Source organism: Gemmatimonadaceae bacterium, assembly GCA_020846935.1.
GTDB lineage: Bacteria > Gemmatimonadota > Gemmatimonadetes > Gemmatimonadales > Gemmatimonadaceae > RBC101.
In genome coordinates this window covers 1-57,671 of sequence record JADLCY010000007.1, presented here as the reverse complement: position 1 = coordinate 57,671, position 57,671 = coordinate 1, and the positions used below count along the sequence as shown (strand labels likewise).

At 68.0% G+C, this 57,671-nt stretch carries 45 protein-coding genes and 1 pseudogene (1 of these 46 running past the window's edge); 16 read left to right on the top strand and 30 right to left on the bottom strand.

The annotated features are described in order from the left end of the window. The 10 genes from IT361_09075 to IT361_09030 all read right to left on the bottom strand — a co-directional run. A protein-coding gene (locus IT361_09075; GenBank protein ID MCC6317829.1) for an ABC transporter permease crosses the window boundary here: on the bottom strand, nt 1-2,322 show its 5' portion. Its footprint begins 330 nt before the window's first position; 2,322 of the gene's 2,652 nt are visible here — the first part of the coding sequence; the start codon lies at nt 2,320-2,322; its stop codon lies beyond the left edge, outside the window. Nucleotides 2,323-2,326: 4 nt separating this feature from the next. Beyond that, nucleotides 2,327-2,650, bottom strand: a complete 324-nt coding sequence (locus IT361_09070) for a PadR family transcriptional regulator (protein MCC6317828.1) — start codon at nt 2,648-2,650, stop codon at nt 2,327-2,329. A 259-nt stretch (nt 2,651-2,909) separates the two neighbouring features. Then, complete coding sequence (locus IT361_09065; protein ID MCC6317827.1) at nt 2,910-3,350, bottom strand: hypothetical protein; 441 nt, start codon at nt 3,348-3,350, stop codon at nt 2,910-2,912. Next, nucleotides 3,347-5,404, bottom strand: coding sequence for a (Fe-S)-binding protein (locus tag IT361_09060; GenBank protein MCC6317826.1), 2,058 nt, complete (start codon nt 5,402-5,404; stop codon nt 3,347-3,349). Before IT361_09060 ends, IT361_09065 begins: the two co-directional genes overlap by 4 nt. A 48-nt stretch (nt 5,405-5,452) precedes the next feature. After that, on the bottom strand, nt 5,453-6,886 hold the full coding sequence (locus IT361_09055) for an aspartate aminotransferase family protein (GenBank protein ID MCC6317825.1): 1,434 nt from the start codon (nt 6,884-6,886) through the stop codon (nt 5,453-5,455). A gap of 309 nt (nt 6,887-7,195) precedes the next feature. Continuing rightward, on the bottom strand, nt 7,196-7,975 hold the full coding sequence (locus tag IT361_09050; GenBank protein ID MCC6317824.1) for a hypothetical protein: 780 nt from the start codon (nt 7,973-7,975) through the stop codon (nt 7,196-7,198). Between the two features lie 338 nt (nt 7,976-8,313). Next, nucleotides 8,314-8,850 carry a metal-dependent hydrolase gene (locus IT361_09045; GenBank protein MCC6317823.1) on the bottom strand — a complete coding sequence of 179 codons (537 nt, stop codon included), beginning with the start codon at nt 8,848-8,850 and terminating at the stop codon, nt 8,314-8,316. Nucleotides 8,851-8,910: 60 nt separating this feature from the next. Then, entirely contained in the window at nt 8,911-9,138 is a 228-nt protein-coding gene (locus IT361_09040; protein MCC6317822.1) for a bacteriocin fulvocin C-related protein, read from the bottom strand. Nucleotides 9,139-9,847: 709 nt separating this feature from the next. Next, a complete protein-coding gene (locus IT361_09035) occupies nt 9,848-11,734 on the bottom strand; it encodes an ABC transporter ATP-binding protein (protein ID MCC6317821.1) in 1,887 nt (628 codons plus the stop codon). A gap of 94 nt (nt 11,735-11,828) precedes the next feature. Next, complete coding sequence (locus IT361_09030; protein MCC6317820.1) at nt 11,829-12,413, bottom strand: hypothetical protein; 585 nt, start codon at nt 12,411-12,413, stop codon at nt 11,829-11,831. A 211-nt stretch (nt 12,414-12,624) separates the two neighbouring features. Between IT361_09030 and IT361_09025 the strand changes: the two genes are divergently transcribed. After that, nucleotides 12,625-14,676, top strand: coding sequence for a M1 family metallopeptidase (locus IT361_09025; protein ID MCC6317819.1), 2,052 nt, complete (start codon nt 12,625-12,627; stop codon nt 14,674-14,676). A gap of 63 nt (nt 14,677-14,739) precedes the next feature. Here IT361_09025 and IT361_09020 read toward each other — a convergent pair whose 3' ends face one another. The 8 genes from IT361_09020 to IT361_08985 form a co-directional block, all read right to left on the bottom strand. Then, nucleotides 14,740-15,498 carry a GNAT family N-acetyltransferase gene (locus IT361_09020; GenBank protein MCC6317818.1) on the bottom strand — a complete coding sequence of 253 codons (759 nt, stop codon included), beginning with the start codon at nt 15,496-15,498 and terminating at the stop codon, nt 14,740-14,742. Nucleotides 15,499-15,537: 39 nt separating this feature from the next. Beyond that, nucleotides 15,538-15,972, bottom strand: coding sequence for a hypothetical protein (locus IT361_09015; GenBank protein MCC6317817.1), 435 nt, complete (start codon nt 15,970-15,972; stop codon nt 15,538-15,540). Beyond that, nucleotides 15,969-18,023 (bottom strand): S9 family peptidase, encoded by a 2,055-nt coding sequence (locus tag IT361_09010; GenBank protein MCC6317816.1) that lies wholly within the window; start codon nt 18,021-18,023, stop codon nt 15,969-15,971. Before IT361_09010 ends, IT361_09015 begins: the two co-directional genes overlap by 4 nt. A gap of 69 nt (nt 18,024-18,092) precedes the next feature. Further along, a complete protein-coding gene (locus IT361_09005; GenBank protein MCC6317815.1) occupies nt 18,093-19,460 on the bottom strand; it encodes an Ig-like domain-containing protein in 1,368 nt (455 codons plus the stop codon). Nucleotides 19,461-19,869: 409 nt separating this feature from the next. Beyond that, complete coding sequence (locus IT361_09000) at nt 19,870-20,520, bottom strand: hypothetical protein (GenBank protein ID MCC6317814.1); 651 nt, start codon at nt 20,518-20,520, stop codon at nt 19,870-19,872. Between the two features lie 142 nt (nt 20,521-20,662). Next, the gene (locus tag IT361_08995) at nt 20,663-21,844 is read right to left on the bottom strand and encodes an AI-2E family transporter (protein MCC6317813.1); all 1,182 of its coding nucleotides are present in this window, start codon (nt 21,842-21,844) and stop codon (nt 20,663-20,665) included. 294 nt (nt 21,845-22,138) lie between these two features. Beyond that, entirely contained in the window at nt 22,139-23,119 is a 981-nt protein-coding gene (locus IT361_08990) for an electron transfer flavoprotein subunit alpha/FixB family protein (protein ID MCC6317812.1), read from the bottom strand. Beyond that, the gene (locus IT361_08985) at nt 23,119-23,871 is read right to left on the bottom strand and encodes an electron transfer flavoprotein subunit beta/FixA family protein (GenBank protein ID MCC6317811.1); all 753 of its coding nucleotides are present in this window, start codon (nt 23,869-23,871) and stop codon (nt 23,119-23,121) included. The genes IT361_08990 and IT361_08985 overlap by 1 nt, the downstream gene beginning before the upstream one ends. Before the next feature lie 253 nt (nt 23,872-24,124). Here IT361_08985 and IT361_08980 point away from each other — a divergent pair, with 253 nt between their 5' ends. Then, on the top strand, nt 24,125-26,134 hold the full coding sequence (locus tag IT361_08980; protein MCC6317810.1) for an Ig-like domain-containing protein: 2,010 nt from the start codon (nt 24,125-24,127) through the stop codon (nt 26,132-26,134). A 34-nt stretch (nt 26,135-26,168) separates the two neighbouring features. Continuing rightward, entirely contained in the window at nt 26,169-26,954 is a 786-nt protein-coding gene (locus IT361_08975; GenBank protein MCC6317809.1) for an SDR family oxidoreductase, read from the top strand. On the opposite strand, the gene IT361_08970 is transcribed toward IT361_08975, so the two are convergent. Together IT361_08970 and IT361_08965 are read right to left on the bottom strand one after the other, a co-directional pair. After that, nucleotides 26,951-28,387, bottom strand: coding sequence for a HAMP domain-containing protein (locus IT361_08970; protein MCC6317808.1), 1,437 nt, complete (start codon nt 28,385-28,387; stop codon nt 26,951-26,953). The two genes, IT361_08975 and IT361_08970, sit on opposite strands and share 4 nt — an antisense overlap. 5 nt (nt 28,388-28,392) lie before the next feature. Beyond that, entirely contained in the window at nt 28,393-29,109 is a 717-nt protein-coding gene (locus IT361_08965; GenBank protein ID MCC6317807.1) for a response regulator transcription factor, read from the bottom strand. A gap of 432 nt (nt 29,110-29,541) precedes the next feature. Here IT361_08965 and IT361_08960 point away from each other — a divergent pair, with 432 nt between their 5' ends. The 6 genes and pseudogenes from IT361_08960 (at nt 29,542) to gluQRS (ending at nt 35,624) form a co-directional block, all read left to right on the top strand. Then, nucleotides 29,542-31,221 carry a GMC family oxidoreductase gene (locus IT361_08960; protein ID MCC6317806.1) on the top strand — a complete coding sequence of 560 codons (1,680 nt, stop codon included), beginning with the start codon at nt 29,542-29,544 and terminating at the stop codon, nt 31,219-31,221. A gap of 26 nt (nt 31,222-31,247) precedes the next feature. After that, nucleotides 31,248-31,865, top strand: a complete 618-nt coding sequence (locus IT361_08955; protein ID MCC6317805.1) for a gluconate 2-dehydrogenase subunit 3 family protein — start codon at nt 31,248-31,250, stop codon at nt 31,863-31,865. A gap of 30 nt (nt 31,866-31,895) precedes the next feature. Next, a complete protein-coding gene (locus tag IT361_08950; protein MCC6317804.1) occupies nt 31,896-32,651 on the top strand; it encodes a 1-acyl-sn-glycerol-3-phosphate acyltransferase in 756 nt (251 codons plus the stop codon). Nucleotides 32,652-32,824: 173 nt separating this feature from the next. Then, nucleotides 32,825-33,409 (top strand): DUF2239 family protein, encoded by a 585-nt coding sequence (locus tag IT361_08945; GenBank protein ID MCC6317803.1) that lies wholly within the window; start codon nt 32,825-32,827, stop codon nt 33,407-33,409. Continuing rightward, nucleotides 33,406-34,806, top strand: a pseudogene (locus tag IT361_08940) (MATE family efflux transporter). Before IT361_08945 ends, IT361_08940 begins: the two are co-directional and overlap by 4 nt. Further along, nucleotides 34,803-35,624, top strand: a complete 822-nt coding sequence (gene gluQRS, locus IT361_08935; GenBank protein ID MCC6317802.1) for a tRNA glutamyl-Q(34) synthetase GluQRS — start codon at nt 34,803-34,805, stop codon at nt 35,622-35,624. The pseudogene IT361_08940 and the gene gluQRS overlap by 4 nt, the downstream one beginning before the upstream one ends. Here the strand turns inward: gluQRS and IT361_08930 are convergent. Beyond that, nucleotides 35,613-37,088: an SET domain-containing protein-lysine N-methyltransferase gene (locus IT361_08930; GenBank protein MCC6317801.1), complete on the bottom strand. Its 1,476-nt coding sequence runs from the start codon at nt 37,086-37,088 to the stop codon at nt 35,613-35,615. The two genes, gluQRS and IT361_08930, sit on opposite strands and share 12 nt — an antisense overlap. Next, nucleotides 37,085-38,206 (bottom strand): hypothetical protein, encoded by a 1,122-nt coding sequence (locus IT361_08925; protein MCC6317800.1) that lies wholly within the window; start codon nt 38,204-38,206, stop codon nt 37,085-37,087. Before IT361_08925 ends, IT361_08930 begins: the two co-directional genes overlap by 4 nt. 175 nt (nt 38,207-38,381) lie before the next feature. On the opposite strand from IT361_08925, the gene IT361_08920 reads away from it, so the two are divergent. The 4 genes from IT361_08920 to fdhD all read left to right on the top strand — a co-directional run bounded on the left by IT361_08920 (nt 38,382) and on the right by fdhD (nt 44,067). Beyond that, a complete protein-coding gene (locus IT361_08920; protein MCC6317799.1) occupies nt 38,382-40,334 on the top strand; it encodes a molybdopterin-dependent oxidoreductase in 1,953 nt (650 codons plus the stop codon). Nucleotides 40,335-40,362: 28 nt separating this feature from the next. Continuing rightward, complete coding sequence (locus tag IT361_08915) at nt 40,363-42,216, top strand: NAD(P)H-dependent oxidoreductase subunit E (GenBank protein MCC6317798.1); 1,854 nt, start codon at nt 40,363-40,365, stop codon at nt 42,214-42,216. Then, the gene (locus IT361_08910; protein ID MCC6317797.1) at nt 42,213-43,226 is read left to right on the top strand and encodes a (2Fe-2S)-binding protein; all 1,014 of its coding nucleotides are present in this window, start codon (nt 42,213-42,215) and stop codon (nt 43,224-43,226) included. Before IT361_08915 ends, IT361_08910 begins: the two co-directional genes overlap by 4 nt. A gap of 67 nt (nt 43,227-43,293) precedes the next feature. Next, a complete protein-coding gene (fdhD, locus tag IT361_08905; GenBank protein MCC6317796.1) occupies nt 43,294-44,067 on the top strand; it encodes a formate dehydrogenase accessory sulfurtransferase FdhD in 774 nt (257 codons plus the stop codon). Between the two features lie 139 nt (nt 44,068-44,206). Here the strand turns inward: fdhD and IT361_08900 are convergent, their stop codons facing one another. The 8 genes from IT361_08900 to IT361_08865 all read right to left on the bottom strand — a co-directional run bounded on the left by IT361_08900 (nt 44,207) and on the right by IT361_08865 (nt 52,738). Continuing rightward, on the bottom strand, nt 44,207-45,265 hold the full coding sequence (locus IT361_08900) for a lipid A deacylase LpxR family protein (protein MCC6317795.1): 1,059 nt from the start codon (nt 45,263-45,265) through the stop codon (nt 44,207-44,209). Nucleotides 45,266-45,414: 149 nt separating this feature from the next. Then, entirely contained in the window at nt 45,415-46,590 is a 1,176-nt protein-coding gene (locus tag IT361_08895; protein MCC6317794.1) for an acyl-CoA dehydrogenase family protein, read from the bottom strand. Nucleotides 46,591-46,613: 23 nt separating this feature from the next. Continuing rightward, nucleotides 46,614-46,961, bottom strand: a complete 348-nt coding sequence (locus tag IT361_08890; protein MCC6317793.1) for a hypothetical protein — start codon at nt 46,959-46,961, stop codon at nt 46,614-46,616. Nucleotides 46,962-46,964: 3 nt separating this feature from the next. Continuing rightward, complete coding sequence (locus IT361_08885) at nt 46,965-49,439, bottom strand: penicillin acylase family protein (protein ID MCC6317792.1); 2,475 nt, start codon at nt 49,437-49,439, stop codon at nt 46,965-46,967. Nucleotides 49,440-49,513: 74 nt separating this feature from the next. Next, nucleotides 49,514-50,203, bottom strand: coding sequence for a SprT-like domain-containing protein (locus IT361_08880; GenBank protein ID MCC6317791.1), 690 nt, complete (start codon nt 50,201-50,203; stop codon nt 49,514-49,516). After that, entirely contained in the window at nt 50,170-51,015 is an 846-nt protein-coding gene (locus IT361_08875) for a metallophosphoesterase (GenBank protein ID MCC6317790.1), read from the bottom strand. The genes IT361_08880 and IT361_08875 overlap by 34 nt, the downstream gene beginning before the upstream one ends. 8 nt (nt 51,016-51,023) lie before the next feature. Then, the gene (locus IT361_08870; protein MCC6317789.1) at nt 51,024-52,043 is read right to left on the bottom strand and encodes an NAD-dependent isocitrate dehydrogenase; all 1,020 of its coding nucleotides are present in this window, start codon (nt 52,041-52,043) and stop codon (nt 51,024-51,026) included. An 8-nt stretch (nt 52,044-52,051) separates the two neighbouring features. Next, nucleotides 52,052-52,738, bottom strand: a complete 687-nt coding sequence (locus tag IT361_08865) for a hypothetical protein (GenBank protein MCC6317788.1) — start codon at nt 52,736-52,738, stop codon at nt 52,052-52,054. Nucleotides 52,739-52,889: 151 nt separating this feature from the next. Between IT361_08865 and IT361_08860 the strand changes: the two genes are divergently transcribed. Genes IT361_08860 through IT361_08850 form a run of 3 tightly spaced genes read left to right on the top strand, consistent with a single transcriptional unit; the run spans nt 52,890 to nt 57,505 of the window. Next, nucleotides 52,890-54,956, top strand: a complete 2,067-nt coding sequence (locus tag IT361_08860) for a carbon starvation protein A (protein MCC6317787.1) — start codon at nt 52,890-52,892, stop codon at nt 54,954-54,956. A 3-nt stretch (nt 54,957-54,959) separates the two neighbouring features. Next, nucleotides 54,960-57,296, top strand: coding sequence for a S9 family peptidase (locus IT361_08855; protein ID MCC6317786.1), 2,337 nt, complete (start codon nt 54,960-54,962; stop codon nt 57,294-57,296). Then, nucleotides 57,293-57,505, top strand: coding sequence for a YbdD/YjiX family protein (locus IT361_08850; protein MCC6317785.1), 213 nt, complete (start codon nt 57,293-57,295; stop codon nt 57,503-57,505). The genes IT361_08855 and IT361_08850 overlap by 4 nt, the downstream gene beginning before the upstream one ends. Nucleotides 57,506-57,671: the final 166 nt, after the last annotated feature.

The window sequence follows — 57,671 nt, the reverse complement described above, 5'->3', positions numbered from 1 at the left end:
GACCGCGAGAATGGCGCCCACGACCGCGAACGCGGCCAGCAGCAGCGCCATGAACCGTTCGCGCACGAGCGAACGGTCGACGATGCCCTCCATGGTGCGGATGGAGAGCACGGGCAGCATCGGGTCCAACGCGGAGATCGCCGACTCGATGGGGCGAAAAAGCGCCGATGGATCGCCGCGCCCGCGCACCACGACGTGGAATCCCGTGCGCGGGTCCTGGTAGATCGGGTCGATGATCTCGATCTGTGGCGGCGTCCCGACGGCGACCTGCCGTTCGTCGCCGACCACCCCGATCACACGGCGCCAGACGGATGACGAGTCGGGAGTGAAGTCATTCGCGATGTACTGCCCGATCGGGTCGCGTCCGGCAAAGTATCGCGTGGCAAGCGTCTGGTTGATGATGATCACGGGCTCGCCACCGATGCCGTCGGCGTCCTCGAACGTGCGGCCCGCGATGAGTGGCACGCCCATCGCCTTGAAATAGTCGCGGCTCATCCGGCGGTGCAGCACCTCGCGACCGGCGCCGTCGCTTCCGCGACCACGGATCGCAAAGTCCATCGTGAGGCCGGTGGCCGTGAGCGGGACGTGCGAGGTCAGCGCCGCATACTCGACGCCGGGGATCGCGCGCAGCCGCGCCAGCAGCTGGTCGTAGAAGGCGGTGAGGGCCTGCGGCGGGTCGTCGCGGCGCGTGGGAAGGCTCAGCGTGAGCGCGACCGTGCCGCTCGTCACGAACCCCGGGTCGACCAACGTGAGGCGCTGGTAGCTGCGGACGAACAGGCCGGCGGCCACGGTGAGCGTCACGGCCAGAGCAACTTCACCCACGGCGAGGCCGTGCACCCACAGGTGCGCCTTGCGCCCGGCACTGCTGCCACGCATGCCGTCCTTGAGCGCATCGGCCGCTGGACGTTGCGCCGACCAGAGTGCCGGGGCCGTGCCAAAGATCGCGGCGCTTGCGGCGCACAGCATGAGCACGACCGCAACGACGCGTGCATCGGGCTGAACGTTCGATACCGGCAGCAGTCCGGCAGGCTGCCACGCGACGAGCACGCGCGTGCCCCACCAGCCGATCGCCAGGCCCACCGTTCCCCCGATCAGCGACAGCAGAGCGCTTTCGGTGAGCGCCTGCCTGACGATGCGTCCCCAGCTGGCGCCGAGCGCACGACGGAGGACGACCTCGCGCTCGCGCGCCGCGGCGCGGACGAGCAGCAGATTGCCCACGTTGGCGCACGCGATGAGCAGCAGCAGGCCCGTCGCGCCCAGGAGGATCATCAACGGGCGCCGCGTGGACCCCACGAGGTACTCGTGCAGCGGGCCGAGGTCGGCTTTCATGCTCGCGTTGATCCTGGGGTGCTCGCGTTCGAGCGCGCTCATCACCGTCATCAGCTCGGCGCGAGCCTGCTCGATGGAGACACCGGCGGCGAGTCGTGCCACCGGCCGCATGAAGTGCGCCCGACGGAACCAGTCCTGCCCGCGGTCCTGCGGATCCCAGTGCGACGGCGTCCACATCTCCGTGTCCTCGGAGGGCAGGCCGAAGCTCCCTGGCATCACGCCCACGACTTCGGCGTCGCGCCCGTCGACCCGGAGCGTCCGACCGACCACGGAGGAGTCGGAGCCGAACTTGTCGCGCCACGCGCGGTGGCTGAGCAGCACCACGCGACGGCCGGTCGACCACGTGTCGCCGTCATCGAAACCGGCGCCTAACGCGGGGCGCACACCGAGCAGCCTGAAGAACCCGCCCGTAACCGCAACGGCGCGCAGCGCCGTGGGATCGCCGGCGCCCACGACGATCGCTTCCTCCGTGAAGTTCGTCCACGCCTCGACCCCGCTGAACGACGACACGCGTTCGCGCCAGTCGAGCATGTTCGCCGGCGCCGCCGTCTCTCCACGCCACCCCTTCACGTCGTTGTTCTCCCAGAGCGCAACGAGTCGATCGGGTTGGGTGAACGGCAGCGGGCGGAGGATGACCGCGCTCACCGCCGAGAAGATCGCCACGACCGAGCCCATGCCGAGGGCCAGCGTGAGGATCACCGTGCCCGCCAACGTCGGGTTGCGCCGCAGCAGGCGGAGCGCAAACCCGAGGTCGGCGCCGACGTCCGCCAGTGGCCGGTCGCCACGCCCATCGCGATACGTCTCCTTGGTCCGCTCGACGCCGCCGAACGCCGCCAGCGCGCGTCGACGGGCCTCGTCAGGCGGGATTCCATGGCGAACGTGCTTCGCGGTTTCCTGATCGAGGTGGAACTGGATCTCGTCCTGCAGGTCCTGCTCGTCGCTCGCGCGGCGGAAATTGGCGCGCACGCGCATCCAGGCGTTGCGGAATCCCATGGGCTCAGGCCTCGAGGATGTACTCGACCGCGGTGACGTAACGCCGCCAGTTTGCCGTTTCCTGCCCCACCGCCCGGCGCCCAGCGGCCGTGAGCCGGTAGTACCTGGCGCGCCGGTTCTGTTCGGTGACCTGCCACTCGCTGTCGACGAGCCCGCGCTGTTCGAGTCGCTGGAGCGCGGGGTAGAGCGAGCCCTGGTTCACGTCGAGCACGCCGCGTGAACGTTCCTGGATGCGCTGACTGACACCCCAGCCGTGCATGGGTTCTGCGCTCAGCACCTTGAGGATGAGCAGGTCGAGGGTGCCTCGGAGGACGTCGGACTCGGGCATGGGAACGGGCGGCAGGTGTTGTCGGATTTCGACACTACGGAAGTTGTTGCTGTCGAGTTCCGACAGCAAGGGCCAGGCGCGCGCGGAACCCATGACGCGACCGATGCGCGAACTGTGTCAACTGAACAGCAACCTGCTTGCCGACGACGCTGATCACGGTGCGCCATAGCGCGCCTGATAGACGGCCCCCTGGGTCGCGTGAACGCGAAGGGGTGACGGATCGCGCCGTCACCCCCAGCCTACGGTCCCCGCTCGCGAGTCACCGCTGCTCGGCGCACCCCTCGTACTTCGTCTCCCCTATCTCCACACGGGCGCGGTACGGCCATTGCTTGTCCGACATGCCATCGCTGCACGACGTGCGCGTGATGACCGCCTCGATCGTGCCGCGATCGCCGATGCTGTTCCAGCGCAGAGAATCGCCAACCATGACCGCACGTGCGGCGTCGAACCGCAGGCCGGCGGTGTCCTCGGGCGTCGTGAAGCGCATGCCGGTGGCATCGATGTGCAGCGCCCAGAACGGCTCGGTGCCGACCAGCCTGAACGAAGGATCAACCGGCTCAGGAGCCGTCGTGTCGGTTGCCGAGACGATGTCGGGTTCCGTGGAACCCGACGCGAGGCTACCGGCCGCCGCCGGCGGAGATGCGCGACCACACGCCGCCGCCATCGCGACTCCAACGACCGACACCAGGCATCGCCTCATGTCGCGAGGCGATCCGCGACCACCTCGGCGATATCGTAGACCGGAACCTCCGAACCGAGCTTCTTCCCGGCATCACCCAGCATCGTCATGCAGAACGGGCACGCCACCGCAATCGCCTCGGCGCCGGTGGCGAGCAGTTCCTTCTTGCGTTCGACGTTGATGCGCTCGCCCACCCGCTCCTCCATCCACATGCGGCCGCCGCCCGCCCCGCAGCAGAGCCCACGATCCTTCGATCGCGCCGCTTCGACGAGCTGCACCACCGGGAGCGCACGCTTGAGCGTCTCGCGCGGTGCATCGTAGATGTCGTTGTAGCGACCGAGGTAACACGAATCGTGGTAGGCCATCACGAGCTTCTCGCCCTCGGACGTCCTGAGCGGCACGCGCCCCTCGGCGAGGAGGTGCTCGATATAGGTCGAATGGTGGACGACCTCGTAGTGCCCGCCGAAATGCGGGAACTCGTTCCCGATCTGATGAAAACAGTGCGGGCATGACGTCACGATCGTCGTCACGGCATAGCGATCGAGCGTCTCGATCGCCTGCTTTGCCAGCACCTGATAGAGGTACTCGTTTCCCATGCGGCGTGCCGGGTCGCCGTGGCACGCCTCCTCCTGGCCAAGGATGGCGAACCGAATGCCCGCCGCCTGCATGATGCGCGCGAACGCCACGGTGGTCTTCTTTGCGCGGTCGTCGAACGATCCCATGCAACCGACCCAGAACAGCAGGTCCGCCGTTTCTCCGCGCGCCTGCAGCTCGGCGAGCGTCGGGATGTCCATGCCCTCCGCCCATCGGGCACGATCCGCCGGCTGAAAGGCCCAGGGCGCGCCGTTGCGCTCCAGCGCTTCGAACGCGGGAAGCACCTCTTCAGGGAATCGCGACTCTGTCAGCACGAGATTGCGCCGCATCTCGTTGATGATCTCCAGCTGATCGATCGACACAGGGCACTCGTGCACGCAGGCTCGGCACGACGTGCACGCCCACAACTCGTCTTCGGTGATGAAGTGATCGAGCAGCGTGTGCTGGCGCACGTCCGCGTCGCCGTCGGTTCGGGCCGAGCCGATCAGGGGCAGGCCAAACACGTCGTCACCGCCCACGAGCGTTGGCGCGACCTCCCACAGCCGCTGCCGCGTGTCGATCACGATCTTGCGCGGCGAAAGCGGCTTGCCCGTCAGGTTCGCCGGACACACCGCGGTGCAGCGGCCGCACTCCGTACACGCGAAGCCGTCGAGCAGGTTCTTCCACGACAGGTGCGTTACGTCCGCCGCGCCAAACACCTCCGCTTCTGTCTCCAGGTCCATCGGCTTCATCGCGCCGATCACACCAGGCCCGCTCGTGTTGGACAGAAACGTGTTGGGTAGCGACACGATGACGTGCAGGTGCTTCGAATACGGCAGGTAGTTGAGGAACGCGAGAATGAGCAGCGCGTGGACCCACCACGCGACGTCGCGCATCGCCGTGGCTGAGCCGGGCGACATCCAGCCGAGCGCCAGCGCCACCGGCGTGGAGACGGGCTGCACCGCCATCGGGTAGTGTGGCGTCACGAGGCGATCGCCCGCGGCGACGAGAATCAGCGTGACCATCAGGGCGCCGATCATCGAGAGGATCAGGATCGCGTCACCGGAATGCACACCATCGCCCTGGAGGCGACGCGGCTTCACCACGATACGACGGTAGAGCAGCACGGCAACCGCGGCGAGCACGGCGCCCGCGGTTGTTTCCTGCGACGCGAGGAACAGGTAGTGCAGCGGCCGCGGGAGGATGCTCGCGTACGAAAAGCCGGGGATCACGCCCTGCACGAGGATCTCGATGGCCCCGACCTGCAGCACGACAAATCCCCAGAACACCAACGCGTGCAGGGGCCCGGCTACGGGATCGCGCAGGATTTTTGTCTGCGCGATGCCGATCGTGAGCAGGTTCCAGAGCCGACGCGGGAGGTCGTTCAGCCGAAAGGTCGCCTGACCCAGCCGGAGGTATCGCACGAGCCGCTGGGCGCTGTACGAAAACATGCCTGCGCCAAGGAGCAGGATGAGCAGGAAGATCGCGTTCGAAACCGGCATCAGTCAGCGCGACAGGATGTCATGTCAGGTGTCAGAGACGATCCGAAGCTACTGGCGCGCGGGGGTCCGAGCCAGCGTGCTTCGCGCCACGTCCACGATGACCTCGAAGGCAGCGTGCACATCGGCTTCGGTCGCGTCAAATGCGCCCACCTGGAATCGAATCACGACGCGCCCATCGACCCTGGTCTGCGTGAGGTAGATGCGGCCGTCGTCGTTGATCGCGTTCACGAGCGCGACGTTGTGCGCATCGAGATCAGCGACGCCTGCCGGCGCATGGCGGAACGAGAACAGGGAGAGCACGGGCTCGCTGGTCACGTCAAACGACGGCTCCGCGCGCAGGCGTTCACATAACGCGCGCGACCATGTGACGTGCTGGCGGATCATGGCACGCAACCCTTCGAGCCCGTGCGAGCGCAGGAGAAACCACAGCTTGAGCGCGCGGAACCGACGGCCGAGCGGGATGTGCCACTCGCTGTAATTGATGACGTCGCCCTTGCCGTGCGTCCTGAGGTATTCGGGCTGGATGGCCAGCGTGCGCACGAGCGATGCCGGATCGCGAACGAAGTGCGTGGAGCAGTCGAACTGGGCGCCGAGCCATTTGTGCGGATTGAGCACCACGCTGTCGGCGCGCTCGACGCCGGCCCAGAGCGTTCGATACTCCGGGCAGATCATCGCTGCGCCCGCCCACGCCGCGTCCACGTGCGTGAAGAGGCCGTGACGCTGCGCCACATCACAGACGGCGCCTACCTCATCGGTGGCGCCGACGCTCGTTCCACCGACGCAGGGGATCACACCGACGGGAAGGTGTCCGGCCTCGCGATCCTCGCGCACCCTGGCGTCGAGTGCGGCGACGTCCATGGCCCGCGCCGCTCCGCGCGTCGGGATGCGCACGAGGTTCTCCTCCCCGATCCCGGACACCCAGATCGCGCGGTCGATCGAGGAGTGGACCTGATCGGACGCGTACACGCGCAGCCGCGGTTGCCGCGAAAGGCCCTCGCGGTTGCCGGCCCAACCCGACGCGCGCTCGCGCATCACGAGGACCGCGGCGAGTGTCGCCGACGATGCGGTGTCCTGGATGACGCCCGTGAACTCGTCGGGGAGTCCGAGTGCCTGACGAAACCAGTCGAGGACTACCGTCTCGAGTTCGGTGGCGGCGGGCGACGTCTGCCAGAGCATGCACTGGGCCGCCATGGCCGTGACGAGCGACTCGGCGACGATCGAGGCTGGAGCAGCGTTGGCCGGGAAGTAGGCAAAAAAGCGCGGATGCTGCCAGTGCGTCATGCCGGGTACGATGATGCGCTCGAAGTCGGCAAAGATCGCGTCCATCGACTCGCCGAGTTCCGGTGCGGTCGCGGGGAGTTGCGCGCGGACGTCGCCTGGCGACACCGGCGCACGCACGGGCCGGTCGCGCAACGTTTCGCGGTAGTCGACGCCCCATTCGGCGGCGCGCGTGGCCCAGTGGCGGAACTCTTCGGGGAGCACTTGTTGGGTGGGGTGAGTCGCGGACGAGTGGCTAGCGGTAGCGCTGCTCAGGGCAACCTACCCGCCGTGTGCCTTTCTGGGTGCCGTCAATCTTGTCCAAGGCGAGCGAAGAGGGGTCGGTTCGCCCGGTCGGGCCCGATGGACCGGTGACCACGCGGGGTAACGGGTCACGGGCGTCGCCTCGAGCATGGCGGCGGTCTGCGCCTGGAGCTCGGCAGCCCAAGCGCGCTGCTCCCACGCCGGCGACAACCGACGGCGCAGCGGGCTCAACTCAATGGCGCTCGACAACTCGAGCGCCTGGCATGTGCGCTACTTGCTGCGGATAAGCCCCAACTCCACCACCTCAGCCACGCCGACATCGGCATTGAACTTTGTGGCTAGCACGTAGTCGTGCCCGACTTCGAACAAGCGCACACTTCCAGGCAACTGAACGGTCGCGATCACGACACCGGCGCTGTCGAAGACTCGTACGTCAGCCATCGGATCGCCGGGAATGCTGACCGTGACCCAGAGATATCCCTCAGAGTCGACCACCATGCCACTCCATCGAGGCAGGCGAGGCGGTGGAGTTAGCGCCTTCAGGCGGGTCTCAATCGACTGAGCGATGCCGCCGCGAATCTGCGCAACGATCTGCTCAATCGCAGCGTCAACGTGCCGACCGGTCGGCTCCCGGACGGAACCCGGTACGCGTATCACTCCGCGTCTGCGCCCATCTGCTCCGAGGACTTGAATTCGCTCCGAATCCGTCGTACCCACGAATAGAAGCGAGTCGGAAGCTGCGATGTGCGTTGCAACGCCAAGCGGGCGCTGAGCTCCTCCGCCACCCAGAACCACTCGTTCGATTGCACCGATGGAGTCGACGCGTGTTTGTGACACGCCGTTCGCATTGGCGATCACGATCGAGGTCGCGCCCTTCAGGATCACAGTTCCGTCTTTCTCGGCCTTCCGTTCAAGTCGCTCTGGCGCCGCTTGAACCCCGAACCAGCCCCTCCGTGAGCAGGTCACCGTTTCAGCCGACCATGCCTCCTGAGGGCTACCGGGCAAAGGAAACTCTCTCGCGAGTTCGCCCCACACCGAGTACACGATCATTCGACGTCGGTTCTTGTCCCACACAAACAAGGAGTCCCCTCGGCAACGGGAGAGCCACGCAATATGCCGGAACTCTCCGGGGCCCGTGCCGCTCCGCCCAACTCGTCGCTCGAATGTCCCGTTTCGACGCACTACCGCCAGCCCACCGGCATGCGCATCTGCAACCACAAGGGCGCCAGCCCGCAGACGCACCGCCCCAGCAGGCTGATGAAGGGTGAAGTCCTGAGTCAGGTCATGGACAACCCGGTTTCTGGGCGTCGCCGCGATGATCCACGATTCCTGGGCGCTGCCGGACGCTGCCGGGAGCGGGAGAACCAGAAGGAGCACAACCGCAATCTTCAGCTCTGGCGCCTCCGCCACTGCGCCACGGCAAGTGCCAGAACAGCAGGCAGCCACACGAGAATGACTTCGTTGCCGAGAACCATGGCGACCTTCAGGCTGCGACTTGGATATCGTTTGAGGTCTACGGCGCCGAGCGGCTGCCATTGGAACTTCATGGTTTCGTCACTGATCGGGTATAGCACAGCTACTCCATCACCATACTCTGTAGCCATGTCGATGAGGGCGTGCGCCCCCACTGCCAGACACGATATCGCGTAGACTCTCATCCACTCCTCGCGCTCGCGACGCACCAGCGTCCAGACCAGGGCCATCGCCAAACCCGCGATACAAGCGAATATCAACGAGTGCGTGAGGCCTCTGTGCCGAAACAGCGGATGAAACTCCCGGAGCGCACCTGGGAGCAGCCTGTCAACGTCGGGAAGATTGCCAACGAGGGCCACTGCAAGCCAACCTCCAAGTCCCACGCGAAGCGGGCCCTGGAGGTTCTTCGCAATCGATAGCGCAACCAACGCATGCCCTACGCTTGACGCCATCAGCTCTTCGCCGTTCGGTACGATGCAGATCGTTCACGGGCAGCCCTGCTCCCCGGGACACTATGACTCACTGCAGAGGCCGTTACAGTCCTCACACCACAACGTACCGCAAGCGCTTGTTAGGATCGTGCATGGCTGCGCATTCGTACAGGCGGTCAGGCAGTAGTCGTCCTTCATCGAGCATGTGCAACCAACGTCCTCCGACGACGTCGGGACGAGCTGGTCAGGGGCACTCACCCCCAGGTCAGCGAACACACGCCGCGCCCACTCCTTGCCCAGAATGCGCACGGCGCGTTCCCGAAGCGACAGCCCTCGGCGCACGATCCTCCAGCAGCATGGGGAGGGCGGGCACAACGCTTCCGACGAAGGCTCGCTGCTCCGGCGATAGCTCCGACGAAGCTGCGTAGTGGCGCAACTGCTCTTCCCAGAGACGCAACTTCTCGTCGCGAGTGAGCGTCCTGTAGATGGCTTTCCGATAGACGGCCCTGTGCGAACTGAAGCGCTTGAGGTCTTTGGGCAAAGAGGCCGCGCTGGACGTCGCCCACCGAACCGCTACTTCGCATTCAGGCTCACGGTCGCCGCCTGCCCCTGTGGCATCAACTCCAACGAAGGCAGGAAGCACGATAGCTGCAAGCACGGCGTAGGGTTTCTCCTTCGCACCTCCTATCCTGTGTCGCTCGCATTCCGGGAACGCATCGCTTCGGATGAGCATGCGTTGCCATCCCCCTGGGACCGCAACTAGGAGCTGCAAGTCGACGAAGCACCCCAACGGCCCGAGCCGACGTTGCACGGCCACGTGCAATCTCGATGCCTAGTCATCGCGGCGATCGAGGGCCGCGGTCGGAATCTCAACCCTTCCACGACGTCCTCAGCAGCATGCCCGATATCGCTCGTGGCGCGCGACCACGCTAGCTGTATCTCGAACGCCTGGCAAGAGGCGCAGCGCTCCAGGTCGCCAACATTCTGAACGGTTGGAGGCGCCCCCTGCTCAACCTCCTTAGCGGTAGCCAGCGGCCTGAAGGGCGAACAGCTCAGCGTACAGGCCGCCAGAGGCGACCAGGACCTCGTGGGTTCCGTCTTCCAGCAGCTCGCCGTGTCGGAGCACGAGGATCCGATCAGCCATGCGGACCGTCGAGAATCGGTGCGAAATGATCACCGCACTGCGGTCGGTCGTCAGCTGCGCGAACCGCTGGAACACCTCGGCCTCGGCGCGCGCGTCGAGCGCGGCGGTGGGCTCGTCGAGGATGATGAGCTGTGCCTCGCGCATGTAGGAGCGCGCCAGCGCGACTTTCTGCCACTCGCCTCCCGACAGCTCGACCCCGTCATGAAATCGGCGACCAAGCATCTGGTGCCATCCATCTGGGACTCGCTCGATCACGGACGCAGCAAGCGACTTCTCGGCAGCGTGTTCGAGGTCGCGAGGGATCGCGGGTCGCGCTCGCGGCTCGTCGTCGTCGGCCGCGGCGCCGTTGCGATCGGCGTCGAGCCAGTCGCGGGCGACGTCGATCTCGCCGACGCCCACGTTCTCCGCCATGCGCATGTCGTAGCGCACGAAGTCCTGGAAGATCACGCCGATCGCGCGCCGGAGCGAGGCGACATCGTAGTCCCGCAAGTCAACACCGTCGAGGAGGATGCGACCCTCGGTTGGATCGTACAGGCGCGCCAGCAGCTTGGTGAGCGTCGTCTTTCCTGCTCCGTTTTCACCCACGAGGGCAACGCGCTCGCCCGGGCGCAACGTGAAGCTCAGGTGACGCACGGCCCATCGCTCGCTTCCGGGATACTGGAACCCCACGTCCTCGAAGCGGAACCCTTCCCGCATTGGCTCCGGGACCGGCGGCGCGCCCGACTTCACCGCGATGGTGGGTCGCATCTCGAAAAACAGGAAGAGGTCCCGGAGGTAGAGACTCTCCTCATGGATCGAGCTGACCGAACCCAGGAGCGACTGGATCAGGTCGCGCCCGCGCACGAAGGACGCGGCGAGGAACGTCAGCGTACCGAGGGTGATGGCACCGGTCACCGCCTGGGCAATGATGACTACGTAGGCGACGTAGTAGCCGAACGTGCTGAGGAGCGAGAGCGCGCTGCCGACGACGGACCGGCGCACGGCGAGTGCGCGGTTCTCCCGGTAGTAGCGCTCCGAGAGCCGCCGGAAGCGATCGATCAGCCATGGCGCGAGGCCGAAGAGCTGGACCTCCTTGGCCGTCTCGTCACTCGCGCCCGCAAACCGCAGGTAGTCGAGTTCGCGGCGCCGAGGCGTCCAGCTGAACATCAACGAGTACTGGCGAGAGGCAAAATGCGATTCGCTCACGAACCGTGGCAGGATGGTCACCACGAGGAGCAGCATCAGCCACGGGTTGAACGCCAGGAGGACCGCCGCCATGGTGGCCAGCGTCACGAGCGATTCGGCGATGCCCCACAGGGAGCCCAGGAGGCTCAGGCGACCCGACGTCTGGCGCCGGGCGCGATCGAGGTGGTCGTAGAAGGCCGGATCCTCGAACTGCGCGAGGTCGAGCGTCGCCGCGTGCTCCATCAGACGCACCGACGTCCGGATGGTGAAGAGGTCCGCGAGTTGGCCGTCCACGAGCATCGACGCGCGCGAGAGCAGTTCGCCAAAGACGACGATGGCGATCTCCAGCCCGATGAGGGGAAGCACCGTGCGCCACGAGCCTCCGCTCCGCTGCGCCTCGAGGATGCCGTCGATGATGAGCTTGCCGACCCAGAGCGACGCGATCGGCACGAGGCCGCGGACCAGGCGGAGCGCGCCCATCGCGACGGACAGACCGCGATGCGTCTCCCATACGAGGCGCGCGAGTTTCGGGACGTAGCGCAACGCCTGCACGCGCTCCCGGAACGTGGGCCGGGGCGCGCCTGGATCGCGGTACATCGGGCCCCCGCGACGGGGGCGTGGCGACGTCATGACCGTAGTCTATCGGCCCCGCCGACTCCCGGTTCCCGCCACGCGTCGCGGTGTCCGCGCGTCAGCGAAAGTATCGCTCGAGCCCGGAGAGAAACATCTGCACCGAGACCGCAACCAGGATCATCCCCATGAGGCGCTCGATGGCGATCATGGCACGCGGACCGAGCACGGCGCGCAGACGGGCGCCCGCGATGAGGATCACGGCGCTCGCGGCCCACGCGATCGCGAGTGCGGCGAGCCACTCGGTCCAGCGCGCCGGATCGCCACGCATGAGCAGCATCTCCGTCGCGAGCACCGAGGGGCCGGCGACGTAGGGGATGGCCAGGGGCACGATGAATGGCTCGCCCGCCAGCTCCTCGTGTGCGGTGCCCGCCACCGGCGGAAAGACCATGCGGATCGCGATCAGGAACAGGATGATGCCGCCGGCGAGCGTGAGCGCCGACTCCGAGATCGACAGCAACGCCAGCAGCGGTCCCCCGGTGAACAGGAACCCGATCATGATCCCGAACGCGATGAGCAGCTCGCGCACGACCACGCGGTTGTGCCGGTGCGCGGGCACGCCCTGCAGCGCCGACAGGAAGAACGGGATGTTCCCGAGCGGATCCATGACGAGGAACAACGTCAGGGCGGCGGAGGCAAAGGACACGGAACGGCGATTCGGATGAAGGGATCGATGATGCAGCGATGAGCCGGGGACCTGGACTCGGCGGCCCGTATGCCCGTGGCCGAGGCGAAGGCGGGTCCTCCGTTGAGCAACGGGCGTGGACGCGCGACGTCGGACTGCACCCGCGCGGCGGGCCCACCAACGCAACGTCACCGCAGGCATCATATTTCCGGCCGGCTCCTTCCGACACCCCATGCCTCGACTCATGCGTCGCCCTGCCCTGCTCGCGCTCGTTGCGCTGACCTCCCCGCTCGCGGCGCAGACGCGCGCCACCTGGCCCGAGCGCGCGGTGCGGCGCGACATCCCGATGACCAACGCGATCCGGCGCGCCTTCGCCGCCGGTACGCGCGACTCGACGGGTCGCCCGGGCCGCAACTATTGGCAGCTCAAGACGGACTACACGATCCAGGTGAAGCTCGACGTCGCGACGGCGCGGCTCACCGGGACCGAGACGATCGCCGTGCATAACGGGAGTCCGGACACCCTGAAGTCGATCGGGCTCCGACTCCCCGGCAACCACTTTCTGTTCGAGAGTCCGCGGGCGGCGCCGTGGGTGCCGGCGGAGAACACCGACGGCATGGTCGTGACGCGGCTCGCTGTCAATGGCGCGGCGGGGAAGCTCACGCCGACCGGCAACGCGCCGCCGCCAACGGTGCTGGCCGCCGAGCCGACGCTCGTGAGCGGCCGCAGTACCGCGGCGCGCATCGCCCTCGCGAGCGCGCTCGCACCGGGCGCCAGCGCGTCGATCGAGATCGACTGGACGTACAAGCTGCCCGGCGGTCCGGGGTCCGGGCATCGCATGACGATGCGCTGGGCCGACTCGCTCTACCAACCCACGCAGTGGTTTCCCCGAGTCGCGGTCTACGACGACCTGCGCGGATGGGACACTGAACTCTACCTCGGCCCGTCGGAGTTCTACAACGACTTCGGGCGCTACGACGTGAAGATCGACGTCCCCGCCGGCTGGATCGTCAGCGGCACCGGAGAGTTGCAGAACCCCGCCGAGGTGCTGACTCCGGCGGCACGCGAGCGGTTGTCAAAGGCCCTGACCACCGACGACATCACGACGATCGTGGGCCCCGACGAGATCGGCCCGGGTGCGGCCACGGCGGCGGGCGACCGGCTCGTCTGGCACAAAGTCGCCGAAAACGTGAACGACTTTGCGTGGGCGACGGCGCGGAAGTACGTCTGGACCGCGACGCGCGCGACGATCCCGGGCAAGGGTGTCGTGCCGATCCACATGATGTATCTGCCTGGCCGCGAGCGACTCTTCACCCAGGCCGGGCCGGTGTCACGCCACGCGCTCGAGTTCTACTCCAGACTGTGGTTCCCCTACGAGTTCCCGCAGCTCACGCTGCAGGACGGGCCGAGCGCCGGGATGGAGTACCCGATGGTCATCAACTCGAACGTCGGGGCGGCCGATCACGAGGCGGCGCACCAGTGGTGGCCGATGGTCGTGAGCAACAACGAGACGTGGTATGGATGGATGGACGAGGGATTCAATCAGTACATGAACATCCTTTCGGCTGCTGATGCGCAGCAGCGTGCCCCGGTGCTCGATGGCTATGGCCAGTCGTACGGCCGCACGGCGGGGAACGAAGCCGAGCCGCCGATGATGTGGAACGCGAACTACGCGGGCCCCGGGTTCTACGGATTCCAGACGTACACCAAGACGCCGTTGATGCTGTCGATGCTTGGGGGCGTGGTGGGAGACACGGCGGTGCAGCGGGCACACCGGGAATGGGCCGTGGCCTGGAAGTACAAGCACCCGTCGCCGTGGGACTGGATGTTCTTCATGCAGAACGCGCTCAAGCGCGACCTCGGGTGGTTCTGGAACGCGTGGTTGTTCGGCACGGAGAGCGTGGACGGTTCGATCGTGGACGTGAAGGCGAGCGGCGCGAAGACGGTGGTGACGGTGCGGCAGGCCGGGCAGATGCCGTCACCCGTGGTGCTGCGGGTGCAGCTGTCCGCGTCCGGCGCGCCGGTGCGGGCGATGGCGAATGCGGTCAAGGTGAACGAGACGACCTACGACGTGACGTGGCCGGTCGATGTGTGGTTCAGCGGCAGGCGAACGTTCGATGCCGAGCTGACGTTCGGGCGTGCGGTGGAGAAGGTGTTGTTTGACCCCGGGTGCCGGTTCCCGGATCGCGACCCGAGCGACAACGTGTGGCCGCGTCAAACCGGTCAGGCGGCGCCGGCCCAGGCGGTGCCCAATCGTCCGGGGGGCGTCAGCTGTGCTCGTTAGTCTCCCGTGAGTCCTCCGGTGGCGGCGACGATGGCGCGCTGCCACCAGGAACACGGTGACATCTCATCCACCACAGTCCAGCGCGCCGACCAGAAGGTGCCCGCACGGCGCGAAGCCCGCGCTGGTCAGGGTACGTCTCGACGCTTCGTTCCCCACGTTGCACCGGGCCGCGGGGATGCGACCTTCGGCGTAGCACATGCGCTTGAGCTCCTGTACCAGGAATGCGCCAAAGCCGCGTCGTCGATGCGGCTCCGACGTCTCCATGAAGAGGTCAGCGTACGGGTGGTTGTAGTGAAGGTGCGCGCCGCCCGTTGCCACGATCTCTCCGTGCCACTCCACGACTCCGCGCCATTTCCCCGTCGGGTCGGCGATGTCGCCGATCTCCCCCGGGTTCGGTTGCCGGAATGTCGCGCCGTCCGGACAGTGCGATGTCGCACCGACGTCGGCAAACAGGATGGCCTCGACCGACACGTCCCGGGCATAGGTGTGCAGCATGACGGTGGCGAGGATATCGTTGCTCTGCGCCGTCATGGCTCCCGGGCGACACACCGCGAGGAATGCCTCGAAGCAGGTGAATGCCGATGACCGCCAGCGAGGCTCGACATGGTACTCGTAGACGGTGGGCATCCCGGACCACGGTCCACCCACCGCCACCGAGGCGTATCCAATGATCGATTCCTCCCCGATGATGGCGTATTCCGTCGTCCATCCAGGGCGAGCGTGGATGGAGTCGCGCACCACCTGACACGCCAGCGCGTCGACGTACCGCTGGCGCAACGGTGCGATCTCCTCGAGGCTCGCCGCTCGCACGGAGACGCTCACGGGGCCCCACCACCCAGCGAGTACCGAAGCTGGCGTCGATCAGCCATTGCACGGTCGCCGAATCACCCGGGCTCGGGCTCGCGGGGCAGCTCGCGCACCATCGGCCACGAGGGCAATGGCGTCGCCGTCGAGCGTGTCACCGCGCGAAGCCGCGTCGAAAGTCACGAGCACGCCCGCCGGCCACCACGCGGGTGAAACGAGCAGTTGGCGCGTGCCGCGGGACTCGAGCCACTGCATCTCATCGCGCCCCTGCGCGGACGCGGCGCCCGCGTAGACCGAGTCCCGAACGGCTCGCAACCGAGCCGCCACATGTGCGATGGCATCCGGGTGCCCGTTGTGCTGCCAGTCGAGCGGCGGTGTCCAGACACCGAACGTCATGCGCACGCAGCCCGTCGGTTGTCCCTGCGCCGCCATGGACAACGGCGCGAGGGGAAGCGCGGCGACCCACGCGACCGCGACACGCCGGCGCCTCACATCGACGCTCGATCGCGCTTGTGCTGCTGGTACCAGCTCATCATGTACAGCTGGGTCCTCATGAAGTTGCTCGGCTTCGACCCCGTGCCGTGAAACTCGCCGGCAAACCGCAGCAGCGCCGTCGGCACGCCGCGCATCTTGAGCGCGGTGTAATACTCCTCCGACTGCGCCATCGGCGTTCGCAGGTCGAGTTCCCCGGTCATGATCACCGTCGGCGTCGTGACGTTCCCCACGTACATCAGGGGCGACTGTTCGAGCCACGGCTTGGGATCCTCCCAATAGGGCTTCTCGAACCACGCATGGCCAAAGTACGGAATGTCGGCGTTGCCGGCGAACGAGATCCAGTTCATCACCGGGCAACGCACCGCCGCACCCGCGAACTTGTTCGTGTGACCGATCACCCAGCTCGACAGCACACCGCCGCCGGAACAGCCGCCAACGTACATGCGTGACACGTCCACGTAGCCGCGCCCCACGACGGAGTCCACGGCAGCCATGAGATCGTCGTAGTCGACGCCGGGATACTTCTTGTTGATCGCGTTGCCGAAGTCGGTGCCGTAGCCCGTCGAGCCACGCGGGTTCGTGTAGAGCACCACGTAGCCGTTGGCCGCGAAGTTCTGGTACATGTAGCTGAAGCCGACGTTGTACATGCCGTGCGGCCCGCCGTGGATCTCCATGATCAGCGGCCACTTCTTCGACGCGTCGAAGCCGGGCGGCTTGACGATCCAGCCCTGCACCTTCGTCCCGCTGGTCGACGTCACCACCAGCTCCTCGAGCGTTGCGAGCGCCTTGTTGCCCAGGATGTCGGCGTTCACGCTCGTGAGCTTCGTGAGGCCGCCCGCGCCGGTGAGCGCGAACTTGACCACATCCGGCGGCTCGCTCGGCGCCGAGCGGATGCCGGCCGCGACGCCGGTCGTGGCCGCCGAGCCTAACGAGAGCATGTGCGTGCCCGTCGTCACCGGGCGCACGCCGCCGTTCAGCGCCGCGAAGTGCACGTTGCTCGTTCCCCGGTCCGCGGCGCTGAAGTACACGCCGCTGTTGTCCCGCGCCCAGGTGAGGTCGCCCACATCACGGTCGAGGTCGGCCGAGAGCTTTCGTTGGGCCGAACCGTCGAGCTTCATGACGAACAGCTCGGACGTCTTGTAGGTCTGCGGCGTCGCGGCGTAGCCGGAGAACGCGATCCACTGGCCGTCGGGCGACACCGCGGGCCGCGACCACGAGCCCCGCTGGGCCGTCAGCTTGCGCAGCGCGCCGGTCGCGACATCGACGACGTTGATATCCGAGTCGCGGTAGTTGAGGTCGGCCTTCGGGTCCATCAGCCCGTCGAACACGATCGAACGCCCGTCGGGCGTCCAGCTCCAGCCCACCGATCCGGGCTGACCGTCGAACCGCGAGCCCGCGTTCCAGTCGCCCTTCGTGAGCTGCCGGGGCGTCCCACCCTCCGCGGGCACCACGTACAGGTGCACGAAACCCGATTCCAGAAACCCTCGACGATCGGCGCGATAGTGCAGCGTGTTCACGTAACGGGGCGCCGGCGTCCACGTCGCGCCCGGCGGAGGGGACGGCATGTCGATCGCCCACACATTCGGCTTCGGCGCAAACATGGAAAAGCCGATCCACCGACCATCGGGCGACCACTGCACGTCAGCCGGCCCATACTCCACGCGCGTCACCTGTGACGTCGCCCCCTCCGCGTTCATCCATCGTACGAACACCTGCGGACCCCGGGGTTCTCCCTCGGCAACGTAGGCGATCCTCGTGCCGTCCGGAGACCACACCGGGCTCGAGCCGCGCGCCAGGAAGCGATTCTCCGAGCCGTCGGCGTTCATGATCCAGAGCGCCGACTCGAAGGCATCCTTCTGTTTGTCGACGAACCGGCGCGAGTAGATCACGCGCCGGCCGTCCGGGGCGATCTTCGCATCGCTGACCGTCTCGAAGTCGAGATAGTGATTGACGGTGAGCAGGGTATCCGACGGCCTTTCCTGCGCGACCACGACGGGCGCGATCGCGACGCAGGCGGCAACGAGCGGGAACAGACAGAGGGGACGCATGGACAGCTCCGGTTCGGAGGACGCAACGCCTCAACGTACGCCCGGTGCCGCGCCCTGTCGAATGGCGCCTCAGCGCACCGTGACGGTGGCGATTCCGCGCTGCCCCTCGGACGTCGCAATGATCAGCACGGTGCCGACCGTTAGGGACGTGACGAGCCCATTGGCGTCCACCCGGGCGATCGAGGGCGATCCGGAGAGCCAGGTCACCACGCGGCCGGTGAGCGGCTGACCGTGCGCGTCGCGCGGGGTGGCAACGAACTGCAGGGACCGATTGCGGCTCATCGACAGCGTGGCCGGTGCCACCGTCACGGCGGCCACCGGTGGCAGCGTCGCCGTGAGCTGGGACGACGCGCTTCGTCCCTCCGCGGTCGCGGTGATGCTCGCGACACCGGGCGCGACGGCCACCGCGAGGCCGGTGGAGTCCACTGTGGCGATCGATGGCTGGGAGCTGCTCCAGCTGACCCGTCGGCCGGGGAGCGCCGTGCCCGCCGAATCACGAGGCACCGCGGTCAGCCGCGCGGTCGCGCCGACCAGCAGGTCGACGCTCGTGGGCAGGATGCTCACCGAGCGCACAGGAATCGGCAGCACGGTGATCCGCGAAGTCCCGCGCCGACCCTCGCTGGTCGCGGTGATCGTCGCGGTGCCGGTGTTGAGCGTCGTGACGAGGCCGGTCGTCGACACGGTGGCGATCGTCGGCGCGTCCGTCGACCAGGTCACCACTCGACCCGTGAGCACCGCACCGGTCGCTGACTGAGTGGCGGCGGCAAGCTGCGCCGAGTTTGTCACGATGACCGACGCCCGTGCCGGCGTGACGGCGACCGCGGCCACCGGCACCGGCGTCACGCTGATCGTCGCGGTGCCGCTCACGCCGTCCACCGTGGCGGTAATGGTGGCCGAACCCGGCGCCATCGCCTGTACGGCGCCCGCCGTCGACACGGTGGCCACGCCCGACGCGCTCGTGCGCCACGCCACCGGGCGTCCCTTGACCGTGTCGCCGGTCGAGAGGAGCGCATTGGCGCGCAGCGTCACCGACGAGCCAACCGTCACGCCCGACGAGGCCGGCGCCACACGGACGATGGTGATCGGGGGCACTGCGACCGTGATCAGTGCGAGCGCCGACTTGCCGCCCGCGCTCGCGGCTATGCGCGTACTACCGGCCGAGACGGCGCTCACGCGACCGGCAGCATCGACCGACGCGACCGCCGGATCGGCCGACGACCAGAACACGCCTCCAGGCTCCAGGAACGTGCCGGAGCCCAGCTGCACCCTGGCACGCAACGCCGTGTCACGCCCTACGAGGAGCGACACGTCGATGGGCGAGAGCTCCACGCGGGACACGATCGAGTCGGCAGGGATGACCTCGTGGCACGAGAGGACGGCGACGGCCATGGCGATGGCGGCAACGCCGCGCGCGTCGAGGCGAAGCTGTCGCCTCACCCACCTCGGGTCTGTGTTGTTCTGCTCGCGCATCGACGGGCGCTCTGAGGTCCGCCGGACAGGCCGGTTCTGCGACAACCATATGCATGGCGCGTGCCCGCCAACAGGGTTCGCCAGGCGGAGGCGACGGGGTTCGTCAGGCGGTCAGAACGCCCGTCTGCGTGAGCGGAAACGCACGCGTGAGCACGGCCGATGAGGTGTGAGCGCGTCTCCACAAACTACCAGGCATGAACGCGCCCGCGCGAAGCGTAAGGCGTGAGCGCTCGGCGGAAAGTTCAGGCGCGAGGACGCGGCAGAACATCAGGCGCGAGCACCCGGAGAGGTAACGTCAGGTGGGGATCGGGCGGCGCGCAAACAGAAACGCCCGGGGAATCCCGGGCGTTTCGCCTATGGGTGCGCCGGGCGTCGATCAGGACACGCCGAAGCAGTAGTAGAGGCCGTTGCCACCGGTGGCCTGCAGGTTACGCTGGCCGCAACCGCGGGAGGGGTGCGCCATGTTCCATGACGTGGGGTTGGCGCCACCGCCCTGTCGATCATGGTGACCGACAAAGGCGCTGCCGGTCGAATCGCTGCGCGTCCAGTTGCCGCAGGTGGTGTCGGTGCTGTCCGGCGCGACGGTGCCGTCGAGTCGGCTGCCGGTAAGCACGTCGTGCATGTTCGGCGTGTCGCCCCGCCCGTTCACCATGGCGCCCTTTTCCGTCAGGCTGTTCTCCTTGGACAACTTGTTCGCGTCGGAGTGGAGGTCGGCCACATTCTGCGCCACCATCACGCCCTTGGCGTTGTACCACGGCCCGCGTCCGATGCGGTCACGCGCGTTGATCGCCGGCTGACCGGCGCGCGCGGCCTGACTCAGGTAGGCGTGCCACGTGACGCCAGTGATGCCCGCCGCTTCGGCCAGATCGCGGCAATGGCGGTCGGCGCCGGCGAGGCCGCCAAGGTCGGCGCCCTTCCCGGGGCCGGCGCTCGTGATGAAAAACGTGGTCTTTGGTGCCTGGGCACCTGCGGTGCTGATCGCCATCAACGCGGTGCCGAGTAGCGCGAGAGGCACGGTGCTGCGCATGCGCAATTCCTCCAGAGTCGGTGTAGGCCGTGCGCATACATTCGCCCTGCCAGGTGCGTGAGGCAACCTCGATGATGCCTTCGGCAGGAACTCCAAACGTGAGCAGATGACCTGAGGCGCCGCGCCGACCTGGCGCCCTCGACTACTGACCCAGGAACTCTCCGAACGGACGCAGCGCGGGGATGTGGTCGCAGAGGATCTTGAGCGTGACCATGATGGGCACGGCGAGGATCGCGCCGGGAATACCCCAGACGAAGCCCCACACGAGCACACCGATGAACAACGCGACGGGGTTGAGCGGAAACGTGCGCCCCATCAGCATCGGCGTCACCACGTTGCTCTCGATGATGTTGAGGAAGAAGAAGGCCATGGGAACGAGCAGCGCGTGCCCGATGGAATCGAAGACGGTGATCGCGGCCACGGCCAGCACGCCGGCGGTGAGCAGCGCGCCGAGGTAGGGCACCACGTTGAGCACGCCGGCCATCGCGCCCCAGAGCCCGGCGTTGGGCATGCCGAGCAGCTGAAGGATCCCCCACGTGGCGAAGCCGAGTCCCACGTTGATGAGCAGGGACGTGCGGAGGTATGCGGATACCGCGGCCTCCACCTCATCGCTGATGCGCTGTGGAACCCCCGAGTGCTCCTCGCGGTAGGGCAGCACCTTCATGAGCTTGCGCATGAACAGGTCGCCCGAGGCCAACAGAAAGTACGTGAGGAAGATGATGCTCACCGCCACGACGAGCAGGTTGGCAGCGCCGCCGAACGCCTTGCGCAGGATGCCGCCGGTGGGCGACGCGACCGGCGCGGCAGGTGCTGCTGCTCCTGTCCCCGTGGTAGCACCCGACGCGATCTGCTCCACGCGCGCGGCGGTCGCCTCGAACCGCAGCAACGGGCGCACGAGCGTGCGCAGTTTCTGGTCGGCCTGTTCCACCACGGTCGGGGCGCGCGCCAGCCAACTGGTCGCTGGCCCAACGAGCAACAGCATCACGACCACCGCCACGATCAACCCGCCAAAGACGACGAGCGCGGCACCCACGGGCTCGCGCACGCGGTGCCGCCGGAGCCACCGCACCGGCCCACGCAGCAGGAACGAGAGCAGGATGGCGATCACGACGGGCAGGATCACCTGCCGCGCGAGGTAGAGCGTGTAGAGCAGCCCCAGCGCCGCGATCAGCGCAAGCGCGGCAGCGGCAACGGCGCCATTGCGCTCCGCCGCCGTTGGCGCCCGCTCGGCCTCCTCCGCTGGCCACGCGTCGCGAGGGCCGAACACCGGCGTCGGCAACGGGAGGCCCGTGCGGCGAATCGCCCATTCCAGGGTGTCGCGCATGGCCCGCGTCGGTCGGTCGTCAGCCAACGATCAGGAGGGTGGAAGGTGGGGGCGTCGTCGACGGGGATAATCAACCGCGCGCAGGCCGGGACGCGAGCCCTGCCCGGGCGTCGTGCGAACCACCCCGCATGCCAGGCGACTCCTCGGGACGAGGGCATCCTTGCTGGCAGCGACCGTGCGCACCGGGGCTTACGACGACCCCGGTACGCGGCATCCTGTTCGCAGACCGAAACGGGCAGCGCCGCCGGCGCAGTGCGGGCAGCTGCCCTTCTCCCTGCCCCCGCGCCTTTCTTGCTACCCTCTGGCCGTCCTCACCGCCGCGGTGAGCGCGGGGACCACCTCGAAAACGTCGCCCACGATGCCATAGTCGGCCACCTTGAAGATCGGGGCCTCCTTGTCCTTGTTGATCGCGACGATGCACCGCGACGTCCGCATGCCGGCGAGATGCTGGATCGCGCCGGAGATGCCGACCGCCACGTACAGATCGGGGCTCACGAGCCGCCCGGTCTGGCCGATCTGGTCCGAGTGCGGCCGCCAGCCCTCGTCCGTCACCGCGCGCGTTGCGCCGACGGCCGCGTTGCCGAACGCTGTGGCGAGATCCTCGACGAGGGCGAAGTGCTCTGCGGCCTTGAGTCCGCGTCCACCGGCGATGATCACCGGCGCCTCGCCCAGGTCCAACTGCCGAGTGTCGCCAAGCACCGTCTCCGTCGTCACCACGCGAGAGGCGGCGGGTTCGACGGGGAGCGCGACCTGCTCGACCGCGCCGGCCTTCGCCACGGGCTTCGGCTGAACGGCGCCCGGTCGGACGGAAACGAGCGCAGGGTTTGCCGACAGTCGCAACGTGAGGATCACCTTGCCGGTATAGCCTGGATGCGTGACGACCAGCGCGTCGCCATCGAGCGTGACCGACGTAACGTCGCTGGCCAGCGTGGTGCGCAGCCTGGCCGCGGTGCGCGGGGCGAGGTCGCGACCCTGGGCACTCGCGCCGAATACCACCACGCGATACGCACCCGACTTCACGCGGCCGGCCACGAGCGCCGCCTGCGACTCGGCGTCGTAGTTGACCAGCCCCGGGTGCTCCGCCACGAGCACGGCGTCCGCCCCGTGGGCGCCTAACGTGACGGCTCCTGCCCCGACCCCGGGCGCGCCTGCCAACAGCACATGCACACTGCCACCGAGCTGGTCGGCGAGCGGCCGCGCAACGGCGAGCGCCTCGAGGGCGATCTTGCGCGGCTCACCACCGCGCGCTTCAGCTATGACGAGGACGTCGGACATCAGAGTACCTTGGCTTCGGTCTGAAGGAGTCGCACGAGTTCCGGCACGGCCGCCGCGCCCTCGCCGATGATGCGTCCCGCGGCGCGCGCAGACGGCAGCTCCATGCGGACCACCGAAAGCGCTACGTTGCCGAGTTGCGCCGGCCGCGAATCGAGCGGCTTCTTCTTTGCCGCCATGATGCCCTTGAGGGACGGGTACCTCGGGCGCGCGATGCCTTCGTCGATCGACACCACGGCCGGCAGAGGGAACCGGACCAGCTCGCCACCGCCTTCGACCTCGCGGCGCGCCGTGCCCGACGCGCCGGCGATGTCGAGCTTCGAGCACGCGTGCACCATGGGCAATCCAAGCAGCTCGGCGACCATCAGGCCCACGGCGCCGTTGGCCGAGTCGATGGACATCTTGCCGAACATCACGAGGTCGTAGCCGCCACCCTGCAGTTCCGCGGCGAGAGCCGTCGCGATGGCGAAGGGATCCACCGGCACCTGGTCACACGCCAGATGCACGGCCTTCGCGCAGCCCATCGAGAGCGCCTTGCGCAGCGTCTCCTGCACAACGACCGGGCCTAACGAGATGACCGTGACCTCCCCGGCGCCGGCCTTCTCCGTGAGCTGCAGCGCGGCCTCCACGGCATAACCATCGAAATCCGAGATGTCCCACTTGAGGCCCGTTTCGTCGACCGCCAGGCCAGACGCCGCGATCCTGAAGGCGCCGTCCATCTCCGGGACGCGCTTGATGCAGACAGCGATCTTCACCGCCGACTCCCTATGTGAAAGAATTCACAAGGAAACATAGCGCACGACCCGAAACGGTAAGAGGGCCTGCGGTTCGGCGCCCTCGAAGCCGCGCCTCGTGACGCACCGATCGTCAGCGCACGCGGACGGGGGAAGGAAGGAAGAGCGGTGAACGGTGCCAACCCCTGCGCGAGGGTATTTCCGCCCCGCGCGCCATTGCTTAGCCTCTTACGCGCCCCGCACGCCTCTCCCGACCCTGCCCTCCTCACGACCCATGAGACTCGCCTCCGCGTTGTTGCTGACGCTCCCAGTGGCGCTTGCCGCTCAACAGGCGACGCCCCCCGCCGTCGCCAAGGTCGTCGCCGAACCGGCGCGGATCACAATGAAGGCCGGTCAGTCGGTGCCGCTCCGGATCACCGCCTACGATGCCCAGGGCAACCCGATCCCCAACGCGCAACTGTTCGTCGGCGGTCCTCGGCTCTCCGTGAGCTGGTCCAACGGCATGCTCACGGCCAAACAGGCCGGCTCGTGGACGGCGTTTGCCGCAGCCGTTGGCGGGAGCGGCACGCCCGTGAATATCGAGATCCCGGTCCTCGTGACGTGGCCCGACCTGACCGCGCTCACCATCGACGGTGAATCCTCGCGGCTCTACGTGGGCACCACGCTCGCCCACGCGCTCAAGGGCACACACGCCGACGGTTCGCCGCGCCCGACGCTCACCGCGACATGGCGCAGTTCCAACGAGCAGGTCGCCACGGTCGATCGATTCGGGAACGTGCTCGCGTTGCGGCCCGGCCCGGTCACGATCAGCGCCGAAGCCGAAGGGGTCACGGCACGTAAGGCCTACACGGTGACGGCAAATCCCGTGGCCTCGCTCGAACTCGGAATCGCCGAGCGCACGGTCAACACCGGCGACGTGGTGCACCTGGCGGCAACGGCGAAGCGCGCCAACGGCCAGGCGGTGGCCGACGCGAAGATCGCGTGGAGCTATCGCTACGTCCCGGACGACACGACGGCGGCCCCGGGTGGCCAGGGAATCATCGACCACGTGCTCGGCAAGCCGGTCTTCGCGGCCAACGCGCCCGGGCAGTACACGCTCATCGCCCAGTCGGGGAACGTGTTCGCGCAGCGCGTGATCGACGTGAAGCCGCGTGACGTGCGACGGCGCATCACCGTGTCAGGGCGCGGCACCGTGCACACGACGCATACCTCGGACCTGTGGCCGTGGACGGGCAAGGACGGCCGCGACTACGTGCTCGTCGGGACTTGGGGTGGTGACGGCTACGCGCTCGTGTTCGACATCACGAACATGGACGCCATCGTGAAGACGGACTCCATCAAGGTGGATGCCCGGACCATCAACGACGTGACCGTGTCGCCCGACGGACGCTACGGCGTGCTGACGCGCGAGGGCGCCTCCAACCGCGTGAACGGCGTTGTCATCCTCGACCTCGCGAATCCGGCGCATCCCAAGGTGGCCTCGACGTTCGACCAGAGCCTCACCGGCGGCGTCCACAACGCCTTCGCGACCAACGACTACCTGTACGCGATCTCCGGCGGGCAGAAGTACGTCATCATCGACGTAAAGGACATCTACAACCCGAAGTACACCGGCGAATACCAGCACCCCGGAGCCTACATCCACGACCTCTGGGTCAACAACGGCATTGCCTACTCTGCCCAGGGTGGCGCGGGCGCAGTGATCGTGGACGTCGGCAACGGCAAGTGGGGTGGCACGCCGCAGAAGCCGAAGCTGATCAACGTGTTCCCGATCAACTCGGGGCACGAGATCTATCCGTATTTCCAGAAGAGCACGGGCAAGACGTACCTGTTCCTGGGCGACGAGGAGATGAGCCGACAGGGCCGCGTCTGGGAAGGCACGAACTACATCAACAACATGACCGAAAAGGGCGGCATTGCGCAGACCTCGGGCGGCTACGTGCACATCGTCGACGCGACCGATCCGATGAACATGCAGAAGGTGGGACGCTACCACCTGGAGGACTACGGCTCGCACGACATCATCGTCGAGGACGACGTGCTCTACCAGGCGTACTACGACGGCGGCGTTCGCGTCGTGGACGTGTCGGGCGAACTGCTGGGGAACCTCGCCGAGCAGCGCCGCGAGATTGCCGTGTTCAAGCCGTTCGATCCCAAGGGGTACACCGCCAATGCGCCGTTCGTGATGAACGCGATGCCGTGGAAGGGTCGCGTGCTGTTCACGGACTTCAACAGCGGGCTGTGGGCGGCGAAGCTGGAGCCGAAGCCGAAAGTCACGCCATAGACGAACAGAAAGGATCGCAAGCGGTCGCCGCCCGATGACAGCCACCGCCCTCATCACCGGTGCAACGTCCGGCATCGGCCTGGAGTTCGCGCGTCAGCTCGCGGCGCGCGGATGCGCGGTCACGCTCGTGGCCCGCGACCTGGCGCGACTTGACGCCGTGGCCGCGCAGTTGCGCGAGACGTACCACGTCGCGGTCACGATCCTCCAGGCAGACCTCGCCACCGCCGAAGGGGTCGAGCACGTCGAATCGCTCATCGCAGGTCATCAGATCGACGTGCTCGTGAACAACGCCGGCTTCGGCACGAGGGGTCCGCTCGCCCGGACGGCGCCCGAGGCTCAGCGGGCGATGGTGCACCTCCACGTGACCGCGACGAACCGGCTGACCATGGCGGTGCTCCCCGGCATGGTGGCGCGCGGTCACGGCGCGATCATCACGGTCAGCTCGGTGGCCAGCTACACGACAAGCGCCAACAACGTGAACTACTGCGCGACCAAGGCCTATCAACGCGTGTTGATGGAGTCCCTGAGCCTCGAGGTCGCTGGCAGCGGGGTCCACGTGCAGGCGCTGTGCCCCGGGTTCACCCGCACCGAGTTCCACGATCGGGCAGCCATGCGCATGGAGCGCATTCCCGCGTGGCTGTGGCTGAATGCTGGCGACGTAGTGCGGGCCTCGCTCGCGGCCATGGACGCCGGAGGTCCGTCGCTGGTGATTCCCGGTCGCCGCTGGCGCGCCATCGTTGCGTTGATCCGGCACCTGCCGCGCCGGCTGCTCAGGCGTCAGGCGCAATCCTACCAGCGTACGCGCGAAGAAAGTCGTTAGGCGTTGCCCGCTGCGAGCGGCAGCGTGAGCCGGAACTCCGTGCGCCCGGGACGCGACTCGGCGATCTCCAGCGTCCCTCCGTGCAACTCGGCGATGCGCTGCGCGATGGCGAGCCCCAGGCCGGCGCCGCTCGTGGTGCTCCCGCTCGCGCGTGCCCGCGCCGTGTCGACGCGAAAGAACCGTTCGAACACACGCGCCTGCAGCTCGGCCGGAATGCCCGGACCCGCGTCGATCACCGCCACCGAGCAGTGATCGCCGTGCACCGACATCGCGAGCTCGACCGCTGTACCCGAGGGCGCGTACTTGATCGCGTTGTCGAGCAGGTTCAGCAGCAGCCGGTCGAGGAGCGACGCATCGCCAACGATCGGTGCAGCCGCCAGTTCACGCACTTCGACGCGCACGCCACGCTGCTCGCCGACGTGGCGGATGGCCCGGGCGGCGCCGTGCACCAGTTCCTCCAGATACAACGCGTCGCGATGCACGATCAGGTGCCCGGCATCGGCGCGACCGATGAGGAACAGGTCGTCGACGATGCGGTTGAGACGGTGCGCGGCCTCCTGCATCACCTGCACCGATTCGCGGTACTCCGCCTCCGTGCGCTGTGGCCGCGAGAGCGTCACCTCGGCCTCGGCGCGCAGAATCGCCGTGGGAGTGCGCAGTTCGTGTGACGCATCGGCCATGAACCGTCGCTGCTGCGTGAAGGCCGCTTCCAGCCGATCGAGCAGGTCGTTCACGACGCGCGCGAGGCGCACCAGTTCGTCGCCCCCAACCACCGGCAGCCGTTCGTGCAGTGTGGACGCGCTGATCTCGGCGGCGCGCTCGGCCATGCTGGCGACCGGGGCAAGCCCGCGCCGCGCAAGCGCCGAGCCGGCCGTCGCCGCCACTGCGAGAAGCAGCGGCACGGCGACGAAGAACAGGCGTCGGATGCGGGCGAGCACTGCTTCGACGTCGTTGAGCGGAAACGCGCCGGCGAGGGCGTAGCGATCGCGATCCATCGTGAGCGGCCTGGCCACGACTCGATGCGCCGACGCACGGCCCTCGACGTCAAACGACGCGCTGTCCAGCGCGGGTCGGCGCGCGAGCGCGATCAGCAGCCAGTCACGTTCCGCGGGCGGCGGCGGATGGCTTCCCTCTCCGCTCTCGGCGACGAGGCGCCCCATGGAGTCGCGGACGACGATGCGAAGGTCGCGGAAGCGCACCTCGGTGACCGCCGACCTGAAGGCGTTGCCCACGCTCAGGAGGACTCGGCGCTCGGCGACCACTTCGCGGGAGAAGGCGGTGAGGGCTTCGTCGATGAAACGGTCGGTCCGCTCGATCAGCGTACGCGAGAACACGACGTACCCGAGCACCGCGAAGCCGACGAGCGGGAGCGCGAGCCACAGCGTGTACCAGAGCGTGAGTCGCGCCCGCAGGGAGGAGGGCCACCCACGCATGCGACTCAGGGGACGCGGCGACCGGCGCCCTTGCGGCGCACCGCGCTTTCGTCCGGCGCAACCAGCATGAACCCGGCGCCACGCACGGTCGTGAACAACGGGACGGCTTCCCCATCATCGATCTTGCGGCGGAGCCGGCTCGCGTACACGTCGATGATGTTGGAGTACGTGGTCCGGGAGTCGTCCCAGACGCTGGACATCAGCTCGGCGCGTGTCACGACGCGGCCGGCATTGCGCGCCAGGTGGAGCAGCAGGTCGTACTCCTTGCCGGTGAGCTCGACCTCCCGCTCGCCGCGGCGCACGCGATGTCTCTGGGCGTCGATGGCCAGGTCACCGACGACCAGCAGCGGAGCCGGCAGCTCGTGGTGCCTGCGGATGAGGGCGCGGAGCCGAGCGAGGAGTTCGCCAAAGTCGAACGGCTTGGTGAGGTAGTCGTCCGCGCCGGCGTCGAGGCCCGCGATCCGGTGCTCCACCGCATCGAGCGCGGTGAGCATGAGGATCGGGGTGCGGTGGCCCGTCTCGCGGATCGTCGTGCACACAACGATCCCGCTGGGTTCCGGCAGAAGAACGTCGAGGACGATCGCATCGAAGGCCGTCGCTGAGGCCATCGCGAGGGCTTCGGCGCCGGTGCTGGCCTGTTCCACGTGGTATCCCGCTTCGTGAAGCCCTCGCGCGATTGCGGCCCGCAACGGCTTGTCATCTTCGGCGATGAGGATCCGCATGTCCGCTAAGCTAACGCTCGGGGCCGGTCGGGGGAGAACCCGAACCTCCAGCCCTTCTACGAGAGCTTCGGCAGCACGCCCGCGCGATGACCTGACGACGAGGTGAAGGTCATCACGGCGTACGACCGGATGAACCGCGCCAGCCGGGGAACGCCGAGCCACCGCCTGGGTGCTCTTCCCGCCCGCACAGAGCCTGCCTGCGCCGCAATCGGCGCACCCGGATGCTGTGCGAGTCGCTCGCGGCGAGGGCGTCCTGAACACCACGGCGCGCGCCGGCCGCTGACGGGCGGCCCTCGTCGGCGCGCCGCAGCCGCGTATCGCGCTCGGCGAGGCCGCCGGACATATTGCGCGGCAGGGGCACGGCCTGCACCGAGGTCACGCATGCGCCGGCTCCGGCGTTCGTTAGGCGACACCCTGGCACGGGAGGACGCTGTGCAATCGGTCGAGTTCGATGCAATCGTCGTGGGCTCCGGCATCTCGGGCGGCTGGGCCGCCAAGGAGCTGACCGAAAAGGGACTGCGGGTCCTGCTGCTCGAGCGTGGACGCAACGTCGAGCATATCAAGGACTACGTCAACGCGACCAAGGGCGTGTGGGAGTATCCCCATCGCGGCGGGCGGACCAAAGCGATGGAAGCCGAATACCCCGTGCTCAAGCGAGACTACCCCCTGAACGAGAAGAACCTCGACTTCTGGGTGAAGGACACCGAGTCGCCCTACACCGAAGTCAGGCGCTTCGACTGGTACCGCGGGTATCAGGTCGGCGGTCGCTCGCTCATGTGGGGACGCCAGAGTTATCGGTTGAGCGAAATGGATCTCTCCGCCAACGCGAGGGACGGCGTCGGCGGAGATTGGCCCGTTCGCTACGCCGAACTGGCGCCGTGGTACGATCTCGTCGAGCAGCATGCCGGGATCTCCGGATCGGTCGAAGGGCTGCCCCAGTTGCCCGATGGAAAGTTCCAGCCAGCGATGCCGCTCAACTGCGGCGAGGAACTCATCGCGGGCAAGCTCAGGCAGAAGTTCGGCGGCCGCCGTCGCATCATTCCCGGGCGCACGGCCAATCTCACCGCGCCGCTGCCGGGCCGCAGTCCGTGTCAGCACCGCAATGCGTGCTGGCTCGGTTGTCCCTACGGCGCGTACTTCAGCACGCAGTCCTCGACCCTGCCCGCGGCGATGGCCACCGGGCGACTCACGCTCAAGCCGTGGGCGATCGTGACCGAGGTTCTCTACGACAAGGACCTGAAGCGTGCGTCGGGCGTGCGCGTGCTGGATGCCGTCTCCAACCAGACGACGGACTACAAAGCCCGGGTGATCTTCCTCTGTGCGTCGACGCTGAACAGCACCTGGCTCCTCATGCGTTCGGCAACGGACGTGTGGCCGGGAGGACTCGGCAGTAGCTCCGGCCAGTTAGGTCACAACCTGATGGATCACCATTTCCGGTGTGGCGCGAACGGAAAGATCGAGGGCCTCGAGGACAAGTACTACTTTGGGCGACGACCCACGGGCTTCTACATCCCGCGCTACCGGAATCTTGCCGGCGACCGGCGCGGGTACCTGCGCGGCTTCGGCTATCAGGGGAGCGCGAGCCGATCCGATTGGTCGCGCGCGGTGCGCGAACTCGGCGTGGGCGCGGCGTTCAAGGATATGATGGCGACGCCGGGCGGATGGGGCATCGGCGCCACCGCGTTCGGTGAGATGCTGCCCAACCACGCAAACCGCGTCACGCTCGATGCGACGAAGAAGGACAAATGGGGACTGCCGGTGTTGAGCATCGACTGCGCCACGGGCGAGAACGAGCGCCTGATGCGGGTGGACATGATCAACGACATGGCGGAGATGCTGACCGAGGTCGGCGTGAAGGACGTGAAGACGTTCGACTCCGGGTACTTCCCCGGCATGGGCATCCACGAGATGGGCACCGCCCGGATGGGCCGCGATGCCAGGTCGTCGGTGCTGAATCGCTGGAACCAGGTCTGGGACGCCATGAACGTCTTCGTCACGGACGGCTCCTGCATGGCGTCGGCCGGATGCCAGAATCCGTCCCTGACCTACATGGCTCTCACGGCACGCGCCGCGGACCACGCGGTGAACGAGTTGAACAAGCGCAACCTGTAGCGGCGCCCACTCCTTCGCTTTCACCCATGTCACACCAGACCGAACAGGATCGCACGATCGGCCGGCGCGAGGCCATCCGACGCGTGACGGCGCTCCTCGGGGGCGCGACGCTCATCGGCGGGACCACCCTGATCGCGGCGTGCAACCGCGAACGCACCGCCACCAGCGCAGCCGGCTATGGAACCTTCACATCGGCCGATATCGCCTGGCTCGATGAGGTGGCAGACACCATCGTCCCGACCACGGCTACGCCGGGAGCGAAGGCAGCGGCCGTCGGCCACTTCATGGCCGTGATGGTGACCGATACCTACGACCCGAAGGACCAGCAGATCTTCCGCGCCGGCATGACGCAGCTGGAAGACGCCGCACGCAAGGCGCACGGCGCGGACTTCCTCGCCGCGACGCCGGCGCAGCGGCTCGCGTTGCTCGAGACGCTGGATCGCGAGCAGAAGGCCTATCAGGACGCAAAGAAGGGCAGCGATCCGAATCACTTCTTCCGCATGATGAAGGAGCTGACGCTGGTCGGCTACTTCACCTCGGAGATCGGCGTCACGCAGGCGATGCGCTATCGCGAGTCGCCGGGGCGGTTCGACCCCTGCGTCCCGTACACGGCCGGTGAGACGATCTGGGCCTCTCACGCATAGGGCGCCAGAGGCGCTAGGTTTCGCGGCGCCATGAGTACGCTGCTCAACGCCTGGGCATGGATCTCCACGGTGACCCTGGTGCTGCTCGGGACACCGGTGGTGTTTGCCGTCTACTGCGTCACCACGCCCTTCGACCGCGGACGCTATCTCACCGGGCGCCTCTTTCGGCTGCTCGGCGTCACCTCGGTCAAGCTCAATCCGCTCTGGCGCTTCGACACGGCGGGAACATTCATCCGCGACCCTCGCCGCCCCTATGTGGCGGTGTCGAACCACGAGTCCTACGCCGACATCTTCCTCATCTCCCACCTGCCGTGGGAGATGAAATGGATCTCCAAGGAGACCATGTTCCGCATCCCCTTCTTCGGGTGGATGATGCACATGGCCGGTGACATCTCCATCACCCGTGGCGAGCGAACAAGCACGGTGAAGGCCATGGAGGCCGCGCGCGACCGCCTCCGGAAGCGCGTGAGCGTGATGATCTTCCCCGAGGGAACGCGGTCGCGCGGCGCTGACCTCCTGCCCTTCAAGGATGGCGCGTTCCGTCTCGCGCTCGAGGCGGGCGTTCCGATCCTCCCGATCGTGGTGGCCGGCACGCGCACCGCCATGGCCAAGGGCACGTTCCGCTTCCAGCGCGCGCGCGCCCGCGTGCGCGTGCTCGACCCGATCGACACGACCGGACTCACCGTCGACGACGTCGCCACGCTGCGAGAGCGCACGCGGGCGATCATCGACGACGCGCGACGCGCGCTCGCGCGTGAGCTGCAGGGCGAGCGACGGCGCGGATAGCGCGCTCGACCGCGGGGCCCGGGCCTTCCTTCGAGGTAGGCGAGACCGAGGACAACGGCGACCGAATCGCGCGCTCGACGACGCGGTATTCGCGTGCTCGCCGGCACAAACGGGGGCATATATCACCCGGATGATATTGACACACCAATATTACCCGGATACAATGCGTCCCCATGGCAACCAACGAGCCGCGCCGCGGCATCGCCTTCGCGGGCACCCGACGCATCGCTGATGGGCCCCTCGCCGACGTGGCGCTCCGCGTCAAGCGCGCCGTCGATCGCGGGACCCACGCCACCGTGCTGGTTTTTGACGCCGAGACCAGCGAGCGCATCGACCTCGATGTGCGCGGCAGCGATGCGGAAGTCATGGCGCGCCTGGCGCCGCCCACCGTGCGCACGGCGGGACGCCCAAGACTTGGCGTCGTGGCGCGCGAGGTGACGCTCCTTCCCCGCCATTGGGACTGGCTCGGTGAGCAACCCGGCGGCGCGTCGGTCACGCTCCGCAAGCTCGTCGACGAGGCGCGCCGCGCCACCGTGGACGCTGGCCGCGTGCGCCGCGCGCGCGAGGCGACCTACCGCTTCATGGTTGCCATGGCCGGGGATCGCCGAGGCTTCGAAGAGGCAAGTCGTGCGCTCTTTGCCGGCGACACGGCGCGTTTTTCGCGACTCATCGCACGATGGCCGGCCGACGTTCGCGCGCAGCTGTTGCGGCTCCTGACCGTGTCCGACGGCACCACCCCACAGGAGCCAGCGCCATGACGGACCTCACGCAGGGCTCGATCCCGCGTCATCTGGTCCGGCTCGCGGTGCCCATGGCCGCGGGCATGATCTTCCAGACGCTCTATTACCTCGTCGACCTGTACTTCGTCTCGCGGCTGGGCGACGCCGCGATCGCCGGAGTGGGCGCGGCTGGCAACCTGCAGTTCATCGTGATGGCGGCGACGCAGGTGCTCGGCGTGGGAACCATGGCGCTGATTGCCCATGCCGCCGGACGCCGGGATGAGCACGACGCCAACCTCGTGTTCAACCAGAGCCTGGTGCTCGCGGCGATCGCCCTCGCCTCGACGCTCATTGCCGGCGGCAGTCTCGCTCGCGCGTACATGGGCACGCTCGGCGCGGACGCGGCGACGATCGCGGCGGGGACGAGCTACCTCCGATGGTTCATCCCCGGTCTGGCGCTCCAGTTCGCGCTGGTCACCATGGGGTCAGCGCTCCGGGGCACCGGCATCGTGCGTCCCACGATGGTGGTACAAGTCGCGTCGGTGGTGCTGAACGCCGTGCTCGCCCCGATCCTCATCGCCGGCTGGGGCACGGGGCGACCGCTCGGGGTCGCGGGCGCCGGGCTTGCGACGACGATTGCCATGGTGTTCGCTGTCGTGGCGATGTGGGCCACCTTCGCGCGACTCGAACGCACCGTGCGCATCGATGCCTCGCTGATGCGACCGCACGTGGCCACGTGGAAGCGCATCTTTCGCATCGGTCTGCCACCGGGCGGCGAGTTTGCCCTCCTGTTCCTGAACCTCGGCGTGGTCTACTGGATCATCCGACAGTTTGGGGCGGAGGCGCAGGCCGGGTACGGCCTTGGCTCCCGGGTGATGCAGGCCATCTTCTTGCCAGCCATGGCGGTGGCCTTTGCCACGGCGCCGCTCGCCGGGCAGAACGTTGGCGCGCGCCGATTCGACCGGGTACGCGAGACGTTTCGCGTGTCCGCGATGATGGGCAGCGCAATCATGCTCGCGCTGACGCTCGTTTGTCAGGTTCGGCCGGCCCTCCTCATCACGCCTTTTACCAGCGAGAGCGGCGTGGTCGCCGTCGCGGCGGAATATCTCCGCATCCTCTCGTGGAACTTTGTGGCGCAGGGACTGATCTTCACCGTGTCGGGGATGTTCCAGGCGCTGGGCAACACGATTCCCTCGTTGTTCAGCAGCGCGTTCCGCTTTGCGCTGTTTGTCCTCCCGGCGGTGTGGCTCTCGACGCGGCCTGGCTTCTAGCTGCGGCAGCTCTGGATCCTTTCGGTGACCACCGTGCCGCTGCACGTCGGGTTCAGCCTGTGGCTGCTTCGCCGCGAGCTGCGCCTCCGCGTCGGCGTGCCGGCCACCGCTCCGCCACCGCGAGCCGCTGACCTCCTGGACGCATCGGGCGCAGGCGTCGAATGACCTATCGGGGTCGCATCGCACCGACGCCCACCGGCGACATGCACCTCGGACACGCGCGTACCTTCCACGCGGCGTGGCGTCGCGCCATGGAGGCTGGTGGCGAGCTCGTGCTGCGCATCGAAGATCTCGACCCGCTGCGCTGCCGCCCGGAATACACCGAGGGCATGATCGAGGACCTCCGGTGGATGGGCATCACCTGGACGGAAGGGCCGGTGTACCAGTCGCAGCGCACGCCCGTGTTTGTCGACACATGGACGCGGCTGCGCGACGCCGGCGTGCTGTACGCGTCAGAGGTTTCGCGTCGCGAGGTGCGCGACGCCGCGCACGCGCCCCACGAAGACGAGGAAGCGGCCGAGCCGATCTTCCCGCCCGAGCTTCGTGGCGATGTCCGCGAGGCACGTCGATTCGACGCACCGTGGAACGTGGCCTGGCGGTTCCGCGTGCCCGATGGCGAGGTCGTGCGGTTTACCGACGCGCGCCGCGGGGAGCAGTCGTTTACGGCCGGGGTGGACTTCGGGGATTTCGTCGTGTGGCGCAAGGATGGCGTGCCGGCCTACGAGCTCGCCGTGGTCGCTGACGACATCGCGATGGGCATCACCGAGGTCGTTCGGGGCGAGGATCTCCTCAGGTCAACGGCGCGCCAGCTCCTGATCTATCGGGCGTTGGGCGCAACGCCACCGGCCTGGTGCCACGAGCCATTGCTTCGCGATGCCGAAGGTCGCCGCCTTGCCAAGCGACACCTGCCGCTCTCGCTGCGCTCGCTCCGCGAGCAGGGGTGGCGATTCGACGACGTCGTGTGGCGCGACTCAGTCCGGTGAGCGCGAGACGCCAACCGGCGTCCGCGCAGAGCGGCGCTTGCGCGCTGGCCTGGGCGGCGCAGCGACCGACGTACCGCGCGAGCCCTTGACCAGCCCCCGGCAGGACACGGCGCCGCAGGTACAGCGGAACGGCTCCGAGGCCTCATCGAGAAAGGCGCCGTAATCGAGTGTGATCTCTTCGCCACGGCGGACCCGCCGCATCGCCACCACGTTGAGCCCATCAAAGGCCGCGTTGGGCTCGCACGAGTGGTTGGTGGGCGCCCATTGCGTGGGGTCGTCATCCCACAGGACGAACAGGTCGTTGCCCAGCGGGTAGCCATAGCGCCGCAACATCGAGCGATCGTCGGCGTGCCACGTGCGATCCACGTGTCGAGCGGTCACGACGCGCTGCGCCCGCTCCTCGCCGCGAAAGACAAGATCCCCGGGTTCAAGGTCGCGCGTGGCAAAGATGCCGTATCCCGAAATGGCGTTGCCCTGCATGGCGTAGGGCGGTTGTGCCCGGCGATGACGCGCGATCGCTTCGGCGATGATGTGCTGCGCAAAGCCAGCCTGTCCCATCCCGTCGTGGGCAAGCACGTAGTCCGCCGAACCTTCGTAGCCGTCCTGGTAGAAGACGGAGCACGTGAAGTTCACTTCGAGAAAGTGGATCGTGCCGCCCGCGTCGCAACGGAAGTCCATGCGCGCGTACCCCATGCCGCCGAACGCCCGGAACACCTTGATGGCGGCGTCCTTGAGCCGCGCGGCGAGGTCCCCGTCGCGCACGGGAACGTTGGCGTCGGGATGCAGCTCGGACGTCTTGAACGCGTAGGTCTTGAAGTGGGTGTCGGCGGGGAACACGAACTCGACCGGAGTCAGCGCCACGGGATCTCCCTTTTCCTCGATCGCGCCGAGGACGAGCACCGTGAACTCACGACCCTCGATGAACTCTTCGATGAGCACTTCGGGATAGTCGGCCAGAATGCGCGCGACCTGCGGTTCGAGATCCGCCGGGTCGCGCACGAGCGACCGCTCGTCGATGCCCAGACTGTCACCGGCGTGCGAAGGCTTGACAAACAGCGGGTAGCGGAGCCCACTCGTGAGGCCGTGTGCCTCGGGCGCATGACGAACGAGCGCGTGCCGTGGTGTGGTGACGCCCGCGGTGTACGCCACGTACTTCATGAGGGGCTTCGGCACGTGATAGAGCTTGGACACGGGCCCGGTGAAGGGGAGGTTCAGCCGCTCGAGCGTGTCCACGACGTCGATGGACGGTACGTCCCACTCCAGATAGCCCTCGCAGAGGTTTACGAACACGTCATAGCCCTGCGTCGACAGGTCACGCAGCTGACGGTAGGTGGTCAGCTTGTTGAGTGCGACGTGATCGACCGTGTCGTCAGGCAGGAGTCGCGCGAGGTCGCGCGGGGGATCGTAGTTCTTGTAGTCGACGTTCGAGGTGGAATAGTCCGGCTGCAGCACGCAGACCTTCATGCACGCCTCCGCAGCGGCACTGCGACGTGGCTGGTGAGTGCGCCATCCACGATCTCGCGGACCATGCTGGCGAACGTACGGTCGGCAAAGCGCAGGATGGCGCCGATCGACGTGTAGTTCTCGTCCTCGGAAAGGCCGCACTGGGCGTTGACCTCGAGGACGAACAGTTCCCGCGTGCGTGCGTCCATCCGCAGGTCGACCCTGCCGTACCCGCGGCCGCCAACGGACGCATAGGCCGCCCAGCTCACCTCGGCGATCCGCTGCTGGAGCGCGGCGGGGGCCGGCTGGTACTCCCACAGCCACTCGCCCCCTTCGATCGGCGACTCCTCTTCGTACACCTCCCACAGGCGATCGAACGACAGGAACTGCTCGGTGGCCGGCAGTCCATCATGGAAGACACGTTCCACGGCGGGGTAGATCGTGGCCCGCTCGGGAGCGTCGGTGGATCCCACGATGAGCGTCGTGAACTCCGGCCCCTTGATGAAGCGCTCCACGAAGACACCGCCGCTCGCAAGGTTCCAGCCGTGATACCCGGCCTCGAGCGTGCTGAGCTGCGTCCTGAGGGCCGTCACCGTTTCGACGACCGACTTGACCGAGATCCCCAGGCTGCCGGCCGAGACGGCGGGCTTCACGATCAGCGGCTTGCCGTGCCGGTTGAACAGCCCGCCCAGCGGCCGCGTGGAAGGCGTCACGACCGACCACGGCGACGTGGGCACTCCCGCCGCATCGAACGCGTGCTTCATGTCGATCTTCGACGTCGTCACGTGGTAGAACGACGCGTCTGCGCCCGTATAGGGGAGCCCGACCTCATCGAGGTAACGCACCACCGAGATACCCGGGACGCTGTTGACCTCGTCACCATCGCAGAGGTTGAACACGACGGGCGCATGCATGGCCGTGTCCCTCGCGATCCGGTCGATCACGTCGCGGTAGTCCCGCATGGTGACGGGCTGCCACCGCCAGGCGAGCTCGAGGTGCTCGAAGGCGCGCTGGAACTCGCCGTGACTCTGGCTGAAGTCACTGTAGCAGGCGAGCGTGGGATCGGTGGCTTCCACGTGCGGTACGAGGACCCACACGAGGAGGGGTTTGCGCTGATGCGCCTTTCTGGCTCGCGACACAGCACCCGGTATGGTGGTCGTGGCAGAACCGCTGATTTTCCGGAACGCATGATGATGGCACGATCACGGCGCGGCGTGAAGTAGCCACGGGTGCAGAACGCGCGTCGAGCTTGCCTATGCCCTACCCCGGCTCCAGACTCCAGCGCAGGGAAAGTCTTCATTCACGCACCGTCGCATGCCCCGTCGATCAAACGCTCCACGCCCCTACACCCGGCTCACGCAGCCGCTGGTGCGCGACAACGGCCACCTGCGTCCCGCCACATGGGACGAGGCCCTGGACCGCGCCGCCGCCGGCTTTCGCCGGGTGAAGGACACCCTGGGCCCGAACGCCATCGGGACGTTCAGCTGCTCGAAGAGCACCAACGAGGTGAACTTCCTGGCTGGCAAACTCAGTCGAGTCGCGTTCGGCACCAACAACGTCGATAGCTGCAACCGTACCTGACACGCTCCCAGCGTCGTCGGTCTGGCGACAGTGTTTGGAGCGGGTGGCGGGACCAACTCGTACGAAGAAGTGGAGGAAACCGACGTGGTGTTCCTCTGGGGCTCGAACGCCCGTGAGGCCCACCCGATCTGGTTCCATCACCTTCTCAAGGGCATTCGGCACCACGGCACGCGCCTCTACGTCATGGACCCGCGGCGTACCTCCAGTGCGCAGTGGGCCGACGTGTGGTGTGGGCTGCGCGTGGGCAGCGATGTCGCGCTGTCGAACGCCATGGCCCGCGTGATCATCCACGAAGGGCTGCAGCACGAGGCGTTCATCGGGAACTCCACGACAGGGTTCGCGGCCTACCGCGATGCCGTCGAGCCCTACACGCTGGATGTGGCCGAGACCCTGACGGGCGTGCCGGGCGACGTGATTCGGGAAGCCGCGATCGCCTTCGCCCGCGCCCCCCGCGCGATGATCTGCTGGACGCTCGGCATCACCGAACACCACAACGCGGTCGACAACGTCCTGGCCCTCATCAACCTGTGCCTGCTGACGGGCCAGGTGGGGCGCTGGGGCGCGGGCTGCAACCCGCTGCGTGGCCAGAACAACGTGCAGGGCGGCGGTGACATGGGCGCGATTCCCAACAAGCTCGCCGGATTCCAGGACATCGAGCAGGACCACGAGGCGCGGGCCCGATTCGAGAAGGCGTGGGGCGTGCCGATCCAGCCCACCTACGGCTACAACCTCACGCAGATGCTGCACGCCATGGCCGACGGCCGCATGAAGGCGTTGCTCTGCATCGGTGAGAACCCGGCGCAATCAGACGCCGACGCGCATCACGTGCGACACGCGCTCGAGAGCCTGGACCACCTCGTGGTGCAGGAGATCTTTCTCACAAAGACGGCAGAGCTGGCCGACGTCGTGCTTCCGGCAGCAGCGACGTGGTGCGAGGGCGAGGGCACCGTGACCAACAGCGAGCGCCGCGTGCAGCGCGTGCGCAAGGCCCTGGATGCGCCGGCCGGCGCCCGCGACGAGCTGTGGATCATCTCGGAACTCGCGCGGCGCATGGGCCACGCCTGGACGACGCCGACGGCCGAAGAGGTCTGGAACGAGGTCCGCGCGCTGGCTCCGGACTTTGTGGGTGGCATGTCGTACGAACGCCTGGATGCGCTCGACGGGATCCAATGGCCGTGCCCCGACACGTCGCACCCGGGCTCGCAATTCCTCCACGGTCGCCTCTGGGAACAGCCGGCCCGCGGACCGCTGGCTCCGTTCAGCGTGGTGCACCACACGCCGCCGCACGAGGAACGCACCCCGGAGTACCCGATGCTCCTCACGACCGGGCGCCGGCTGGAGTCGTACAACACAGGCGTGCAGTCGGGCGGCTACAACTCCCCACTGCATTTCGGCGAGACGCTCGACCTTTCCCCCGAAGACGCCGAGCGGCTTGGGATCGCGACCGGCGACATGGTGCGTGTTTCTTCGCGTCGTGGCAGCGTGCTGGCGCCCGCCCGCATCGATCCCGCGCTCCGCCAGAACCTGGTATTCATGACGCTGCACTTCCCCGACGACGTCACCACGAACCTGCTCACGATCGACGTGTCGGACCCGAGGTCCGGTACCGCCGAGTTCAAGGCCTGCGCGGTGCGTGTAGAACGCGCCGAGGTCGCCGCGGAAGCGGCGTCCGCCGCCGGCGACTGATCATGTCCCGCCTTCTGCTGCCTGCCTGATGGATATCCGTCACGTCGACGCCGAACCCACCGCCGAGGAACGCGCGGCCATCGATGCGCTCCTCGGTCCGCCGGACTCCTCATGGGAGGGCGGCGAGCGTGGAAGTCATCGCGATGCGCACACCGCGGTTGGCGGGAAACTCGCGCGGGATCGTCGGCCGCTGCTCGTTCCGGCGCTGCAGGCCCTGCAGCAGCGCATCGGCTGGATCTCGGAGGGTGGCATGGGCTACGTGTGCCGCCGCCTGAGCGTTCCGCCCGCCGAGGCGTGGGGCGTGGCCACGTTTTACGCGTTGTTGGCGACCTCACCGCGCCCGCGTCGCGTACTCCACGTCTGCGACGACATCGGGTGCCGGAGCCGCGGCGCGCACGCCATCGAGCATGCGCTGGAACAGGCCTGCGGCAAAGCCATTGGCGCGGAGCCGTCCGCCGAGGCCATGACGGTCGACGCGAATGGCGTGGCCTGGATGCACTCACCCTGCCTTGGCCTCTGCGACCAGGCCCCCGCCGCGCTCTACACCGAAGCGGGCGAAGCGCCGCGTGAGGTGCTGCTGGGGCGGGTGACGCCTGAATCGGCGGTGCGCGCGCTGCGTGACGGCCGGGTGCCTGACGACGCGACGGCAACGCCGGATCTCCCGCAGCGCGGCGACCCGTCGCTCGTGCTGCTCTCGCGCTGCGGCGTGGTCGATCCCACGTCACTCGAAGCATACCGCTCGGCGGGCGGCTTTTCCGCGTTGGAGAAGGCGCGAGAGCGTGGCGCCGAATGGGTCATTGCCGAAGTCACCGCGTCCCGGCTCGTTGGACGCGGCGGCGCGGCCTTCCCCACCGGACGCAAGTGGGACGCGGTGCGTACTCAACCCGCGACGCCGCACTATCTGGTGTGCAACGCTGACGAGTCCGAGCCTGGGACGTTCAAGGACCGCGTGCTCCTCGCACAGGATCCGTTCGCGATCGTCGAGGCGATGACCATTGCCGGCTTCGCCACCGGGTGCAGCAAGGGCTACCTGTACATCCGCGCCGAATACCCGCTGGCCACCGCACGCATGGAGCACGCGATCACGGCCTCCAGGGCCGCGGGACTGCTCGGCGACTTCGACATCGAGGTGCGGCGGGGTGCGGGCGCGTACATCTGCGGCGAAGAGACCGCGCTCTTCGAGTCGATCGAGGGAAAGCGCGGCGAACCACGCAGCAAGCCGCCGTTTCCGGTGAGCGCCGGGCTGTTCGGCAAGCCCACCGTGGTGAACAACGTGGAGACGCTCGCGAACGTTCTGCCGATCCTCCAACACGGCGGCGCCGCGTACGCCACCGTCGGCACCTCGGGCAGTACCGGAACGCGCTTGTTCTGCCTGAGCGGCGCGGTCGCGCGGCCAGGAGTGTATGAGGTGCCATTCGGCCTGACGCTGCGCGATCTGCTCGCGCTCGCGGGCGGAGGGGTGCCCAGGGCGGTGCTGCTCGGTGGCGCGGCCGGCACCTTTGTGCGGGGCGACGAACTCGACATCCCGCTCACGCTCGAGGGTGCGCGTGCCGCAGGAGCCACGTTAGGCTCGGGCGTGGTGATGGCGTTCGACTCCGACGCCGACATGCGCGACATGGTCCTGCGCGTCGCCGGGTTCTTTCGCGACGAATCGTGCGGCCAGTGTGTGCCGTGTCGCGTGGGCACGGTACGGCAACAGGAGGCCCTGCACCGGATCGCGGCAGGAAAGACGCGCGGTGGGATCGCGGGTGAACTCGCGCTGATCGAGGAAGTGGGCGTGGCCATGCGTGACGCGTCGATCTGTGGCCTGGGCCAGACCGCGTATTCGGCGGTGGAGTCGGCCATCAAGCGGCTTCGAATGTTCGAGGAGGCAACGACATGACGACGACCGGCAACCCGAAGGAGGGCACAGCGCGTCCCCTGCCACCGCTGGTGCAGCTCGGTCGACCATCGCGTGTTCCGCGGGCACAGGTATCGCTCACGATCAACGACCAGCCGGTGACGGTCGACGAGGGCACCACGCTACTCGGCGCAGCGGCGACGATCGGCGTGGAGGTTCCGACGCTCTGTTACCTCGAGACCCTCCGGCCGGTGAACGTATGCCGGCTCTGCGTGGTGGAGGTCGAGGGCGCGCGCGTGCTCGCGCCGGCGTGCTCACGTGCGGTGGAGCCGGGAATGAAGGTGCATACCGACAGTCCGCGCGTGAAACACTCCCGCAAGCTCGTGCTGGAGATGCTGGCGTCGTCGGTCGACCTGTCGACGACGCCCGGCATGCCGGAGTTGCTGGAGACGTACGCCTGCGAGCCCGAGCGATTCGGGCCGCCCGCGCCGACGGCGGCTGCCGGTGAACGTGACGCTGCCATCGCGGGACACCACGTGGCCACCGAGCCGGGCTTCGCCGCCACCGTCGCGCAGCCGGTGAAGATCGATAACGACCTGTATGTGCGCGACTACTCCAAGTGCGTGCTCTGCTACAAGTGCGTCGAAGCCTGCGGACCCGATCATCAGAACACGTTCGCCATCGCCGTGGCCGGCCGCGGGTTCAACGCGCGCATCTCCACCGAGATGGCCATCCCGCTGCCTGGCAGCGCGTGCGTCTACTGCGGCAACTGTATTGCCGTGTGCCCGACCGGCGCGCTCATGGCCAAACCCGAACACGACCTTCGTGTCGCGGGCACGTGGGATGAGTCCAGCCAGCAGGTCACGGACACCATCTGTCCCTACTGTGGCGTGGGCTGCACCCTCTCGCTCCACGTACAGGACGGCCGGATCGTCAAGGCGACGTCACCGCTCGACCACGACATCACGCTCGGCAATCTCTGCGTGAAGGGCCGCTTTGGGTGGCAATTCGTGCAGTCGCGCGCGCCCGAGTCCAACGGCGACGGTGGCTGAGATCCCGCACGACGACACCGCGGAGAGCCGCGGCGTCGGGTACGGTGCTCCGGTCTCGCCGCGCGAATTGGTGCGACTCGAGGGATCGGCGCGCACGACACAGCAGGCCGTCATCGCCGAGGAAGTCCCGGTCGCCTTTGTGTACAACCAGCGACCGCACGTCGTGATGATGTGTTCACCGGCCGACTTCGAGGACCTCGCGATCGGCTTCACCGTGACCGAGGAAATCGCCGCCGCTGGCGAGGTCTCGCGCATCGAGGTGGCGCGCCACCGGCGGGGCGTGGAGCTGTCCATCGAAATCCCGGCGGCCGCCGGCGCTCGTCTGGCCGCGCGCGCGCGCGCGATCAGCGGGCGCACCGGATGCGGACTGTGCGGCGTCGAAGCCATTGACGATGCGATCCGGGCGACGCACCCGGTGCACTCCGCGATGCAGATCACGCCGGCTGCCCTGTGGAAGGCCGGCGCCGCCCTCGACGCGCGCCAGCCCCTCAACCGCGAAACGAACGCGATCCATGCGGCCGCGTGGGCGACCAGCGATGGCGCCCTGGAGATGGTTCGCGAAGACGTCGGACGCCACAACGCGCTCGACAAGACGCTCGGCGCCCTCCTGCGCGCCGGCGTCGATCCCGCCACGGGATTCCTCCTCCTCACCAGTCGCGCAAGCTTTGAACTGATCCAGAAGGCCGCCGTGTGTGGCGTGCCCTTGGTCGCGGCGGTGTCGCGGCCCACCGGTCTCGCCATCCGCATGGCGTCGGACGCAGGCATCACGCTGGTTGGGTTGCTGCGGGGAGAGAGCGCCAACGTCTACACGCACGCCTCCCGTATCGCACAACCGAGCTGACGGTCGCGCGCGCGCGGTCTCTGACGGCAATTCCGCTGAACCCGATCCTGGGAAGACATCACCGGCACCTGCTCGCCCAGCCAGTGGGGAGCTACTGTCGATCCGCCCGCGTCCAGAGCTCGTACAACGGCCGCCGGGCTCAATGCCCGTCGAAGAACTCCCAGGCCGCCGTCATGCTCGAGAACGTGTGGTGCCGTGGACCCGTGGCGTACTGGCGTGAGCGCGTCGTGGCCTCCCACTGGAGACGCAGGTGGTGCAGCCGCAGGCCCATGCCGAACGCATACTCCCTGACGCCCGGCACGCGATCCACGTGGCGCTCCCGATCCACGATGCTGCCATCGAGCGAGAAGTCGCGGGCCACGAATCCGGTGCGGCCACTCGCGCTCAGGTAGTACTCGAGCGGACTGCGCCGCCGCGTCGCGCGCGGATCGAGCGCGTGCGACAGGTTGTAGCCAATGCGCAAGCGCCCCGCCACGTCGGCCGCGGTGCGCACGGTACCAACCGCCACACGGGCCGACGGGACGAAGTCGATGAGCGCCTTCGAGCCCACCACACCACGGAGCGCGAGAAGCGAGTGGGTGTATCCGAGTTGCACGCCGGGCTGAAAGCCGACTTGCGTTTCCCACCCGGTGGCTCTTCTCGTGTAGCGCTGGTTGATCCAGTGAAAGAGCTGTTGCGACGTCTGACCGAGCGCCGGGCGGCCGGTCACGCCGAGTTGGACGTCCACCGTGCGTGCGCTGCGCCTCGAGACCGAACTCCCGGTGACGCCGATCCAGAGCCAGCCGGCGTATGGCCGCTCGTCGGCCCACGTGGGCGTGGTGTACGGCGCCCGGGTGAGGCGGGGTGTGTACATGTCCTGTCCGATCGACACGGTGGTCGTGAGGCACCGCCCGAGGCTCGTGGTGTCTGCGGCGCAATCCGGTGTTCGCCGGGCGAGGTGCGGTCCCCAAAATGACCCGCCGAGCGCCTCGAGCGACGCGACCACCCCATTGGTGAACTCCTCGTCGGTGCGGTGCGCGGGGTGGATCCAGAAGTTGTAGGCGTCGTTGTCGAGCCTCAGGCTCGGGCGCCAGCGACCCGGGCCTGAAACCACCGGGCGCTGAGGGCGCAGCTGAAGGTTGTCCGAACCAGTGGAATCGGCCCCCGCACCACCGCCGCGCTGCTCCTGCGCGGAGGCAGGATCCGTGAGCGCGACCATTCCCAGGAGGAACAGGGACCACACGAAGGTCAGGCGCCGGAACGCGGCGCCTGGCGGGAAAACGATACGACCGGGGACAGGATGGTGCCGGTGGCCGGGGCCGACGGCGCTATTCTGAAGTCGGGGGGGCCCCCCCACGTCCTCGCCGCTCAATTGAACGCGTTCAGGCCCGTCACCGCCTGGCCGAGGATGAGCGAGTGTACGTCGTGCGTCCCTTCGTACGTGTACACACTCTCCAGGTTGGCCATGTGCCGCATCGCGCCGTACTCGGCGAGAATGCCCACGGCGCCCAACAATCGCCGGCTCTCGCGCGCGATGTCCGTCGCAATGCTCACGTTGTTGCGCTTGGCCAGCGACACCTGCTGCGGCGTGAAGGTCCCCGCATCCTTGAGTCGCCCGAGGTGCAGCGACACCAGCTGAGCCTTCACGATCTCGGTCAGCATGTCGGCGAGGCGCTCCTGCTGGATCTGGAAGCCGGCGATCGGCTTGTCGAACATCACGCGGTTCTTCGCGTAGGCGAGGCATTCCTCGTAGCACGCGATCGCAGCACCGATCGCGCCCCAGGAAATTCCGTATCGCGCCTGCGTGAGGCACATGAGCGGTGACTTGAGCCCGCCCGAGCCCGGCAGGATCGCGTCGGCGGGCAGGTGCACGTCCGAAAACACGAGTTCACTCGTGTCGGACGCCCGGAGCGAGAGCTTGCCCTTCTGGTCCCGCGCGGTGAAGCCTTGCGTGTCGGTGGGTACGATGAAGCCGCGGATCGAAGCCGGATCCGGATCGCCGTTGGTCTTGGCCCACACGACGGCCACCTTGGCCGTGGACCCGTTGGTGATCCACATCTTCGCCCCGTTGAGCAGCCACGTCCCATCGGCTTGCTGTCGAGCCATCGTGACCATGCCCGACGGGTTCGAGCCATAGTCCGGCTCCGTGAGCCCGAAGCAGCCGATCACCTCGCCTGTGGCCATCCTGGGCAACCAGTAGCGCTTCTGCGCTTCGCTTCCGAACGCGTAGATCGGGTACATCACGAGCGCTCCCTGCACGGAGGCAAACGATCGAATGCCTGAATCGCCGCGCTCGAGCTCCTGCATGATCAGCCCGTACGAGACGTTGTTGAGCCCCGCGCAACCGTAGGTCTCCGGCAGGTTGGCGCCGAAGTACCCGTGGGCCCCCATTTCCGGGATCAGATCCCTGGGGAACCGTCCCTCCACGTAGCAGGCGCCGATGATGGGCAACACGCGGTCGTCGACCCAGGCTCGCACGCTGTCGCGGATGGCGCGTTCCTCCTCGGAGAGGACGCTGTCGATGTTGAAGAAGTCGTGGCTCATATGGGAGCGAAATCTATGGGTGACTAGCGACGCTTCGTATCGGGGCGACGCCACCGGGCGGTCAACGCCGCCGCGCTGCCGGCCAGGAGTGCGGGAAACGCGAGTGTGGCCACGTGCGGCGCCCACGACGGCAGGGTCATGGCGTGAGCCAGATCACCAGCGAACCGGGTGACCGGCGCTCCGCCGAAGGACAGGATCGACAGGTACCCGCCCCACGCGGCCGCGCCTGCGGCAGCCGCGACCAACGCCGGACGCCCGCGACCGCCGAGCAGGCCGTAGGCCGCACCCGCCACCGGAACCACCCACCACGCCACGAGCACCGTGCCTAACGCGATCACCATGGTCAGGATGAGGAACCGCAGGAAGCCCATCGGCTATCTCGGGGTGAGGGTGAGCGCGGCACGCACCTGCGCCGGCGCAAAGGAATCGAGGGCCGGCGGCGAATACAGCAGCTCGAGTTCGCCCCGCGTCCAGAACCCGAGACGATCGGCGTAGCGGGGACTCGCCGGGTTGCCGCTCTGCCCACCCGGATAGGTGCCCATCGCACGCACGCGATCGCCAAGCTCCACCACCATGCGCCAGCTCGACCCGAAGCCGGCCGCCGATGAGGGATTGAGCGTTCCGGGACCCCCGTTCACCGCCAGGCCGCGCCGCGAGAACCCGGCGAGACGCAACAGGTGGTTGATGTTCACCGCGCCCGTGCGACCCCAGGCCCAACGCTCCGCGTTTGGCGGCCCCTGTTGCGCCACCAGGCTGTCGTAGCCCGCGGCCAGCGCGTCGGCGACCACGTCGTTGCGCTGTTCGATGCGGTCCGCGGTCGCCGCCACATCCCACCACGCATTCGCCGAGTCGGCGAGCAACTCCAGGAGCACGTGGGCGGTCGGTGTCGCCACACGATCGGTGGACCCCTTCGGCACGAGTTCGTCCCAGGTGCGCCGCGTCAGCTCGCGCATCGCCCGCTCGAAGAGCGCGCTCGATGCGTTGGTGGCCGTGTAGCGCCGGTCCCACGTGCGCAGGACCGAGTCGGCGGTACGCAGCGACGGAGTCGCGGTCCCCGAGGCCGCCCGCGCACCAGTCGCCGCAAGGAAGTAGGGCATGAACGCCTCGGCGCGCACGCTCCCCGGATCGGTCTGGTACCTCCGCATGTCGTCCAGCGTGACCTGCGCGTTGCCGCGCAGCAGCCGGTTGATCTGCAGCGCGCGCCAGGCGTCGTACGAGCGATCGGTGCCGAGGTAGCGCGCATCGACGGCGGGGTCGATGGGCTGCTGGTTCGCCGAAGCGAGATACCCCTGCGCCGGGTTGATCGCCTGCGGATAGGATGCGACCGGCCAGTAGCCCACCCAATCGCTCTCCGTGCGCGATCCGTCGCGAATGGTTTCGCCATCGCCATGGTCGGGACGGATGGGAAAGTGCCCCGTCGACCGGATGGCGATCGTGCCCTGCCGATCCGCGACGAGCATGTTCTGCGCCGGCACGAAGTAGTGCGCGGCGAGGCTGTCCAGGAACGCCCCTGCTGTCTCCTGTTTGGCCGCGGCGCTGAAGCCTGCGGCGAGGTCGCTCGGTTCGAGCGCAGTCCATCGCATCGAGAGCCATCCTCCCTGTCCGCGACGCAGCGGGCCCCGGTGGGTGAACCGCACCGTATCGGTGCGAATCACGACGCCTGCACGATCTCGGTAGACCTCCTCTCGCAATTCGATGTCGCGCCAGGCGCCGTCCACCAGGTAGCGTACCGGGCGGGCGTCGTCGTCGACGATCTCGCGGTAGAAGTCGAGCACGTCGGCGCCCGTGTTGGTGAGTGACCACGCGAGGTGGCGCGTGAACCCGATGATGATCCCGGGCGAACCGGGGATCGTCACGCCGTACGCGTCGAGCACGCCCGGCACCACCAGGTGCGTCTCGAACCAGATGCTCGGGAGCGTGAGTTCGAGGTGCGGATCGCCGGCGAGCAGCGCGTGCCCCGACCGACTGCGCGAGGGCGCCACGGCCCAGTTGTTCGACGCAAACACGCGCGCGATCGCCGCATCGGCGTCCACCTCACGGCGCGGCAGCATGGGCAACAGCGCGAGGGCGTCGCTGTCCGGCGCTCCCGGTGGCGGGATGCGCCGAAAGTCGTAGCGCGGACCCGCATGTCCATTGGGCTGTATCGGCTCCTGGATTGGCGCCGCCACGGGAAAGATCGCGCGGGCCGCCACCCGGCCCACAAGGCCCTCGGCGGCCAGACGCGAGGGCTCGTCAGGCGCATAGCTCAACGTCCAGGCCATCCGGTTTGCGAGATGGAGGGCGTTGACCGGCTCCCAGCGCATCGGAGTCGCACCAAGCAGCTTGTATTCGACCGGCACGCGATCGGGAGTGAGTGCGTCGAGGTATGCGTTGACCCCGGCCGCGTAGGCGTCCGCGAACCGACGGCCCGGCGCATTGGCCGCCAGGCTGGCGAGCGCGCGCTCGGCCGCCCGCGGAAGTCCAAGGGCGCGCATCTGGGAGTCCGAGGGCACCGCCGCCGCGCCCACCAGTTCCGTCAGGCGACCCGCGCCGGCGCGTACCTGCAGCTCGAGCTGGAACAGCCGGTCGCGCGCGACCACAAAGCCCAGCGCCCGTATCGCGTCGTCTTCGGTCGCGGCGAAAACGTGCGGGACGCTCCGCGCGTCGTAGCGCACCTCCACCGGGCCCGTGAGCCCCGCGATCGTGACGGACTCCGACGACGGGTGCTCACCCGTGGTGGCTGCGGCCCAGGCCCCGCGGGCCGGATCGAGGAGCGAGCCGAGGGGTGGCAGCGGACCCACGCCCCGGAATCCGGCCCACAGCGAGCCCACCAGCAGCGCGACGGCGACGAGGAAGGAGACAAGACGCATGGCCCAAGATACTGATGCACGAGGCCCCATGCGGAAGGCAGCGGCGCAACCCCGCAGCCCCGAGCCCCGCGGAACTACCGCGTCACGACACGCTTCGCGCGCGGCTGGGCGCCGACTTCCCGCGCCTTGCGGCGGAAGGCGGCACCGTGATCCACGGGGAGTCCGCTTTCATCCTGCCATTGATGGACCATCTCGTGCAATAGCGTGTCGAGCGCCTCGTCCCAGCCGTGGCGCCGCACGTGCCGTCGACTCACCGCGATCTGCGCCGTGCCATGCGTCGCGGCCGGCGCATAGTGGCCGAGGCGCGTGCGCATGCGCCGGGACACGTGCACCTGTATCGGCCGGAGCGCGCCAGCGAACCGTTCCGCGTTGAGCTGTGCGTGCGCTCTGGTCAACTGGTCAGCCAGCGGCCGATCGTCGGGGTGCAACCGTTCGCGGGTGCGTCGCGCCCGTTCACCACGCGGCACCGGGAACGCGAGGATGAGGCGTCGGGCCGCCGCGCGCGCGGCTCCGCGTCCGCACACGAACACGACGATCGCGCGCAGCACCTCCTCCGGCGCCGCGACGAACGCCTCGTGGACGCGGAGTCCCGTGCCGCGGAACGACACGTACACGGCGCGATTCCGCGTGAGCGTCAGCGACGTCACCCCGCGCATGCCGAGTCGCTGCAGGCGCGCAAGCAACGTCCCGGAGGCATCGAACGCGAGTTCGAGCTGCCCCGGATCGCGAATCAGGCCGGCACGCGCGAGGAGCGAGCGAAGCATTGCACCGGGGAAGGCTCGAACGCCGCACGATCGGTCCAGTAGTGCGTGGTCACCGCAATGTGCCGGTCGGTCACCGTGATGTCGTGAAACGAACAGGGGCGCCCACCGCGTGAGCGGTTCGACAGCGTCCCGGCGGTGCACACGACCATGCCGCCGTGCTCGGGCAGATGGTGCACCGCCTCCTGGTGATCGTGGCCGCACAGCACCAGGTCGACGCCCGCCCGTGCATATCGCTCGATCACCTTGCCGGGGTGTTTGATGCCGAAGCGGTTCGAGAGCTGCCCGCGCACGGGGTTGTGGTGCATCACCACGATCCGCGCGGTGTCAGTGGGCGTTGCCGCGCACTCGGCGGCCACGCGATCGAGCTGAGCGTCGGTCACTACGCCGATGATGGACACGTCCCGCGGTCGCGTGGTGAGCGTATACCAACCCACGCCGTGCGAGGTGTTCACGCCGATCACGCGCGCCCCGGGCACCGACATCGCCGGTTCGAGGTCCTCGCTGATGTAGCGCCGGTAGCGCGTGTAGAGCCCATCGGTGCCCAGCAGGTGCAGCGGGGACATCCACCACGACACGTCGTGGTTCCCGGGCACGATGAGCAAGGGTCGATGCCGGCGCACGTCACGGATGAACGCCGCCGCGCGCTGGAACTCGCCCGAGAGCGAGCGTTGCGCCACGTCGCCCGAGACGATCACGGCGTCGTAACCGGCCGACGCGCCGTGGGCCTCCATCGCGTCGATCACTTCCGGGATACACGGTCTGCCGAAGTGCAGGTCGGAGACGTGGAGCAGTCGCAGGGTTCCGCTCGGCACGCGGCGCGTCAGCCGGTGACGCGCGCGATCACGGCGTCGGCGTACTGCGCCGTGGTCGCCGAGCCGCCCAGGTCGCGCGTGGTGACGCGCCCCTCACGCACGACCGCCTCGACCGCGGAACGGATGCGGTGCGCCCGTGCGCCGTCGCCCACATGGTCGAGCATGAGGCAAGCGGCGAGCAGCAGGGCCGACGGGTTGGCGACGCCAAGGCCAGCGATGTCGGGCGCCGTCCCGTGGACCGCCTCGAAGATCGCCGCGTGCGCCCCGATGTTCGAGCCGGGCGCCATCCCCAGCCCACCGACGAGGCCCGACACGAGGTCGGACAGGATGTCGCCAAAGAGGTTGGTGGTGACGATCACGTCGAACTGCTCCGGCTTCATCACCAGCTGCATCGCACAGGCATCGACGATCCGCTCGTCGTACGCCACGCGGCCCTCGAACTCCCTGGCGATCTGCTGCCCGACCTGGCGGAACAGGCCCTGCGAGTACTTGAGGATGTTCGCCTTGTGCACCAGCGTGATCTTGCGCCGTCCGTGGGCCAGCGCGTACTCGAACGCATAACGAATGACGCGCTCCGACCCGACGCGCGTGATCAGCGCGATCGACTGCGCCGCGGCCTTGTCGTCTTCTGCAATCTTGATGTAGTGCTCGAGGCCGGCGTAGAGCCCCTCGGTGTTCTCGCGCACCAGCACGATGTCGACGCCCTCGTACCGCCCCCCGGGCACCAGGTCGCGCGACGGCCGCACATTGGCGTAGAGGTCGAACGTCTTGCGCAACGCCACGTTGATCGAACGAAAGCCCTCGCCGATCGGCGTCTCCAGCGGCCCCTTGAGCGCCAGCTTCGTGCGCCGGATCGAGTCCAGCGTCGCGTCGGGAATGGGGTTGTTGACCGCCTGGACCGCGGCCATTCCCGCGAGCTGACGGTCCCATTCGAAGGCTGCCCCCGACGCCTCGAGCACGCGCAGGGTGGCTTCAGTGATGTCCGGCCCGATGCCATCACCGGGGATCAGCGTGCAGGGAATGCCCATGGATTCGATCAGTCACGCGGCACGACGAGGTCGGCCGCTCGGTGGATCGCGGACTCGACGGCCGCGAAGGAATAGTCGGACGCCCGTGCCCCGGCCACGCTCCCGCTCCACCGCACCTGTGTGCCGCGCACGTCGACGATCGCCATCGAGAGGGCGACGTGTCCGCCCGCGTCGTCGCCCACGAACGCCACCTCCAGCGGCACCAGCGCCCAGCGCGCGTCACTCACGCCCGCCAATGCACGCAGCTGCGACGACACGGGTTCCAGCACCATCTGCTCGCGCGAGCGCATCGCCGCGCGAATGGCCCCCAGCGCTCGCACTTGATAGGGATCGGTGACGTACGTCGGGTTGCGCCGCGCGGCGCGCACGAGCGCGGCGGTGAAGGCCCACTGCGTGAGTCCGCGTTCACCCAGTTGCGCCGCCAGCGTGGAGTCGACGCGACGCAGCAGCACCTGCTCGTCCCCGGCCCGCGCGCGCCATCCCAGCGGATCGACCCCTGAGACCGACTGCGCCGGCAGCACCATCACGCGTTCGGCCGCGAAGCGGTTGAGTGACCCGGCGCTCGTCGCCGCCGTCGCGGCCTGGCCGGGCGCTGTGGTTCCCGTCGCCGAGCGCGCCGCGGATCCGCCACACGCGAGCGCCCCCGTGAGACTCAGGGCGGCAAGGCGCCGGATACGGCCGGGAAGAAGCGTCACGGACCGAAAACTAGCCGCACGCTCACCGCGACGGCACCGATTGGTTGACCCCCCCGGCCACGCGGTCCAATTTCTGCCCCCGGTACGCCGGACTTCATGCACGCTGCGCCGCAGCGGCCACGTGCCTCCGCTCGCCCCTCAACCTCACGTTATGCAGCGAACGCTGAAAGTTCTCGCGTGGGTCGCCGTCACGGCGATCGGCACGGCGTCCTTTGCCTGGCTCGCGCTGTCGCGAGGCGAAACGGTCAGCGCCGCATGGCTGGTGACCGCGGCGGTCTGTTTCTACGCCGTTGCCTATCGGTTCTACAGCAGGATCATCGCCGCCAACATCTTTGCCCTCGACGCCACGCGGCGCACGCCGTCGGAGCGACTCAACGACGGCCGCGATTACGTGCCGACCAACCGGTGGGTCGTCTTCGGCCACCACTTCGCGGCCATCGCCGGCCCCGGACCACTCGTTGGTCCGACGCTCGCCGCGCAGTTCGGCTTCCTGCCTGGCGCACTCTGGATCGTCATCGGCGTCGTACTCGGCGGCGCGGTGCAGGACTGCGTCATCCTCTGTGCCTCGGTTCGCCGCAATGGCAAGACGCTGGGTCAGATGGCGAAGGAGGAGATCGGGAGCGTCGCCGGCGTGACCGCGCTCGTCGCGGTGCTGGGCATCATGATCGTCCTCATCGCGGTCCTCGCGCTCATCGTGGTGAACGCGCTCGGCGACAGCCCGTGGGGCATCGTGACCGTTGGCCTCACGATCCCGATTGCGCTGCTCATGGGCGGCTACATGCGCTGGATCCGGCCACACAAGGTGCTGGAGGCCACCGCGGGTGGACTTGTCCTGCTCGTGGTCGCGCTCTTCATCGGCCGCGCAGTCGCCGAGAACCCGGCGCTGGCGCCGAGCTTCGCGCTGTCGCGACCGGCGCTCGCAATCACGATCATGGTCTACGGCTTCATGGCCAGCGTGCTACCGGTCTGGCTGCTCCTGGCTCCACGGGACTACCTCTCGGCGTTCGTCAAGATCGGCGTCGTCGTCGCGCTGGCGGTGGCGATCCTGGTCGTGATGCCCGACCTGCAGATGCCGGCCGTCACGCGGTTCATCGACGGCACCGGCCCCGTCTTCGCCGGCAAGTTGTTCCCGTTTTGCTTCATCACGATCGCGTGCGGCGCGATCTCGGGGTTCCACGCGCTGATCTCTTCAGGCACCACGCCCAAGCTGCTCGAGCGCGAACCCGACGCGCGATTCATCGGCTACGGCGCGATGCTCACCGAGTCACTCGTCGCGACGCTCGCCCTGATCGCCGCGTGCGTACTCACCCCCGGCACCTTCTTCGCCATCAACTCGCCGCCGGCAGCGATCGGCACGACCGTGGAGAGTGCGGCGGCCGCTGTGGCCAACTGGGGCTTCACGCTCGACCCCGCCGCCTTCACCGAGCTGACCCGCAACATTGGCGAGAGCCGACTGCTCTCGCGGACCGGTGGCGCACCGAGTCTCGCGGTCGGCATGGCGCAATTGTTCTCCGGCTGGATGGGTGCGCACACGCTCGCGCTCTGGTACCACTTCGCCATCATGTTCGAGGCGCTCTTCATCCTCACGACGCTCGATGCCGGCACCCGCGTCGGGCGTTTCATGCTGCAGGATCTGCTCAAGCATGTGTACGCACCCCTCGGGCGCATTTCGTGGTACCCGGCGGTGGTGTTCTCGAGTGCGCTGTTCGTCGCGCTGTGGGGCTACTTTCTGTACCAGGGCGTCGTCGACCCGCTGGGTGGCATCAACTCGCTCTGGCCGCTGTTCGGCATCGCCAACCAGCTCCTCGCGCTCGTCGCCCTCTGCGTCGGCACCACGGTGATCATCAAGATGGGCAAGCAGCGGTATGCGTTCATGACGCTCATTCCCCTCGTGTGGCTCACGATTGTCACGATGAGCGCCGGGTGGCTCAAGATCTTCTCGGCCGATCCGCGCCTGGGGTTCCTCTCCCACGCACGTGTGCTCGAAGGGCAGGTCGCGAGTGGTACCCTGCCCGCCAACATCAGGTCTGCGGCGGATGCAGGGCGCCTCATCTTCAACGACCGCCTCGACGCCGGCGTGACGGCGTTCTTCCTGCTTTCCGTCATTGTCGTGCTCGCGGCCTCGGCCAGGGAATGGTTGGCCGTGCTCCAGGGTCGCAAACCGGCGGTGTCCACGGAAATTCCCTTCGAGCCACGGGTCGCGGTGGCGGGAGACTGACGCATGCGACGCCATTTGCTGTCCGCCATCGTCCTGGCCGCGTTCCCACTCGGTCTGCAGGGCCAGGGTCGGTTTGATTTCTCCATCGCGAACATGATGCGCGGGCCGGAACTCTACGGCCGCGAACCCGGGAGCCCGCGCTTCACGCCCGACGCGGCGTGGATCTATTTCCAGTGGCTCCCGCCGGGCACCGCGTGGAACGAGCCCCTCAAACCGTGGCGCGTTCAGGCACGGCCCGGCGCCGCCCCCGAGGCGCTGAGCCCGGCACACATGGACTCTGTCGCACCGTTGCTCGCCGCAGGCTCGCTTTCGCCCGATCGCGCGCGCCGCGTGGTGTCGGTCGGGGGAGACCTGTGGCTGGTCGACATGCGCGCGAGCACGGCGCGACGGCTGACCCACACGCCGCCGATCAACGAGTCCAGCCCCGCCTTTTCGGCTGACGGGCGCACCGTGTACTTCGTGCGCGAGGGATCGAACGTGATGTCGCTCGACCTCGCCACGCCAACGATTGCGCAGTTGACCGACGTCCGGCCGGCTCCGGCGCCGCCTACGCCCCCGCGACTCGACCCGCAGCGTGCCGCGCTCGAAGGCGATCAGAAGCTTCTGTTCGAGGCCGTGCGTGAACGCGCGCGCACGGATTCCATCGCCAGGGCTGACCGTGAGGCCGACGAAGCCGCGCGTCCGCGCGCGCTCTACCTCCTGCCCAACGAGCGCATCACGTCGCTGAGCGTTTCGCCCGCCGGTCGTTCGCTCCTCTTCACGACGACCTTCGCCACGCCCGGGGCCCGACAGGCGATCGTGCCCAACTACGTGACACTCTCGGGCTACACCGAAGACATCGTCATCCGGTCGAAGGTGGGCGACACGCAGGGCGGCGGACGCGCGGGCTTCATGGAGCTGCCCAGCGGCAAGGTCACCTGGCTCAGGCCTCATCCCACCGACACGTCGCGCACCGCGGCAAGCGTGCGCGCGCTGGGGTGGAACGCGAGCGGGACGACGGCCCTGCTCTTTGTCGAGCAGTCCGACTTCAAGGCGCGCCATTTGTACACCGTGGACGGCGCGAACGGCGCCCTGCGATCCATCGACGTCCTGCGCGACTCGGCGTGGGTCGGCGGACCGTGTTTCGGCTGCGGCGGCTTTGTCCCGGGCGGTGACCGCGTGTGGTTCGTGAGCGAGGCCGACGGCTATGCGCACCTCTACACGATGAATGTCGACGGCAGCGACCGGCGTCAGCTGACACAGGGCAAATACGAAGTGCTTTCGGCGCGCATCTCCGACGACCAGCGCTGGTTCGAGCTCACTACGTCGGAGGTCTCACCGTTCGAGCAGCACTTCTACCGGATGCCCGTCGCCGGTGGGCCGACCGAACGCATCACCACCGCCGTCGGTGGGCACCAGGTCGTCGTGTCCCCCGACGGCCGGCTCATCGCCGACGTGTATTCGCAGTCCAACACGCCGCCCGAGCTGTTCGTTGGCAACTACGCCCCGGCCGCGGCACTCTCGAAACTCACCACGTCACCCACGGCGGAGTGGCTCGGCTTCGGGTGGATCAAGCCGGAGATCGTGATGATCCCCGCCTCCGACGGCGTCCAGGTGCCGGCACGCATCTACCGGCCGCGCGACATGCGCGCGCGGCCTAACGGCGCCGCGGTGATCTTCGTGCACGGCGCGGGCTACCTGCACAACGTGCACAATTACTGGTCGAGCTATTCCCGCGAGTACATGTTCAACCAGTACCTCGCGTCCAGGGGCTACGTCGTGCTCGACATCGACTACCGCGCCTCGGCCGGGTACGGGCGCGACTGGCGCACCGCGATCTACCGCTGGATGGGCGGTCGTGACCTTGCGGACCAGGTCGATGGGTCGGCGTACCTCACGAAGAACTTCGGCATCGACCCCGAGCGCATCGGACTCTACGGCGGCAGCTACGGGGGATTCATCACGCTGATGGCGCTGTTCAACGCGCCCAAGTCGTTCGGTGCCGGTGCCGCCCTGCGTTCGGTGACCGACTGGGCGCACTACAACCACGGGTACACGGCGCGCATCCTCAACCAGCCGCAGAGCGATACGCTGGCCTATCGGCGATCGTCACCAATCTTTTTCGCCGAGAAGCTCGAGGATCCCCTGCTGATGGCGCACGGCATGGTGGACGTGAACGTGCACTTCCAGGACATCGTGCGGCTCACCGAGCGGTTCATCGAGCTGGGAAAGACGCGGTGGGAGCTGGCGGTGTATCCGGTGGAGGACCATGGGTTCGTCCGACCGGACTCCTGGACCGACGAGTATCGCCGGATCTTCGAGCTGTTCGAGTCGACGATCCGGAAGGGAGGCCGGCGATGAGCGCCACACCACGCGGCCCCCGCACCTGGTCGCAGACACTCAGGGACGCCGTGAGCCTGCTGCATCGCATCATCGGCGCGCCGGACTACGATGCGTACGTGGCCCACGCCACGCGATGTCACCCCGATCGGCCACTGCTGTCGCGTGACGCGTTTGTGCGCGAGCGCCTGACGGACCGGTATTCGAGGCCGGGCACGCGCTGCTGTTAGACGGATGATGCCCGGCATGGTCTCTTCGTCGCCACGCCTCTAGTGGATTGTAACTGAAGTTCGTGTGGCACGAATGCGGCGCGTGATGTCGGTGTAGCCCCACTGGATCGGCTGGCACGTTTTGTTGTGGGTGCGGATGTAGTGCATGAGCTTGCGACGCAGATCG

Bases quoted from the DNA above. Each gene is read 5' to 3' on its own strand.
- IT361_09070 (MCC6317828.1), bottom strand. From the start codon at position 2,650: ATGCCCGAGTCCGACGTCCTCCGAGGCACCCTCGACCTGCTCATCCTC.
- IT361_09065 (MCC6317827.1), bottom strand. From the start codon at position 3,350: ATGAGGCGATGCCTGGTGTCGGTCGTTGGAGTCGCGATGGCGGCGGCG.
- IT361_09060 (MCC6317826.1), bottom strand. From the start codon at position 5,404: ATGCCGGTTTCGAACGCGATCTTCCTGCTCATCCTGCTCCTTGGCGCA.
- IT361_09050 (MCC6317824.1), bottom strand. From the start codon at position 7,975: ATGATCGTGTACTCGGTGTGGGGCGAACTCGCGAGAGAGTTTCCTTTG.
- IT361_09045 (MCC6317823.1), bottom strand. From the start codon at position 8,850: ATGGCGTCAAGCGTAGGGCATGCGTTGGTTGCGCTATCGATTGCGAAG.
- IT361_09035 (MCC6317821.1), bottom strand. From the start codon at position 11,734: ATGTACCGCGATCCAGGCGCGCCCCGGCCCACGTTCCGGGAGCGCGTG.
- IT361_09025 (MCC6317819.1), top strand. From the start codon at position 12,625: ATGCCTCGACTCATGCGTCGCCCTGCCCTGCTCGCGCTCGTTGCGCTG.
- IT361_09010 (MCC6317816.1), bottom strand. From the start codon at position 18,023: ATGCGTCCCCTCTGTCTGTTCCCGCTCGTTGCCGCCTGCGTCGCGATC.
- IT361_09000 (MCC6317814.1), bottom strand. From the start codon at position 20,520: ATGCGCAGCACCGTGCCTCTCGCGCTACTCGGCACCGCGTTGATGGCG.
- IT361_08995 (MCC6317813.1), bottom strand. From the start codon at position 21,844: ATGCGCGACACCCTGGAATGGGCGATTCGCCGCACGGGCCTCCCGTTG.
- IT361_08990 (MCC6317812.1), bottom strand. From the start codon at position 23,119: ATGTCCGACGTCCTCGTCATAGCTGAAGCGCGCGGTGGTGAGCCGCGC.
- IT361_08980 (MCC6317810.1), top strand. From the start codon at position 24,125: ATGAGACTCGCCTCCGCGTTGTTGCTGACGCTCCCAGTGGCGCTTGCC.
- IT361_08975 (MCC6317809.1), top strand. From the start codon at position 26,169: ATGACAGCCACCGCCCTCATCACCGGTGCAACGTCCGGCATCGGCCTG.
- IT361_08970 (MCC6317808.1), bottom strand. From the start codon at position 28,387: ATGCGTGGGTGGCCCTCCTCCCTGCGGGCGCGACTCACGCTCTGGTAC.
- IT361_08965 (MCC6317807.1), bottom strand. From the start codon at position 29,109: ATGCGGATCCTCATCGCCGAAGATGACAAGCCGTTGCGGGCCGCAATC.
- IT361_08955 (MCC6317805.1), top strand. From the start codon at position 31,248: ATGTCACACCAGACCGAACAGGATCGCACGATCGGCCGGCGCGAGGCC.
- IT361_08950 (MCC6317804.1), top strand. From the start codon at position 31,896: ATGAGTACGCTGCTCAACGCCTGGGCATGGATCTCCACGGTGACCCTG.
- IT361_08945 (MCC6317803.1), top strand. From the start codon at position 32,825: ATGGCAACCAACGAGCCGCGCCGCGGCATCGCCTTCGCGGGCACCCGA.
- gluQRS (MCC6317802.1), top strand. From the start codon at position 34,803: ATGACCTATCGGGGTCGCATCGCACCGACGCCCACCGGCGACATGCAC.
- IT361_08930 (MCC6317801.1), bottom strand. From the start codon at position 37,088: ATGAAGGTCTGCGTGCTGCAGCCGGACTATTCCACCTCGAACGTCGAC.
- IT361_08915 (MCC6317798.1), top strand. From the start codon at position 40,363: ATGGATATCCGTCACGTCGACGCCGAACCCACCGCCGAGGAACGCGCG.
- IT361_08910 (MCC6317797.1), top strand. From the start codon at position 42,213: ATGACGACGACCGGCAACCCGAAGGAGGGCACAGCGCGTCCCCTGCCA.
- IT361_08900 (MCC6317795.1), bottom strand. From the start codon at position 45,265: ATGGTCGCGCTCACGGATCCTGCCTCCGCGCAGGAGCAGCGCGGCGGT.
- IT361_08895 (MCC6317794.1), bottom strand. From the start codon at position 46,590: ATGAGCCACGACTTCTTCAACATCGACAGCGTCCTCTCCGAGGAGGAA.
- IT361_08890 (MCC6317793.1), bottom strand. From the start codon at position 46,961: ATGGGCTTCCTGCGGTTCCTCATCCTGACCATGGTGATCGCGTTAGGC.
- IT361_08885 (MCC6317792.1), bottom strand. From the start codon at position 49,439: ATGCGTCTTGTCTCCTTCCTCGTCGCCGTCGCGCTGCTGGTGGGCTCG.
- IT361_08880 (MCC6317791.1), bottom strand. From the start codon at position 50,203: ATGCTTCGCTCGCTCCTCGCGCGTGCCGGCCTGATTCGCGATCCGGGG.
- IT361_08870 (MCC6317789.1), bottom strand. From the start codon at position 52,043: ATGGGCATTCCCTGCACGCTGATCCCCGGTGATGGCATCGGGCCGGAC.
- IT361_08860 (MCC6317787.1), top strand. From the start codon at position 52,890: ATGCAGCGAACGCTGAAAGTTCTCGCGTGGGTCGCCGTCACGGCGATC.
- IT361_08855 (MCC6317786.1), top strand. From the start codon at position 54,960: ATGCGACGCCATTTGCTGTCCGCCATCGTCCTGGCCGCGTTCCCACTC.
- IT361_08850 (MCC6317785.1), top strand. From the start codon at position 57,293: ATGAGCGCCACACCACGCGGCCCCCGCACCTGGTCGCAGACACTCAGG.